The organism is Stenotrophomonas sp. YIM B13575, from assembly GCF_042787595.1.
Lineage (GTDB): Bacteria > Pseudomonadota > Gammaproteobacteria > Xanthomonadales > Xanthomonadaceae > Stenotrophomonas > Stenotrophomonas lactitubi_B.
Window position 1 is genome coordinate 1 of record NZ_JBHZOP010000082.1, and the last position, 48,162, is coordinate 48,162.

General features: G+C 66.9%; 36 protein-coding genes. 19 read left to right on the forward strand and 17 right to left on the reverse strand.

Annotation, left to right across the window (positions count from 1 at the left end):
* Positions 1 to 180 precede the first annotated feature (180 nt).
* A complete protein-coding gene (ggt, locus tag ACFX4F_RS13775) occupies positions 181 to 1,899 on the reverse strand; it encodes a gamma-glutamyltransferase (protein ID WP_380656173.1) in 1,719 nt (572 codons plus the stop codon).
* A 731-nt stretch (positions 1,900 to 2,630) separates the two neighbouring features.
* On the opposite strand from ggt, the gene ilvC reads away from it, so the two are divergent.
* From ilvC to leuB, 9 genes are all read left to right on the forward strand, one after another.
* On the forward strand, positions 2,631 to 3,605 hold the full coding sequence (gene ilvC, locus ACFX4F_RS13780; RefSeq protein WP_099821015.1) for a ketol-acid reductoisomerase: 975 nt from the start codon (positions 2,631 to 2,633) through the stop codon (positions 3,603 to 3,605).
* A gap of 37 nt (positions 3,606 to 3,642) precedes the next feature.
* The gene (ilvG, locus tag ACFX4F_RS13785; RefSeq protein ID WP_380656175.1) at positions 3,643 to 5,379 is read left to right on the forward strand and encodes an acetolactate synthase 2 catalytic subunit; all 1,737 of its coding nucleotides are present in this window, start codon (positions 3,643 to 3,645) and stop codon (positions 5,377 to 5,379) included.
* A complete protein-coding gene (locus ACFX4F_RS13790) occupies positions 5,363 to 5,614 on the forward strand; it encodes an ACT domain-containing protein (RefSeq protein WP_380656178.1) in 252 nt (83 codons plus the stop codon). Before ilvG ends, ACFX4F_RS13790 begins: the two co-directional genes overlap by 17 nt.
* Before the next feature lie 96 nt (positions 5,615 to 5,710).
* Positions 5,711 to 6,808, forward strand: coding sequence for a threonine dehydratase (locus ACFX4F_RS13795; RefSeq protein WP_380656180.1), 1,098 nt, complete (start codon positions 5,711 to 5,713; stop codon positions 6,806 to 6,808).
* Positions 6,805 to 8,391, forward strand: a complete 1,587-nt coding sequence (locus ACFX4F_RS13800; protein WP_100462697.1) for a 2-isopropylmalate synthase — start codon at positions 6,805 to 6,807, stop codon at positions 8,389 to 8,391. The genes ACFX4F_RS13795 and ACFX4F_RS13800 overlap by 4 nt, the downstream gene beginning before the upstream one ends.
* Before the next feature lie 10 nt (positions 8,392 to 8,401).
* The gene (locus tag ACFX4F_RS13805; protein WP_191078528.1) at positions 8,402 to 9,181 is read left to right on the forward strand and encodes a trans-aconitate 2-methyltransferase; all 780 of its coding nucleotides are present in this window, start codon (positions 8,402 to 8,404) and stop codon (positions 9,179 to 9,181) included.
* Positions 9,182 to 9,240: 59 nt separating this feature from the next.
* Positions 9,241 to 10,659 (forward strand): 3-isopropylmalate dehydratase large subunit, encoded by a 1,419-nt coding sequence (gene leuC, locus ACFX4F_RS13810; protein ID WP_380656184.1) that lies wholly within the window; start codon positions 9,241 to 9,243, stop codon positions 10,657 to 10,659.
* Positions 10,659 to 11,237 (forward strand): 3-isopropylmalate dehydratase small subunit, encoded by a 579-nt coding sequence (gene leuD / locus ACFX4F_RS13815; RefSeq protein ID WP_380656186.1) that lies wholly within the window; start codon positions 10,659 to 10,661, stop codon positions 11,235 to 11,237. Before leuC ends, leuD begins: the two co-directional genes overlap by 1 nt.
* On the forward strand, positions 11,227 to 12,288 hold the full coding sequence (gene leuB / locus ACFX4F_RS13820) for a 3-isopropylmalate dehydrogenase (protein ID WP_380656189.1): 1,062 nt from the start codon (positions 11,227 to 11,229) through the stop codon (positions 12,286 to 12,288). The genes leuD and leuB overlap by 11 nt, the downstream gene beginning before the upstream one ends.
* 97 nt (positions 12,289 to 12,385) lie before the next feature.
* Here leuB and ACFX4F_RS13825 read toward each other — a convergent pair whose 3' ends face one another.
* Both ACFX4F_RS13825 and ACFX4F_RS13830 read right to left on the reverse strand, forming a co-directional pair.
* A complete protein-coding gene (locus tag ACFX4F_RS13825; RefSeq protein ID WP_380656191.1) occupies positions 12,386 to 13,399 on the reverse strand; it encodes a hypothetical protein in 1,014 nt (337 codons plus the stop codon).
* A 170-nt stretch (positions 13,400 to 13,569) separates the two neighbouring features.
* Complete coding sequence (locus tag ACFX4F_RS13830; protein ID WP_380656194.1) at positions 13,570 to 14,343, reverse strand: SDR family oxidoreductase; 774 nt, start codon at positions 14,341 to 14,343, stop codon at positions 13,570 to 13,572.
* 116 nt (positions 14,344 to 14,459) lie between these two features.
* Here ACFX4F_RS13830 and ACFX4F_RS13835 point away from each other — a divergent pair, with 116 nt between their 5' ends.
* Entirely contained in the window at positions 14,460 to 15,365 is a 906-nt protein-coding gene (locus tag ACFX4F_RS13835) for a LysR family transcriptional regulator (RefSeq protein ID WP_380656197.1), read from the forward strand.
* A 235-nt stretch (positions 15,366 to 15,600) separates the two neighbouring features.
* Here ACFX4F_RS13835 and ACFX4F_RS13840 read toward each other — a convergent pair whose 3' ends face one another.
* Complete coding sequence (locus ACFX4F_RS13840) at positions 15,601 to 18,762, reverse strand: efflux RND transporter permease subunit (RefSeq protein WP_099821004.1); 3,162 nt, start codon at positions 18,760 to 18,762, stop codon at positions 15,601 to 15,603.
* Between the two features lie 3 nt (positions 18,763 to 18,765).
* Positions 18,766 to 19,902, reverse strand: coding sequence for an efflux RND transporter periplasmic adaptor subunit (locus ACFX4F_RS13845; RefSeq protein WP_099821003.1), 1,137 nt, complete (start codon positions 19,900 to 19,902; stop codon positions 18,766 to 18,768).
* Between the two features lie 123 nt (positions 19,903 to 20,025).
* On the opposite strand from ACFX4F_RS13845, the gene ACFX4F_RS13850 reads away from it, so the two are divergent.
* The 3 genes from ACFX4F_RS13850 (at position 20,026) to ACFX4F_RS13860 (ending at position 22,865) form a co-directional block, all read left to right on the forward strand.
* A complete protein-coding gene (locus tag ACFX4F_RS13850) occupies positions 20,026 to 20,706 on the forward strand; it encodes a TetR/AcrR family transcriptional regulator (protein WP_099821002.1) in 681 nt (226 codons plus the stop codon).
* Positions 20,707 to 20,842: 136 nt separating this feature from the next.
* A complete protein-coding gene (locus ACFX4F_RS13855; RefSeq protein ID WP_032975442.1) occupies positions 20,843 to 21,490 on the forward strand; it encodes a protein-L-isoaspartate O-methyltransferase in 648 nt (215 codons plus the stop codon).
* Between the two features lie 16 nt (positions 21,491 to 21,506).
* Positions 21,507 to 22,865 (forward strand): TolC family outer membrane protein, encoded by a 1,359-nt coding sequence (locus tag ACFX4F_RS13860; protein ID WP_099821001.1) that lies wholly within the window; start codon positions 21,507 to 21,509, stop codon positions 22,863 to 22,865.
* A gap of 82 nt (positions 22,866 to 22,947) precedes the next feature.
* Here the strand turns inward: ACFX4F_RS13860 and ACFX4F_RS13865 are convergent, their stop codons facing one another.
* Together ACFX4F_RS13865 and waaA are read right to left on the reverse strand one after the other, a co-directional pair.
* Positions 22,948 to 24,267, reverse strand: coding sequence for an amino acid transporter (locus tag ACFX4F_RS13865; protein WP_243380269.1), 1,320 nt, complete (start codon positions 24,265 to 24,267; stop codon positions 22,948 to 22,950).
* A 230-nt stretch (positions 24,268 to 24,497) separates the two neighbouring features.
* A complete protein-coding gene (gene waaA / locus ACFX4F_RS13870; RefSeq protein ID WP_380656204.1) occupies positions 24,498 to 25,796 on the reverse strand; it encodes a lipid IV(A) 3-deoxy-D-manno-octulosonic acid transferase in 1,299 nt (432 codons plus the stop codon).
* 60 nt (positions 25,797 to 25,856) lie between these two features.
* Between waaA and ACFX4F_RS13875 the strand changes: the two genes are divergently transcribed.
* Positions 25,857 to 26,774 carry an LpxL/LpxP family Kdo(2)-lipid IV(A) lauroyl/palmitoleoyl acyltransferase gene (locus ACFX4F_RS13875; protein WP_025874133.1) on the forward strand — a complete coding sequence of 306 codons (918 nt, stop codon included), beginning with the start codon at positions 25,857 to 25,859 and terminating at the stop codon, positions 26,772 to 26,774.
* A 127-nt stretch (positions 26,775 to 26,901) separates the two neighbouring features.
* On the opposite strand, the gene ACFX4F_RS13880 is transcribed toward ACFX4F_RS13875, so the two are convergent.
* The 4 genes from ACFX4F_RS13880 to ACFX4F_RS13895 form a co-directional block, all read right to left on the reverse strand.
* On the reverse strand, positions 26,902 to 27,351 hold the full coding sequence (locus tag ACFX4F_RS13880; RefSeq protein WP_380656208.1) for a transposase: 450 nt from the start codon (positions 27,349 to 27,351) through the stop codon (positions 26,902 to 26,904).
* Between the two features lie 233 nt (positions 27,352 to 27,584).
* The gene (locus ACFX4F_RS13885; protein WP_380656211.1) at positions 27,585 to 28,916 is read right to left on the reverse strand and encodes an O-antigen ligase family protein; all 1,332 of its coding nucleotides are present in this window, start codon (positions 28,914 to 28,916) and stop codon (positions 27,585 to 27,587) included.
* A complete protein-coding gene (locus ACFX4F_RS13890; RefSeq protein WP_380656214.1) occupies positions 28,897 to 30,012 on the reverse strand; it encodes a glycosyltransferase in 1,116 nt (371 codons plus the stop codon). Before ACFX4F_RS13890 ends, ACFX4F_RS13885 begins: the two co-directional genes overlap by 20 nt.
* Before the next feature lie 15 nt (positions 30,013 to 30,027).
* A complete protein-coding gene (locus ACFX4F_RS13895) occupies positions 30,028 to 30,225 on the reverse strand; it encodes a zinc-finger domain-containing protein (RefSeq protein WP_025874129.1) in 198 nt (65 codons plus the stop codon).
* Positions 30,226 to 30,661: 436 nt separating this feature from the next.
* Between ACFX4F_RS13895 and ACFX4F_RS13900 the strand changes: the two genes are divergently transcribed.
* Both ACFX4F_RS13900 and ACFX4F_RS13905 read left to right on the forward strand, forming a co-directional pair.
* Positions 30,662 to 34,006: a GH92 family glycosyl hydrolase gene (locus tag ACFX4F_RS13900; protein ID WP_380656217.1), complete on the forward strand. Its 3,345-nt coding sequence runs from the start codon at positions 30,662 to 30,664 to the stop codon at positions 34,004 to 34,006.
* A complete protein-coding gene (locus ACFX4F_RS13905) occupies positions 34,003 to 34,758 on the forward strand; it encodes a basic secretory protein-like protein (protein ID WP_380656220.1) in 756 nt (251 codons plus the stop codon). The genes ACFX4F_RS13900 and ACFX4F_RS13905 overlap by 4 nt, the downstream gene beginning before the upstream one ends.
* A 399-nt stretch (positions 34,759 to 35,157) precedes the next feature.
* Here ACFX4F_RS13905 and ACFX4F_RS13910 read toward each other — a convergent pair whose 3' ends face one another.
* On the reverse strand, positions 35,158 to 37,449 hold the full coding sequence (locus tag ACFX4F_RS13910) for an NADP-dependent malic enzyme (RefSeq protein ID WP_025874126.1): 2,292 nt from the start codon (positions 37,447 to 37,449) through the stop codon (positions 35,158 to 35,160).
* Between the two features lie 229 nt (positions 37,450 to 37,678).
* Positions 37,679 to 39,034 carry a dicarboxylate/amino acid:cation symporter gene (locus ACFX4F_RS13915; RefSeq protein ID WP_099820994.1) on the reverse strand — a complete coding sequence of 452 codons (1,356 nt, stop codon included), beginning with the start codon at positions 39,032 to 39,034 and terminating at the stop codon, positions 37,679 to 37,681.
* Positions 39,035 to 39,364: 330 nt separating this feature from the next.
* Here ACFX4F_RS13915 and ACFX4F_RS13920 point away from each other — a divergent pair, with 330 nt between their 5' ends.
* The 3 genes from ACFX4F_RS13920 to ACFX4F_RS13930 all read left to right on the forward strand — a co-directional run bounded on the left by ACFX4F_RS13920 (position 39,365) and on the right by ACFX4F_RS13930 (position 44,110).
* Entirely contained in the window at positions 39,365 to 40,534 is a 1,170-nt protein-coding gene (locus ACFX4F_RS13920) for an OprO/OprP family phosphate-selective porin (RefSeq protein ID WP_033831977.1), read from the forward strand.
* 68 nt (positions 40,535 to 40,602) lie between these two features.
* Positions 40,603 to 43,254 carry a PAS-domain containing protein gene (locus tag ACFX4F_RS13925; RefSeq protein WP_380656225.1) on the forward strand — a complete coding sequence of 884 codons (2,652 nt, stop codon included), beginning with the start codon at positions 40,603 to 40,605 and terminating at the stop codon, positions 43,252 to 43,254.
* A 238-nt stretch (positions 43,255 to 43,492) separates the two neighbouring features.
* On the forward strand, positions 43,493 to 44,110 hold the full coding sequence (locus ACFX4F_RS13930; protein ID WP_380656228.1) for a hypothetical protein: 618 nt from the start codon (positions 43,493 to 43,495) through the stop codon (positions 44,108 to 44,110).
* A gap of 64 nt (positions 44,111 to 44,174) precedes the next feature.
* On the opposite strand, the gene ACFX4F_RS13935 is transcribed toward ACFX4F_RS13930, so the two are convergent.
* From ACFX4F_RS13935 to ACFX4F_RS13950, 4 genes are read right to left on the reverse strand one after another with little or no spacing between them, the layout of a single operon-like run.
* On the reverse strand, positions 44,175 to 44,831 hold the full coding sequence (locus ACFX4F_RS13935) for a response regulator transcription factor (protein WP_099820992.1): 657 nt from the start codon (positions 44,829 to 44,831) through the stop codon (positions 44,175 to 44,177).
* Positions 44,832 to 44,891: 60 nt separating this feature from the next.
* A complete protein-coding gene (locus ACFX4F_RS13940) occupies positions 44,892 to 45,947 on the reverse strand; it encodes an ABC transporter substrate-binding protein (protein WP_380656232.1) in 1,056 nt (351 codons plus the stop codon).
* Complete coding sequence (locus tag ACFX4F_RS13945; protein ID WP_346559466.1) at positions 45,944 to 47,335, reverse strand: sensor histidine kinase; 1,392 nt, start codon at positions 47,333 to 47,335, stop codon at positions 45,944 to 45,946. Before ACFX4F_RS13945 ends, ACFX4F_RS13940 begins: the two co-directional genes overlap by 4 nt.
* Positions 47,328 to 48,017 (reverse strand): response regulator, encoded by a 690-nt coding sequence (locus ACFX4F_RS13950; RefSeq protein WP_380656236.1) that lies wholly within the window; start codon positions 48,015 to 48,017, stop codon positions 47,328 to 47,330. The genes ACFX4F_RS13945 and ACFX4F_RS13950 overlap by 8 nt, the downstream gene beginning before the upstream one ends.
* Positions 48,018 to 48,162 lie beyond the last annotated feature (145 nt).

The window sequence follows — 48,162 nt, forward strand, 5'->3', positions numbered from 1 at the left end:
AGGAAACTGTCAGAGGCCGGGTGGGTGGGCTGGGCGGGGGTGTCAGCCGCATGGATGCGGCTGCCAAGCCTACAAGGACGTACTTGCGGCGTCCCCCGAACAGCCCACCCACCCGGCCCAACGAGCGATCCCGCTTCTGAACCCACCGCAGAGGGGGCTCAGCCCGTTGGCCGGGAAGCCTCAGTAGCCCGCCGCCTGCCCATCCTTGCGACTCTCCGACGCGCCGTAATATACGCCGGTCTCCGGATCACGCAGGATCGCCTGGTAGCCGCCGTACGGACCATCGGCAAACACCACGCGGTGACCCTTGCGCATCAGCGCACGCACCGTCTCGTACGGGAACCCGGTCTCCAGGTTGACCTCGCCACCATCGGTCATCGCCGTCGCCTGCCCAGTCGGCTCGGTCGAACCTTCGTGCTGGATGCGCGGCGCATCGCCGGCTTCCTGCAGGTTCATGCCGAAGTCCACCAGGTTCATCACGATCTGCGCGTGCCCCTGTGGCTGCATCGCGCCGCCCATCACGCCAAAGCTGGCATACGGCTTGCCGCCCTTGGTGATGAAGGCCGGAATGATGGTCTGGAAGGGACGCTTGCCCGGTGCGTAGCCATTGGGATGGTTCTTCTGCAGCACGAACATCTCGCCGCGATCCTGCAGGATGAAGCCCAGCCCCGGCGGTGCCATGCCGCTGCCCATGCCGCGGTAGTTGGACTGGATCAGCGACACCATCATGCCGTCGGCATCGGCCACGGTCATGTAGATCGTGTCGCCCTCTTCCAGCTGCTTGGGCGTACCCGGTTGTACTTCCTTCAGCGCCTTGTCCATCGAGATCAGCGCACGGCGCTGCGCGGCGTAGTCCTTGGAAATCAGCTTCTGTACCGGCGCCGGCTGGAAGGCCATGTCGGCGTAGAAGCGCGCACGGTCGGCGAAGGCCAGCTTCTTTGCTTCCACGAACAGGTGCACGTGCTCGGGCGAGCCGAACGGAATCTTCGAGAAGTCGTAGCCTTCCAGCACGTTGAGGATCTGCAGTGCGGCGATGCCCTGGCTGTTCGGCGGCAGTTCCCACACGTCATAGCCACGGTAGTTGCTGCTGACCGGTTCAACCCACTCGCCATGATGGTCGGCCATGTCCTGGTAGCTCAGGTAGCCGCCATTCTTCTTGAAGTAGTCGCCGATGGTGTGGGCGATATCACCCTTGTAGAAAGCATCACGCCCGCCGTCGGCAATCTTCTGCAGGGTGTCGGCCAGGTTCGGGTTCTTCCACATCTCTCCCTTGCGCGGGGCGTGGCCGTCGATGGTGAACTGTTCCTTGAAACCCGGATACTGCGACAGCTTCGGCACCGAGCGATCCCAGTAATAGGCGATCACTTCGGCAACGGGATGCCCCTCGCGCGCATAGCGGATGGCCGGCGCCAGGTTGTCGGCCATCGGCTTGCGGCCGAACCGGTCGTGCAACGCGAACCAGCCGTCCACCGCGCCCGGCACCGATACCGGCAGCGGACCGGTGGCCGGAATCTCCTTCAGGCCACGACGCTGGAACTCGGCCAGGGTGAGTGACTTCGGCGAGCGGCCGGAGCCGTTGTAGCCGTAGAGCTTCTGCGTCTTCGGGTCCCACACGATGGCGAACAGGTCGCCGCCGACGCCGTTGCCGGTGGGTTCCATCAGGCCCAGCGCGGCGTTGGCCGCAATGGCGGCGTCGACGGCCGAGCCACCGGCCTTCATCACGTCCAGCGCGATCTGCGTGGCCAGCGGCTGCGAGGTGGCGGCCATCGCATGCGGGGCGATCACCTCCGAACGGGTGGCGAAGGTGTGGCCGGTAATGCGGTCGGCGGCCTGGGACAGCATGGGCACGGCAGCCAGCACGGCAGCCGCCAGCAGGGAACGGGCAAGACGTCGGGACACGGTCGGGTTCCGATGGAAGGGTGGTGACCCGATCTTCGCTGCTGCGGCGATCAGGGGCCATCGGGCATAGGTCATGGACGGCCGCCCTTCGGTGGCTGCGGATCTTGGTCCGCACTGCTTTCGGCTTCGATGACTCCGGCGCGGACCAAGGTCGGCACCTACCAAGGCGAAATCACCCCGAATCCGCGCAAAAAACCGGTTGAAAAGAGTGAATTCGGGTTCACCGAAACACTTTCAGCGGCAACCATCCTTGTGCCACAAGCGATTGCACTGCATGCAGTGGAAACTGACGGGAATATCGCTGCGAGGGTTGACAGCGCGGAAACGGCTGTGGTTTTCTCGATCACATGTTGCATCACAACACGCCACCGCGAACCCACATCGAAGCCGCCGATACCGGCGCCGCCTCGCTGCGTTCGATTCTTGTGCTCGTACTTATTACCCAACCAACAGGTGCGGGACGAGCCAGCGTGTAAGCAGCAAATACACCGGAACTCATCAAAACCCGCACCCGCCCAGGTGCGGGTTTTTTCATTTCAGGACCTGGTTTCAGACGCAACCACCATGACCAACGCCCATCGCACAACCCGGACCCGCTGCACCACGAATCCTCGTGGTGGCAGTACCTGCGCGACGCGCGGCGCTGCCCTCCCCACTTTTCCCTGACCGGCCGGTACGTCGCTTCGACTGCCGGCCGTCTTTTTTCTTCCCACCCGCAAGGAACCTCCCCCATGAGCACCAACGAACTGCCCCAGACCAAGATCGCCGTCATCGGCTACGGCAGCCAGGGCCGCGCGCACGCGCTGAACCTGCGTGAATCCGGCTTCGATGTGGTGGTAGGCCTGCGCCCGGGCGGCCCCACCGAGGTCAAGGCGCAGGCCGATGGCTTCACCGTGAAGGCACCGGCTGATGCAGTGAAGGATGCCGACCTGGTCGCAGTGCTGACCCCGGACATGGTGCAGAAGAAGCTGTACGAGGACGTGCTGGCACCGAACATGAAGCAGGGCGCGGTGCTGCTGTTCGCGCATGGCTTGAACGTGCACTTCGACATGATCAAGCCGCGCGACGACCTGGACGTGGTGCTGGTCGCACCGAAGGGCCCGGGTGCGCTGGTCCGTCGCGAATATGAAATCGGCCGCGGTGTGCCGTGCATCTGGGCGGTCTACCAGGACAAGAGCGGCAAGGCCGCCGAGTACGCGCTTGCCTATGCCGGCGGCCTGGGTGGCGCACGTGCCAACCTGATCCAGACCACCTTCAAGGAAGAAACCGAAACCGATCTGTTCGGTGAGCAGGCGGTGCTGTGCGGCGGCGCTTCGGCGCTGGTGCAGGCGGGCTTCGAGACGCTGGTGGAAGCCGGTTACCAGCCGGAAATCGCCTACTACGAAGTGCTGCACGAACTGAAGCTGATCGTCGACCTGTTCTACGAAGGCGGCATCTCGCGCATGTTGGAGTTCATCTCCGAAACAGCGCAGTACGGCGACTACGTCAGCGGCCCGCGCGTCATCGACGCCGGTACCAAGGAGCGCATGAAGGAAGTGCTGAAGGACATCCAGGACGGCACCTTCACCAAGAACTGGGTGGCCGAGTACGAGGCGGGCCTGCCGAACTACAACAGGTTCAAGCAGGCCGACCTGGAGCATCCGATCGAGAAGGTAGGCAAGGAACTGCGCGCCAAGATGGTCTGGTTGCAAGGTCAAGCCGCGTAACAACGCGGCACCCCCACCCGTTCTGCAAGGTTCCCCCATGAACTCTCCCACACACCGCAGCGCGCCGCCCAACGGCGCGCGCTGGCTGACCCAGGCGCTGGAGGCCGAGGGTGTCCGTACGCTGTTCGGCTACCCGGGCGGCACCATCATGCCGTTCTACGACGCGCTGGTGGATTCGTCGCTGAAGCACATCCTGGTGCGCCATGAGCAGGGCGCGGCGCTGGCCGCCAACGGCTTTGCGCGCGCCAGTGGCCAGGTCGGCGTCTGCGTGGCGACCTCCGGGCCGGGCGCGTCGAACCTGGTCACCGGCATCGCCGATGCGATGCTCGATTCGGTGCCGATGGTCTGCATCACCGGCCAGGTGGCCACGCCGCTGCTGGGCACCGATGCGTTCCAGGAACTGGATGTGTTCGGCTTGACCATGCCGATCGTCAAGCACAGCTGGCTGGTGCGCAGCGTCAACGATCTGCCGCGCGTGGTGGCCGATGCCTTCCGCATCGCCCGCGAAGGCCGGCCCGGCCCGGTGCTGATCGACCTGCCCAAGGATGTGCAGCTGGCCGATGCCAGCCACCTGCCGGCGCATGTGCCGGCCAGCGTCGAACCGCCGCCGGCCGCCGCCGACGCCGCCATCGCCGAAGCCATCGCCGCATTGGCCGCGGCCGAAAAGCCGGTGGTCTATGCCGGTGGTGGCATTGCCCTGGGCGATGCCGTGCAGGACCTGCGCGCGTTCGTCGAAGCCAGCGCCATCCCGACCGTGATGACCCTGCGCGGGCTGGGCGCGCTGCCTCCCCAGCACCCGCAGTCGCTGGGCATGCTGGGCATGCACGGCACCCGTGCAGCGAACATGGCCGTGCAGGAGAGCGACCTGCTGCTGGTGCTGGGTGCGCGTTTCGATGATCGGGCGACCGGCAAGCTGGCCGAGTTCGCGCCCTTCGCCCGCGTGGTGCACATCGATGCCGATGCGTACGAGATCTCCAAGCTGCGCAGCGCCGATGTCGCCGTACCCGGCAACGTCGGCCATGCCATCCGCGCCCTGCGTGCGGCCTTCCCCTCCCCCAAGGCCCACCAGGACGCGTGGCGCAAGCGCTGCGCACAGCATCGCGACCGCTTTGCCGCCCGCTACGACGCACCGGGCCAGCACATCTACGCCCCGGCGCTGCTGAAGCGGCTGAGCGAGCTGGCACCGGCCGATACGGTGATCGCCTGCGACGTCGGCCAGCACCAGATGTGGGTGGCGCAGCACTGCCGCTTCAATCATCCGCGCAACCACCTGACCAGCGGTGCGCTGGGCACGATGGGCTTCGGCCTGCCGGCAGCAATGGGCGCGCAGTTCGCCTGCCCTGAGCGCACCGTGGTGCTGGTGTCCGGCGATGGCAGCTTCATGATGAACGTGCAGGAGCTGGCGACCATCGCCCGCTGCCGCCTGCCGGTGAAGATCATCCTGTTGGACAACAGTTCGCTGGGGATGGTGCGGCAGTGGCAGGAGCTGTTCTTCGCCGAGCGCTACAGCGAGATCGACCTGTCCGACAACCCGGACTTCGTGGCTCTGGCCAAGGTGTTCGGCATCGCGGCCACGCGCATCGATGCGCGTGATGACGTCGAAGGTGGCCTGGCCGCATTGCTGGCCGAGCCGGGCCCGGCCCTGCTGCACGTGGCCATCGATGCACGCGCGAACGTGTGGCCGCTGGTGCCGCCCAATACCGCCAACAGCACCATGCTGGAAAGCAACCCTGCACATGCACGCCAGGAGATCCCCAATGCAATACCGGCTTGACCTGGTGCTGCAACCGGCCGAGGGCGCGCTGCTGCGCGTGATCGGCATGGCCGAACGCCGCGGCTTCGCACCGCACGCGATCACCGGTGCGCCGGTGGCCGCCGATGATGGTCGTTGGCACCTGCAACTGGTGGTGGACAGCCAGCGCCCGCCGGAAACGCTGTGCCGGCAGATGGAAAAGATCTACGACTGCGTTTCGGTGCAGATGACCGCACTGGAAGGAGTATCCGCATGAACGCCCGTACCGTATTCAGCACGGTGCCGGTACGGAGGCGTCTTCTTCGCCGCCCGTGCCCGCAGGCGGTGGTCGGCAACACCCTGCTGGTGGCCCATGCCGGCCGCTGATGCCAGCACGGAAAGCGATGTCGGCGACGTAACCGTTGCCGACGTACTGGCTGCGCAGGCCCGCCTGCGCCGCTTCCTGCCGCCCACTCCGCTGCACCATGCCGAGCGCTTCGGCACCTGGCTGAAGCTGGAGAACCTGCAGCGCACCGGCTCGTACAAGGTGCGCGGCGCGCTGAATGCCCTGCTGGCCGCCCGCGAACGTGGCGATACCCGGCCGGTGATCTGCGCCTCGGCCGGCAACCACGCGCAGGGCGTGGCCTGGGCCGCCTATCGCCTGGATGTGCCGGCCATTGCCGTGATGCCGCATGGCGCACCGGCCACCAAGATCGCTGGCGTCGCCCATTGGGGCGCGACGGTGCGCCAGCATGGCAACAGTTATGACGAGGCCTACGCGTTCGCCGTCGAGCTGGCGCAGCGCCACGGCTACCGCTTCCTGTCCGCGTTCGACGATGCCGATGTCATCGCCGGTCAGGGCACCGTCGGCATCGAGCTGGCCGCGCATGCGCCGGACGTGGTGATCGTACCGATCGGCGGTGGTGGCCTGGCCTCCGGCGTCGCGCTGGCACTGAAGTCGCAGGGCGTGCGCATCGTCGGTGCGCAGGTCGAGGGCGTCGATTCGATGGCACGAGCGATCCGCGGCGACGTGCGCGAGATCAATCCTGTGCCGTCGCTGGCCGATGGCGTGCGGGTGAAGATCCCCGGTTTTCTGACCCGCCGCCTGTGCACCTCGCTGCTGGACGATGTGGTGATCGTGCGCGAAGCCGAACTGCGCGAGACCCTGGTGCGGCTGGCACTGGAAGAACACATCATCGCCGAGGGCGCCGGTGCGCTGGCACTGGCCGCCGGCCGTCGCGTCGCCGGCCGCCGCAAGTGCGCGGTCGTCTCCGGCGGCAACATCGATGCCGGCGTGCTCGCCGGCCTGCTCACCGACATCCGTCCGCGCCCGCCACGCAAACCGCGCCGACGCCGGGCAGAAACTCCGCGTTCGCCCGGCAAGGCGACCGCCACCGCTTTCCCCACGCCTTCCCCTTCCCCTTCCCCCCTGCAAGCCGTCGCACCCGCTGTCGAGGAGATTTCCCTGTGACCACCATCGAACGAATTACCACCCCGCGCATCCGCATCTTCGACACCACCCTGCGTGACGGCGAGCAGTCCCCCGGCTGCAGCATGAGCCCGCCGCAGAAGCTGGTGATGGCGCGTGCGCTGGACGAACTGGGCGTGGACATCATCGAGACCGGCTTCCCGGCCAGCTCGCAGTCCGACCGCGAAGCGATGGCCCTGATCGGCCGCGAACTGCGCCGCCCAAGCCTGAGCCTGGCGGTGCTGTCACGCTGCCTGCAGGCTGACATCGAGACCTCGGCGCGTGCACTGGAAGCGGCGGCCAACCCGCGCCTGCATGTGTTCCTGTCGACCAGCCCGCTGCACCGTGAGCACAAGCTGCGGATGACCCGCGAGCAGGTACTGGAATCGGTACGCCGGCACGTAGCGCTGGCCCGCTCCTACATCGATGACGTCGAGTTCTCCGCCGAGGACGCCACCCGCACCGAACTGGATTACCTGATCGAGGTCTCGCGCGTGGCGATCGCTGCCGGCGCCACCACCATCAACCTGCCCGACACCGTGGGCTTCACCACGCCGGAAGAGATCCGCACGATGTTCCAGCAGGTCATCGCTGGCGTCGCCGACGTGCCGAACGCAGGCAACGTGATCTTCAGCGCACACTGCCACAACGACCTGGGCCTGGCCGTGGCCAATTCGCTGGCCGCCATCGAAGGCGGCGCGCGCCAGGTCGAATGCACCGTCAACGGCATCGGCGAACGCGCCGGCAACTGCTCGCTGGAAGAGATCGCGATGGTGCTGAAGGTGCGCCAGGCGTTCTACGAGCAGGACACCGCCATCGACACCCCGCGCATCGTCGGCACCTCGCAGCTGTTGCAGCGCCTGGTCGGCATGCCGGTACAGCGCAACAAGGCCATCGTCGGTGCCAATGCCTTCGCCCATGAATCGGGTATCCACCAGCACGGCATGCTGCGCCATCGCGGCACCTACGAAATCATGCGTCCGGAAGACGTGGGCTGGGAAGACTCGCAGATGGTGCTGGGCCGCCACAGTGGCCGCGCCGCCGTCGAAGCGCGCCTGCGCGCGCTGGGCTTCTGGCTGGAAGAAGACGAGCTGAAGCTGGTGTTCGAGCAGTTCAAGGGCCTGTGCGAGCAGCAACGCGTGGTCACCGACGCCGACCTGCAGACACTGATGCAGGGCGGCTCCAACGCACAGGGCTACCGCCTGGCCTCGATGACCATCAGCGATGTCGGCAGCCGCGCCAATGCGCTGGTCGAACTGTCCGACCCGGACGGCAACCGCGTGGCCGAGACCGCACAGGGCGATGGCCCGGTCGATGCCCTGTTCGGCGCGCTGTCGGCCGCCACCGGCGTGCAGCTGATGCTGGACAGCTACCACGTGCACAGCGTCGGCATCGGTGCCGATGCGCGCGGCGAAGCCAATCTGAGCGTGCGTCACGAAGGCGTCGAGTACGACGGTACCGGCACCAGCAAGGACATCATCGAAGCCTCCGCGCTGGCCTGGCTGGACGTGGCCAACCGCCTGCTGCGCCAGCGCCAGGCCAACGCCGGCGTCAGTACTGAAGCACCTGCCACCGCCACTGCCTGAGGAATGTGAGATGAGCGCCTTCGACACCGCAACCACCACCAGCAGCGCTGGCCAGCAGTGGAATGCCCAGGATTATGCGATCGACGCCGGGTTCGTGCCGACCCTCGGCGGCGCGGTAGCGCGCCTGCTCGACGCACGTGCCGGCGAGCGCATCCTCGACCTGGGCTGTGGCGATGGCGTGCTCACCACCGAACTGGCCCTCAGCGGCGCACACATGCAGGGCGTCGATGCTTCGCCGGAAATGGTGATCGCCGCCCGTGCACGGGGTGTCGATGCGCAGGTGATGGACGGCCACGCGCTGACCTTCGAGGGCGCGTTCGATGCAGTGTTCAGCAACGCGGCGCTGCATTGGATGCCCAACCCGGATCGCGTGCTGGAAGGCGTTCGCCGCGCCCTGCGCCCCGGCGGCCGCTTCGTCGCCGAGTTCGGCGGTCATGGCAACGTGGCCACGATCGTTGCGGCGGTACAGGCCGCGCGCGTCGCCCATGGCCACGGTGCCAGCGCATTCCAGTGGTACTTCCCCAGCGCCGATGCCTACGCCGAACGCCTGCGCCAGCATGGCTTCCAGGTGCAGCTGATCGAATGCCTGCCACGCCCGACCGCGCTGCCGACCGGCGTTGCCGGCTGGCTGCGGGTGTTCGCCGCACCGCTGCTGGACGACCTGCCGGCCGACGCGCGCGCCACCGTGCGCGATGCCGCCGCCGCCCTGCTGGCGGATCTGCCGCGCAACGCCGCTGGCCAGCCGCTGGCCGACTACGTGCGCCTGCGCGTGCTCGCGCGGCGCCGCTGACCCGACCCTGTTACTTTCTCTTCGATGTCCGCTACTTCGTACTCCTGCCAGGCAAACGCATGACTTCCGCACCCCGCACCCTGTACGACAAACTGTGGGACGCCCACGTGGTGGTTCCAGAAACCGACAGCGCGCCCGCCGTGCTGTATATCGACCTGCACCTGATCCATGAAGTGACCTCGCCGCAGGCCTTCACCGAACTGCGCGAGCGCGGCCTGAAGCCGCGCCGTCCGGATCGGACCAAGGCGACGATGGACCACTCCACGCCGACCCTGCCGCCCGCCGCCGATGGCACCCTGCCCTACGCCAGCGCCGCGTCCGAAGCGCAGGTCGCCATGCTGGCACGCAACTGCGCCGAGCACGGCATCGAACTGTTCGACATGGCCTCGGACAATCGCGGCATCGTCCACGTGATCGCCCCGGAACAGGGCTTCACCCAGCCCGGCATGACCATCGTCTGCGGCGACAGCCACACCTCCACCCACGGCGCGTTCGGGTCGCTGGCCTTCGGCATCGGTACCAGCGAAGTCGGCCATGTGCTGGCCACGCAGTGCCTGCTGCAGCGCAAGGCGAAGACCTTCGCGATCACCGTCGATGGCCCTCTGGCACCCGGCGTCGGCGCCAAGGACGTGGTCCTGCACATCATCGGCGTGATCGGCGTCAATGGCGGCACCGGCCACGTGATCGAGTTCCGCGGCAGCACCATCGAAGCGATGGACATGGAACAGCGCATGACCCTGTGCAACATGTCGATCGAAGCCGGTGCACGCGCCGGCATGGTCGCTCCCGACCAGGTGACGTTCGACTTCGTTGCCAATACCCCACGCGGCCCGAAGGGCGCCGACTTCGACACCGCCGTGGCCCGCTGGACGCAGCTGCGCAGCGATGAAGGCGCGCGCTTCGACAGCGAGGTGCACATCGATGCTGCCCATATCCGCCCGACCCTGACCTGGGGCACCCACCCCGGCACCGCCATCGCGGTGGACGCGCCGATCCCGGCAGCCAACGATGCCGCCGCGCAGAAGGGCCTGGATTACATGCACTTCCAGGCGGGACAGACGCTGGCCGGCACACCGGTGGACGTGGTCTTCGTCGGCTCCTGCACCAACGGCCGCCTGAGCGACATGCGCGAAGTAGCGCAGGTGCTGCGCGGTCGTCGCATCGCCGAGCGCGTGCGCATGCTGGTGGTGCCCGGCTCGGAAATCGTCAAGCGCCAAGCCGAAGCCGAGGGCATCCACGAGATCGTGCGCGCGGCCGGTGCCGAGTGGCGCGAGCCGGGTTGTTCGATGTGCATCGCCATGAATGGCGATCTGGTCGCCCCCGGCCAACTGGCAGTCAGCACCAGCAACCGCAATTTCGAGGGCCGCCAGGGCCCGGGCTCGCGCACCCTGCTGGCCTCGCCGATGAGTGCCGCCTGGGCCGCCGTGCAGGGCCACGTGGCCGATGCCCGTGAACTGTTCGCACAGGAGGTGGCCTGATGAGCGGCTTCCGCACCCTGCGTTCGGCCAGCGTGGTGCTGCGCCAGACCAATATCGATACCGACCAGATCATTCCGGCGCGGTTCCTGTCCACCACCGAGCGCGCCGGCCTGGGCCGCAACGCGTTCAACGACTGGCGCTGGCAGGCCGATGGCTCCCCGGTGGCCGACTTCGCCTTCAACCAGCCGCACAACGCCGGCCGCAGTATCCTGCTGGCCGGGCGCAACTTCGGCTGCGGCTCATCGCGCGAGCATGCGCCGTGGGCGCTGACCGACCTCGGCCTGCGCGCCATCGTCAGCAGCGAGATCGCCGATATCTTCCGCGGCAATTCGCTGAAGAACGGCCTGCTGCCGATCGTGCTGGACGAAGCCGACGTGCAGGTGCTGATGCAGCGCCCGGACGATGAACTGACCATCGACGTGGCCACGCGCGAACTGCGCACACCCGATGGCCGCGTCTACTCCTTCCCGTTGGACGGCTTCTCGCAGACCTGCCTGCTGGAAGGCGTCGATCAATTGGGTTATCTGTTGGGCCGTGTCCCTGAAATCGAACGTTACGAGGGTGAGCATGCACGCTGAGATTGTTGTCCTGCCCGGTGATGGTATCGGCCCGGAAGTGGCCGCCGCTGCGGTCGCCGTTCTGAACGCCGTGGCCGAACGCTTCAACCACACCTTCACCTTCAGCGAGCACGATATCGGTGGCATCGCCATCGACCGTCACGGCGAGCCGTTGCCAGCCTCTACCCTGGCCGCCTGCCAGGCCGCCAACGCGGTGCTGCTGGGCGCGGTGGGCGGCCCGAAGTGGTCCGACCCTAACGCCAAGGTGCGCCCGGAGCAGGGCCTGCTGGCGATCCGCAAGGCGCTGGGCCTGTATGCCAACCTGCGTCCGGTGCGCACCCACGAAGCGGCACTGCACGCCTCGCCGATCAAGGCCGAGCTGCTGCAGGGCGTGGACTTCGTGGTGGTGCGCGAACTGACCGGTGGCATCTACTTCGGCGACAAGACCCGCGATGCCGACAGCGCCAGCGATCTGTGCCGCTACACCGTGGTCGAGATCGAGCGTGTGCTGCGCACTGCCTTCCGCCTGGCGCAGCAGCGGCGCGGCAAGGTCACCTCGGTGGACAAGGCCAACGTGCTGGAAACCTCACGCCTGTGGCGTGACGTGGCCGCGCGCATCGGCCGCGAGGAGTTCCCGGACGTCGCGCTGGAACACCAACTGGTCGATTCGATGGCCATGCACCTGCTGGCCAAGCCGCGCGAATACGACGTGATCGTGACCGAGAACATGTTCGGCGACATCCTTACCGATGAGGCCTCGATGCTGGCCGGCTCGCTGGGCCTGCTGCCATCGGCATCGCTGGGCGAGCCGGGTGCGGTGGGCATCTACGAGCCGATCCATGGTTCGGCACCGGACATCGCCGGCAAGGGCATCGCCAACCCCTACGCGACGATTTTCAGTGCGGCGATGCTGCTGCGCCATTCGCTGGGCCTGGAAGCCGAAGCCGCAGCGGTGGAAGCGGCGGTGCACGCAGTGCTGGACGATGGCGTGTTCACTGCCGATCTGGCGGCAAAGGGTTCGGCCGTGAGTACGGCGACGGCCACCGACGCGGTGCTGGCCAAGCTGGGATGACACACGCGGGTGCCGGGACATGCCCGGCACCCTTTGCATGCCGATCGGTAGCGCCGCCCTACCCCGCCTGCTGTTGGTTGCCCGGCATGAGATCAGCTCAGCGCGTGGTGCTGCGCGCGTAATCGCTGGCGCAACCGGCAACAACGCGGCCTTCGTTGGTGCGCATCACGATGTGCTGTGGGATCCAACTGCCACCGCTGAAAGCAACCGGCGGCAACAGGCGCTGCCAGGCAGCCTTGCCGACCCTGTGCGAGGTATCCAAGCCTGCCTGGGCAAGCACGGGCTCCAGCGCAACGTCGCCAAGATCCGCGCCGAAGAAGCCACCGAACGCCAGCGCAATCGTGTGTGTGGAAACGCCGTGGGCCTGGATGGGCGCCTGCAATCCGATCAGCAGCAGGTGCAGATCATCATCATCGACGCTGTAGTTCACCTCGTTGACCGAACGGACTTCCTGCGGCCATTCGAACTGCGGCTGTTCGTAAAGCCGCTGCCAGAACGCCTGCAGCCGGCGCATGCTTCCTTCGTCAGCGCGGCAGTGAATGGCATTCTGCAGGTCCTGGACTTCAACAACCGGCAGCTGTCGTACGGCTGGCCCGTTACCCTTCGTGGCAGGAGCGCAACCCAGTCGATAGCCGTCGCCCGCACTGCGCACGATGATCGGCGTGTAGGGCGTCGACCATAGCTCGAACGGCTCCTGCAGCGTGCTCGACTGCAGCCGCAAGCCGTACGCAGCGACGATACGATCGCGCTGTGCGGAGTCCAGCGCAACTGAGAAACCGAGTGCATCAGCGAACAACCGCGGTACTTCGACACCGTGGACGGTCATCGACTGTGGCGGAGTAATGACGGTCACCCGGTGATCGTCATCCTCGCCCTCCTGCTCGAATCGCCAGTCGCGCAGGTACGGCAGTCGTTCGGCCGCGTCGGCATAGCGTGCCGCGCGCAGGCGGCTGACGACGGCCTGCTGGACGTCCGCACTCGCACCGCACTCAAGTATGTCCCGCAGGTCATGCAGGAACGGCAGAGCATCGGCGTCTGCCGTCTGCGCAGTGGCAGAGCCGCTGCAGGCGACCAGCAGCAGCGCCGAGGTGCAGGTCGTGCGGAAGAACATGGCAGGCGCTCCGGCCCTGGAACTGGCCGCTATTGTGCCCGTGAACGCCCAGATGCTGTCCACTTGGGGACCAACAGTAGATCCACGCCATGCGTGGATGAACGTATTGGAAGCCAGGAGCACCCACGCATGGCGTGGATCTACGGCACGAATTCAAGCCTCGCGTGTCTCTACTTGGTGGTGTAACCACCGTTGACCAGGATGGTCTGCCCGGTCATCCACCAGCCATCGGTCACCAGGAAGCGGATCCACGGCACGATGTCGGCGATGTCGGTCAGGCCGGTACGGGTGAAAGGCGACAGCGCCGCCGCAGTCTTGTGATAGGCCTGCGCATCGGCACTCTCGGCCGGATAGAAGAACGGCGTATCCATCGGCCCGGGGCCGATCGCGGTTACGGAGATCCCGCGCTCGCCAAACTCCTTCGATGCTGCGCGGGTGAAGTGCTCCACCGGCGCCTTTGTACCTGCGTAGCTGGAATAGAAAGGCGTGAACGCGCCGAGCAGTGAAGTGACCAGCGTGCAGATGCGGCCGCCGTCGTTGACATGGCGCCCGGCTTCCTTGAGGAAGAAGAACGCCGTCTTCGCATTGACCGCGCTCATCTGGTCGTACTCCACCTCGCTGATCTCCAGCATCGGCTTCTTCAGCACTTTGCCGACGGTGTTGATCGCGATGTCAGGGCGACCGACGGCGGCAACCGCGTCGGCGAACAGGCGCTCCATCGCCGCCGCCGAGGTCAGATCGGCCTGCAACGCCACGGCCTTCGCACCTGCGGCCTGCACGGCGGCAACGGTCGCCTCGGCATCGGCCTGGGTGGCGGCGCTGTTGTAGTGGATGACGATGGCCTTGGCGCCCTGCTCGGCGAAGTCGCGGGCGATCAGCCCGCCGAGATTCTTGGCGCCACCGGCGATCAGCACGGTCTTGCCCTGGATACGGTGGTCGGTCATGGCATCGGTCCCGGTAAGGGGCTGCCGGGCTGGCAACCCTGTGCAGACGACGATATCGTGCAGAAATTGCGGATAAAGCCCGCAACATTGACTTAACTTTCCAGGGTGGGCGAACAATGGACCGGATCGAGCGTTTCCGCATCTTTGCCCGGGTGGTGGAGTGCACCAGCTTCACCCGCGCCGCCGATCAGCTAGGTCTGCCCCGCTCCACCGTCTCGGCAGCCGTGGCAGAACTGGAGCAGCGGCTCGGCACCCGCCTGCTGCAGCGCTCCACCCGCAGGGTCTCGACCACCCACGATGGCGACACCTTCTACGTGCGCTGCCTGCGTCTGATCGCCGAAATGGAAGATGCCGAGTCGCTGTTCCGGCAGGAAGATGCGCAGCCGAGGGGCCTGTTGAAGATCGATGTGCCCAGCCGGATCGGTCGCCGCATCATCGCCCCGGCCCTGCCCGACTTCTTCGCACGGCATCCGCAGGTCGAGCTGGACCTGGGCATGACCGATCGCGCGGTGAATCTGATCGAGGACGGCTGCGATGGGGTGCTGAGAGTCGGCCAACTGGGTGACTCCAGCCTGGTCGCCCGCGAGCTGGGCCAGCTCGACTTCGTCAATGTTGCCGCACCGGCCTACCTGCGCGAACACGGCGTACCGCAGCATCCTGCCGACCTGCAGCAGCACCGTGCGGTGAACTACGCATCGCCGACCACGGCGCGGGTGGAGCCGTGGGAATGGCAGGACGGCGCGCAGCTGCGCACGCTGCCGATGACCGGCTGGGTGCGGGTGAACAACGCCGAGGCATCGATTGCCTGCTGCGTCGCGGGGCTGGGGCTGCTGCAGATTCCGCGCTACGACGTGCAGGCGGAACTGCAGTCGGGCGCGCTGGTGGAAGTAATGCCGCAGTATGTCGCGCAGCCGTTGCCGGTGACCTTGCTGCTGCCGCATCGGCAGCATCGCGCGCGGCGTGTGCAGGTGTTCCTGGATTGGCTGGAGCCCTTGTTGCGGGACGGCTTGCAGTTGCAGTAGATCCACGCCATGCGTGGATGGGCGGGCCAGGACATCCGCAGCCACCCATGGGGTGGCTCTACTGGTAGATCCACGCCACGCGTGGATGCATGCATCCGTGCCAACCAAGGTTGGCACCTACCAGGGCGGTGGCCAACCTCAGTAGATCCACGCCATGCGTGGATGGGCGGGCCACGCATCCGTGCCAACCAAGGTTGGCACCTACCAGGGGCGGCGGCCCGGGAAACCCGGGGCATTACGCCCCGGATTCGTCCGGCTTGACCCGGAACCACGCCGCATACAACGCCGGCAGGAACACCAGCGTCAGCACCGTGCCCACGATCAACCCACCCATGATCGAAATCGCCATCGAACCGTAGAACGCACTGCGCGACAGCGGAATCATCGCCAGCACCGCCGCCAGCGCGGTCAGCACGATCGGGCGGAAACGCCGCACCGTCGCATCGATGATCGAATGCCAGCGGTCATGCCCGGCATCGATGTCCTGCTGGATCTGGTCGATCAGGATCACTGAATTACGCATGATCATGCCCGCCAGCGCGATGGTGCCCAGCAACGCCACGAAGCCGAACGGCGCGCGGAACAGCAGCAGGAACAACGTCGCACCGATGATGCCCAGCGGCGCGGTCACCAGCACCATCGCCGCACGCGAGAAGCTGCGCAGCTGCAGCATCAGCAACGTGGCCACCACGATCAGGAACAGCGGCATGCCGGCCTTGATCGAGTTCTGGCCGCGTGCCGAATCCTCCACCGAGCCGCCGGTTTCCAGCAGGTAGCCGCTGGGCAATTCGGCACGGATGCCATCCAGCGTCGGCACGATCTGCTGCACCACGTCCAACGGCTGCTTGCCATCGCTGATGTCGGCACGCACGGTCACCGTCGGCAGGCGGTTGCGGTGCCAGATGATGCCGTCCTCGAAGGCGTATTCCAGCCGCGCGACCTGCGACAACGTCACCGCGGTGCCACTGCTGGTCGGAATCGCCAGGCTGCCGAGCAGGTCCAGCTGCGCGCGCTCGTTGTCCGGGCCACGCAGCAACATCTCGATCTGGCGGTTGCCTTCACGATAGGTGCTCACGCTCATGCCCGACAACGAACTGCTGAGGAACTGGCTGACCTGGGCACTGCTGACACCCAGCGCGCGTGCACGATCCTGGTCGATCACCAGCCGCACCACCTTGCTCGGCTCGCTCCAGTCCAGGTTCACGTTCATCACGTGCGGGTTCTCGCGCACCTTGGCCTCGACCTTGCGCGCAATCGCCTGCACCTGCGCGATGTGCTCGCCGGACACGCGCATCTGCACCGGATAGCCGACCGGCGGGCCGTTCTCCAAGCGCGTCACGCGCATCTGCACATCCGGGAACTGCCTGATCACGTCCTTCAGCATCCAGTCGCGGGTCGATTCGCGGGCCTTGGCGTCTTCGGTGAGCACCACGAACTGGGCGAAGTTGGTGGCCGGCAGCTGCTGGTCCAACGGCAGGTAGAAGCGCGGAGAACCGGTGCCGACGTAGGCCACGTAGTTGCTGATGCCTTCGCGGCCCTTCAACAGCTTCTCCAGCTTGTCGGCCTGTGCCTGGGTCGCGGCCAGCGACGCACCTTCGGCCAGCTCGATGTCCACCATCAGTTCCGGGCGGGTCGAGTCGGGGAAGAACTGCTGCGGCACGAAGCGGAACAGCATCAGCGAACCGATGAACAGCGCGATGGTCGCGCCGATCACCCACCAGCGATGGCGCAGGCAGGTATCCAGGAAGGCCCGGAAACGGGTGTAGAACGGCCGCTGGTACGGATCATGGTCGTGCGCATGCTCCTTCGGAGCGATCCAGCGCGCGAGTGCCGGATGCCGGTCTGCCCACTGCAGGCGCTTGGCACGCCAGCGACCGGCCAGACTGTCCGGCTTCGGCAGCTGCGGATTGAACAGGTCCGGCAGCATCTTGTCGCCCAGGTACGGGATGAACAGCACTGCCGCGATCCATGACACCACCAACGCGATGGTCACTACCTGGAACAGCGAGCGGGTGTATTCACCGGTGCTCGATGCGGCAGTGGCGATGGGCAGGAAGCCGGCAGCAGTGATCAGGGTGCCGGTCAACATCGGGAAGGCGGTGGATTCCCAGGCGAAACTGGCCGCGCGCAGGCGGTCGTAGCCCTGCTCCATCTTGGTGGCCATCATCTCCACCGCGATGATCGCATCGTCCACCAGCAGGCCCAGTGCCAGCACCAGCGCACCCAGCGAAATCTTGTGCAGGCCGATGTCGAAGTAGTGCATGACGAAGAAGGTCATCGCCAGCACCAGCGGAATGGTCACGCCCACCACCAGGCCGGTACGCAGGCCCAGCGAGAAGAAGCTGACCAGCAGCACGATCACCACCGCTTCGGTGAGTACCTGCACGAACTCGCCCACCGACTCTTCCACCGCATGCGGCTGGTCGGACACCTTGCGCAGCTGCATGCCGGCCGGCAGGGTCTTCTGCAGGCGTTCGAACTCGGCATCCAGGGTGGCACCCAGCTTGAGGATGTCACCGCCGTCCTTCATCGCCACCGCCAGGCCGATCGCATCCTGGCCCATGAAGCGCATCTTCGGCGAAGAGGGATCGGCAAAGCCGCGCTTGACCTCGGCAATGTCGCCCAAGTGCAGCGTACGTTCGCCGGCCTGGATCGGGAATCTGCGGATGTCCTCGATCGAATCGAACTGGCCGGTCACGCGCAGCTGCACGCGGTCGGTCGGAGTCTCGAAGAAACTGGTGGCGGAAACCGCGTTCTGATCGGCCAAGGCCTGCTGCACCTGCTGCAGCGATACGCCCAGCGTGGCCAGCTTGGTGTTGGACAGCTCGATCCACACCTTCTCGTCCTGCAGGCCGACCAGGTCGATCTTGCCAACGTCGGGCACGCGCTGCAGTTCCAGCTGGATGCGATCGGCATAGTCGCGCATCACCGCGTAGTCGAAGCCTTCGCCGGTCAGCGCATAGATGTTGCCGAACGTGTCGCCGAACTCATCGTTGTAGAAGGGCCCGACGATCTCCCTCGGCAGCGTCGCGCGGATATCGCCCACGCGCTTGCGCACCTGGTACCACAGGTCCGGGATCTGCTTGGAGCGCAGGCTGTCGCGCGCCATGAAGATCACCTGCGACTCGCCCGGCCGCGAGTACGAACGGATGAATTCGTACTCGCCGGTGTTCATCAGAGCTTTCTCGATCGGCTCGGTCACCTGCCGCGAGACCTGCTCGGCGGTGGCGCCCGGCCACATCGTGCGTACCACCATCGCCTTGAAGGTGAACGGCGGATCTTCGGACTGGCCCAGGTGCTTGTACGACCAGGCACCGATGACCGCGAACGCCAGCATCGCGAACAACACCAGCGCACGGTTGCCCAGCGCCCATTCGGAGAGATTGAAGCGGCGCACGGGTCAGTGCCCCTTGCCTGCGGCCGGCGCCGGCTTGGCGGCCGACGGTGCCAGCACCGGGCGGTTCTGGCGATCGACCGGCGTCACCACCTGGCCTTCGCGCAGCAGATGGCCGCCGGCAGCGACCACCCAGTCCGCCGCGCCCACGCCGGACACCACGGGCACGGCCTGCGCGCCATAGGCACCGACCTGCACCGGGGTTGCCTTCAGCGCACCACTGGACGGATTGACCACCCACACGCTGGCCTTGCCGTCACTGCCGCGCAGCACGGCCGCCAGCGGCAGCTGCAACGCGCCGCTGCGACCGGCAGTGGCGAACACCCGCGCACTCTGGCCCAGCTCCACTTCGCTCAGTGCTTCCGGCGCCAGGCTGACCCGCGTGGCATAGGTGCGGGCCTGTGCATCGGCGGCCGGGGCGATCTCGCGCAGGGTGCCGGGCAGAAGCTGACCCGGGCGGTTCCACAGTTCCACCTGCACCGACTGGCCGACCTTGTAGTCGCGGATGTTGCTTTCCGGCAGCGCGATCAGCACCTCGCGGCCACCATCGGCGGCCAGGGTGAACACCGTCTGCCCCGCGCTCACGACCTGCCCGGCTTCGGCCTGGCGGCTGGCGATCACGCCATCGGCGGGCGCGCGCAGCTGCGCGTACTCGGCCTGGTTGCGGGCCACGGCAAGGTTGGCCCGCGCGGCATTGGCCTGGCCTTGTGCGGCCTTGAACGCCGCCGTCTGCTGGTCCAGTGCCGAGCGGCTCACCAGCTGGTCTTCGGCCAGCTTGGCGTAGCGCTTCTGGTCATCGCGGGCGCGCACCAGGTCTGCTTCCGCCGCCGCCAGCTGCGCCTGCGACGCCGCCGCCTGCGAGGCGTAGTCGGCCGCATCCAGCTCGGCCAGCAGCTGGCCCTTCTTCACCCGCTCGCCGGCGTCGACGTGGCGCTTGACCAGATTGCCGCCAACGCGGAACGACAGGGGACTTTCCTGGCGGGCACGCACCTCGCCGGGGTAGGCGGCCGCGGCTTGTCCGTCCTGCGTGGTGGGATGCACCACCAGCACCGGAATGGCCTCCACCGGCTCGGCGGCCTGCTTGCCGCACGCTGCCAACACCACGACCAGTACGCCTACGCCCAACCAACGCATGTTTTTCATGAGGTACAGGACCTGAAAAGAAATCCGGGGGGAACGCGCCGGCAACATACTGTTGCAACGCGTACATTAGTGAACCAGCCGGTATAGTATAAATATCGAACCGCTTGGTCTAGTATTAGCGGGATGAGTTCTCCCACTTCCCGAAAGCCGTTGGCCAAGCCCGCTGCCAAGGCTGCCGGTCCCGGGCGCCCCAAGGATCTGGGCAAGCGCGCGGCGATACTCGAGGCAGCCAAGACACTGTTCATCGAACAGGGCTACAGCGGCGTGAGCATGGACAGCATCGCGGCCCAGGCCGGCGTCTCGAAGCTGACCGTATACAGCCATTTCGGCGACAAAGAGACCCTGTTCTCCGAAGCTGTGCAGTCCAAGTGCATGGAGATGCTGCCCGACGCACTGTTCGTGGCCGACGTCGAAGGCCCCCTGCGCGACCAGTTGCTGGGCATCGGCATGGCGTTCTTCGAGATGATCACCTCCGACGCGGCCCTGTCGATCCAGCGGGTGATGATGGCCCCGGAGACCGACGAGCGCCTGCGCGAACTGTTCTGGCAGGCCGGCCCGCAACGCACCTGCGAGGCGCTGGCCGACTTCATGCGCTTGCGTGCCGAGCGCGGTGAACTGGACATCCCCGACTGCTACATCGCCGGCCAGCAGTTCCTGACCCTGGTGAAGGGCGAAGTGCACATGCATATGATGTGCGGCATGCCACTGTCACCCGTCGAGACCGATGCTGCCCTCCACGTGGCCGCCAGCGTGGATTTCTTCCTGCGCGCCTACGCCCCGCGAGAGGCCGGAACCGCTGGATAACCAAAACTGAACGAACCGGAGGTCGCGATGACTTCCGGCACTGCGACCCCGGCCACCCCGCAGCTGATGCTCTGGGCGCGCCGCCGGCCTCCGGCACCGGTAAAATGGCCGGCCCACTGCGCTGGATTTGAACCTCATGACGATTGATTACGCCCACGCCCGCGAACTGATGGTGGAACAGCAGATCCGTCCCTGGGACGTGCTGGACATCAAGGTGCTCGACGTCCTGGCCCGCCTGCCGCGCGAGGCCTTCGTCGCCGACGCGCACCGGGCGCTGGCCTATGCCGATGTCGAACTGCCGATCGGCAACGGCCAGAAGATGATGAAGCCGGTCATCGAGGGCCGTACCCTGCAGGCACTGGATCTGCAGCCGGGTGACGAAGTGCTGGAAATCGGCACCGGCAGCGGCTTCCTGTCGGCCTGCATCGGCGCGCTCGCGCGCGACGTGTTGAGCCTGGAAATCGATCCGGAACTGGCCGCTGCTGCACGCGCCCGCCTGGATGCCACCGGCCTGGGCACCAACGTGCGCGTGGAAGTGGCCGATGGCCTGGCCTGGCAGACCGAACGCCGCTTCGACGTGATCTGTGTCACTGGCGCCGTTGACGTGGTGCCGTCACAGTTCGCTTCGTGGTTGCGTCCGGGTGGTCGTCTGTATGTCATCCAGGGCCGTTCGCCGGCCATGGAAGCGCTGCTGGTGAAGGCCGATGGCAGCACCGAGTCGCTGTTCGAGACCGATATCGATTACCTGCGTGGTGCCGCCCCGGCCCCCCAGTTCCACCTCTGAGTCCAAGGAAGCCGCAATGATCCGCCGATCCCTCGCTGTTGCGCTGGCCACTGCCCTGCTGCCGTTGTCCGCCCATGCCGCCGACCTGCTGCAGGTCTATGAAATGGCGCGCAATGGCGACCCGCAGCTGTCCGCCGCCGAATCCACCCGGCTGTACGACAAGGAAGGCGCCGTGCAGGCGCGCGCTGCCCTGCTGCCGCAGATCAACGGTGCAGCGCAGCTGAACCGCTCGCGCAGCGAGCCGAACGCTGATGCCAACTCCGGCTCGTTCACCAGCAAGCGCCGCAGCTATACCGTTGATGGCACCCAGACGCTGTTCAACTGGACGCAGATCAACAACCTGCGCTCACAGCGCGAGCTGAGCAAGGCGGCGGATTTCACCCTTGATTCGGCCAACGACAACCTGATCGTGCGCACCTCGGCGGCTTACTTCAACGTGCTGGTGGCGATCGAATCGCTGAACGCCGCACAGACCAACGAAGCGGCCGCGAAGAAGCAGTTCGACTTCGCCGACAAGCGACTGGAAGTGGGCCTGGCGCCGATCACCGACGTGCACGAAGCACGCGCCCAGTACGACCAGGCGCGCGCCAACACGATCGTTGCGCAGAACACCCTGGCCGACAACTACCAGGCCCTGACCGAACTGACCGGCCAGCCGGTGATGAACCTGAAGGGCCTGCCGGCCGATTTCCGTCCGGAAGTGCCGGCCAACCGCGGCAACCTGGACCAGCTGGTGCAGCAGGCGACCACGCAGAATCCGGCGCTGAAGGCGCAGGAACTGAAGGTCGGTGCCGCCGAAGCCGGCGTGCAGGCGGCCCGTGGTGGCCACTACCCGACCCTGTCGCTGGGCGGCAGCTGGGGCAAGAGCGCGACCTGGGGCGACAGCGTCGGCGCCGGTTCGCTCTCCCCCGATGCACGCACCAACAGCATCGGCCTGACTCTGAGCGTGCCGATCTTCTCTGGCGGCGCCACCCAGTCCGGCGTGCGCCAGGCGCTGGCACAGCGTGACATCGCCCAGGATGGTTTCGAGCAGCAGAAGCGCGCACTGGACCGCAACACGCGCAATGCCTACCAGACCCTGGTGCAGGGCATCAGCGAAGTGGAAGCGCGCCGCCTGGCCGTGGTTTCCGCACAGAGCGCCTACGATGCCTCGCAGGTCGGCCTGGAAGTGGGTACCCGCACGGTGCTGGACGTGATCCAGAACCAGCGCATCCTGTTTTCCGCGCAGCTGGATTACGCACAGGCCCGCTACAACTTCCTGCAGAACCGCCTGCTGCTGAGCCAGGCCGTGGGTGGCCTGGATGTCGCCGAGCTGCAGGACATCAACCGCCTGCTGACCCAGGACGCGGGCAACCCGTCCACGACCACGAACTGAGTCGGCGCACCGGTCTGATCAGAAAGCCACCCGCAAGGGTGGCTTTTTTAGTGATCGCAGATGGCTGGCGCCGCGCGTGGCGCTAGCGCGAACGCCCCGCCTGTCGACGCATTACGCCTGCCGAAACGACCGCCAGCACCACCAGCAGCGGCAGGAACAGCCGGGACGTAACAGCTGGCAACAGGCACAGGGCGGTCGCCACAAGTGCGAGCAACATCGGGATCAGTCGCCATTCGACGCCCGCCGTCCGCGACTGCCATTGGCTGCGGGCAACGCCCAGGCACACGGCGGCAAGGACCAGCAGGCCTGCAGGCCCCGGCAACTGCGGAAGCCAACCGTCCGGCAGCGACAACGCCAAGGCAGCCGCCAGCACGGTCAGCGCAAGCGTCACCAGCAGACGCGCATGGGGGCCCGCATCACCCGACGCAGGCCGCCACAGCTCCAGCCCCAACCGCGCCGCCAACAGCAGCGACACCATCTGCAGGGCCGCCAGCCCGGCGCTGCCCGCCAACGGCAACAACGGCAGAAACCACTGCAGCTGCGGCACGCCCTGCAATGCCACCGACAGCGGCCGGGTGCTGGCCAGGGCCGCAAACTCGACCAGGCCCGATTGCAGCGCAGCCACTACCATCAGCCACAACATCGCCATCAGCAACGCCGCGCCGGCGGCGTTGGAAACCTGCGGACGAGGGCGCGGCAGCCTCCCGGCAAACCCTGCCAGCAGACCTGCACCGAGCAGGACACCGAGCAATGCCACACCCGCTGCAAGCACGCCGCCCAATCCGAAGCGGTAGGGCGCGGTCGCTGATGGCAGCCAGGGAATCCAGTGTGCGTAGTGCACGTGGCGTGCCGCCAGCAACAACAGCAACAGGCCCACGCCCAGCTTCACCGTCAGCAGTGCACTGGCCACCAGCAACGCGCACGGCATCCGCAACACTGCAGTGGCAGCGCCCAGCAGCAACAACAGGATCGACGCCGCCATCGGCAATGGCATCCACTGCGTGGGAGCGACGTCGACGGCCCCAGCGGCGGCGTACAGATGGCTCGCCATCGATTGCGCCTGGCCTGCGGTGGTCGCCGTCAGTTCCAGCAGCAGGGCGATCACCAGTACATCCGCAAGCGGCTTGCCCCAGGCGGCACTGAGCAGACCGTGCAGACCGGAAGGATCCGGCACGCGCCGCATCGCCGAACGCAGGCAATACAGCATCGGCAGCGTGCCCAGCGCCGCCAGCAGCAGGCTGAGGACAATGGCGGGCCCGGCCTGCGCCGCCGTATGCTGGCCGACCAGGGCGACAACGCTGCCGCCCATCAGCAGGGTCAGCGCCACCACCAGCAGATGGTCGGTGCCCAACCCTCTGGTCTTCGCGCTGCCCTGCAGCGCGCCTCCGTTGTCGCCGATCATTCAAAGCTCCCTTGATGTCGTCCAAGCACGGTCGACAGCAGGCTGGCAGCCTGACGCGGTAGGCGGAATCGGAATCTGCGCCATACGAATGACGATGTGACAGCCTGCACGCAGCGGACGGCGGCAGCGGTCCGGCTACGACAGATTCAAGGCCATCAAGCGGGCTTGATACAGGCGATCACGACAGAGAGAGCCAGCTGGCAGGAGGCCTGGCGGCAACACGCGGGGGCTCAGGCCAGCGGTGGCGGCAAATGCGGAGCCACCAGCTGCAGGGTCCGCTGCAGCGCGCCGCGACCATTGCTGACCAGCGTGCAACCGGCGCGGGCCATGTCTTCACGCGCCTGCGCGTCGTCGAGCAGGTGCAGCAGCAGATCACCCACCGCCTGCACGTCCTCACCGATCAGCAGTGCGCCGGCCTCACGCATGCGCCGCGAGATCTCGGCGAAGTTGTGCAGGTGCGGGCCAGTCACCGCTGCAGTGCCCATTGCCGCAGGCTCCAGCAGGTTGTGGCCGCCGATGGCCTGCAGGCTGCCGCCGACGAAGGCGACCTGAGCACATCCATAGAACGGCATCAGTTCGCCCAGCGTGTCGATGACGAAGACATCGCTGCCCGCATCCGGCCACTGCTGCGCGCGCCGCGTCGCCACGTTCCAGCCCTGCTCGCGGGCCAGCGCTTCCACCTTGGGGAAGCGCTCCGGATGCCGCGGCGCCCACAGCAACAGCAGGTCCGGATGCTGCTGGCGCAGGCGGCGGTGCAGGTCGATCACCGCCTGTTCTTCGCCATCATGCGTACTGGCCGCGATCCACACCGGGCGCGAGGCCGGCACATGGGCATGGAACTGTTCGATGAAGGGCTGCACGTCCGGCGTGGCGATGTCGAACTTCAGGTTGCCCAACGCCTGCACCTGTTCCGGCGCCGCACCCAGCTGCACGAAGCGTGCGGCGTCATCCTGCGACTGTGCGGCCACGCAGGTGACCGTGCGCAGCGCACGCCGGATCAACGCCGCCAGTACGCGGTAGCCGCGCAGCGACCGTGCCGACAGGCGTGCATTGAGGATGTAGACCGGAATGCGACGGTCGCGGCAACCGAACAGCATGTTCGGCCACAGCTCGGTTTCCAGGATCAGCGCCAGGCTGGGCTGGAAGTGGCCGAGGAAGCGGTTGACGCTGCCCGGCACGTCGTAGGGCAGGTACACGTGGTCCAGCGCATCACCCCACAGCGCGCGCACCCGTTCCGAGCCGGTCGGGGTGATGGTGGTGATGACCCAGCGGATGTCCGGCCGCTGCGCGCGCAGCGCGTTGACCAGCGGTGCAGCGGCGTTGACCTCGCCCACCGAGACCGCGTGCAGCCAGACCCGCGGCTGGCCGCTCGGCTGCGGATAGGACGCATAGCGTTCATCCCAGCGCCGGAAGTATTCACGGACCCGGAAGCCGCGCCAGACCAGGTGGTACACGGTGATCGGCAGCAGGAGGTACAGCACGGCCGAGTACAGGCCACGCAGGATCCATTCGACAGGGTCTTTACGCATGCGGCAAGGATACGGGAGCCCCCCGGGAAAGACACGCGGCCGGGTTGGTAGAATGGCGGCATGTCCGATGCCACCACCGCCGTCCGTCCGTCGCTGCGCGATCCACGCAACTGGCCGATGTTTGCCGTCATGTTCACCGCCTTCGGGATCGCCCGGCTGCCGTGGACGCTGCAGCGCGTGCTCGGCCGCGGCGTCGGCTCGATCGCCTGGCGCCTGGCCGGCAGCCGCCGCCACGCCGCCGAGGTCAACCTCAAGCTGTGCTTCCCCGAGAAGGACGAGGCCTGGCGCAAGCGCCTGGTGCGCGACAGCTTCGACGCATTGGGCGTGGGCATCTTCGAATGCGCGCGCTCCTGGTGGGGCAGCATCGACAGCATCCGCCCTCAGGTGCACATCGAAGGGCTGGAACACCTCAAGCAGATGCAGGCCGAGGGCCGCGGCGTGCTGCTGGTCTCGGGCCACTTCATGACCCTGGAGATGTGCGGCCGCCTGCTGTGCGACCACGTCGACCTGTCCGGCATGTACCGCAAGCACAAGAACCCGGTGTACGAGTGGGCGGTGAAGTTCGGCCGCCTGCGCTACGCCAAGGCGATGTACGCCAACGAGGACATCCGCGCGACGGTGCGCCACCTGAAGAAGGGCGGCTTCCTCTGGTACGCGCCCGACCAGGACATGCGCGGCAAGGACACCGTGTTCGTGCCGTTCTTCGGCCACACTGCATCCACCATCACCGCGACCCACCAGCTGGCGCGGATGACCGGGTGTGCGGTCATCCCCTACTTCCATCGCCGCGAAGGCGGAAAGTACTTCCTGAAGATCGGCGCGCCGCTGGAGAACTTCCCCAGCGAAGATGTCGAAGCGGATACCGCGCGGGTCAACCAGGCCATCGAACAGATGGTGCGCGAGGCACCGGACCAGTACCTGTGGATCCACCGCCGCTTCAAGCGTCAGCCCGGTGGGCGGAGCGATTTCTACAAGTGATTTGACGGGCGTTCGGGAACGCCCCATCCACGCATGGCGTGGATCTACTGAACCGACACGACCATCGTCCCGCGCACTCCAGTAGATCCACGCCATGCGTGGATGCTCTCCGTTCCGATGCCGGAATCTACAACGGCCAGCGACACCACGCATGCGGGTATTCCCCCAACTCGCTGGCCAGTCCAGTCCGCACCGGATTGGCCAGGATGTACATCGCCTTCTCATGAAGGGATTCATCGGTGCGTACCGCATGGTCGTGGTAGCCGTGCTGCCACAGCGGCCCTTTCTGTCCCAATTGCCGGTTCAGCAGCCGACTGCTGCGTGATTTGAGCACGGCCATGCACTGGGCCAGGGTTCCCTTCCGCAGTTCCATCAACCAGTGCAGGTGGTCGGGCATCACCACCCAGGCGAGGCTGTGGCTGAAACCATTGCGTTCGATGAAACGCAGGGTATCGACCAGGACCGCCACGTTGGCGGCATCGGCGAACACGGGCGCACGGCCGTGGGTCGCCGTGGTCAGTGAGTACACGTTGCCGGATCGGGAATAGCGACCGTAACGGAGTCTGGGGCTGGCCATGGAACCAGACTGCGCGTTGCGGGGCCCTTCGTGCATTGGCAGACCGCCTTGCGGCAGGTCGGGAAAAGCCGCGACGACGGCCAATGTTCAGAGGAAAGCCCATCCACGCATGGCGTGGATCTACTGATCAGACACGACCATCGTCCCCGCGTAATCCGGTAAATCCACGCCATGCATGGATACAGCCCCGCCCCACGCACTCCAGTAGAGCCACGCCATGCGTGGATACGGCGCTACGTGGCGCGCGGCAGATCGTCCGGTTCGCGCGCCAGCAACGTGCCGACGAACAGCGCGGCGAGCAGCACGGTCAGGCCGCCCCAGAACGCGGAATAGAACGCCAGGTGGGTGTTGAGCGGGAACACGGTGACCGCCAGTGCCAGCATCGCCGGCCGTGCACGCTCACGCGCCGCTGCCGGCGCGAAGCGCCATGCGCGCCATGCCTGCGCCACCGCCGCCAGCCACAGCAACAGACCCAGCACACCGGTTTCGGCAAGGATTTCCAGCACGATCTGATGGGCGTGCAGCGCCGGCATCGTGCCCCACACCGCCGGCCCTTCATCCGCAACGCAATGGGGATAGGCATCGCGGAAGCCACGTGCACCGACACCATTGATCGGATGCGCTTCGATCATGCAGGCCGCCGCGCTCCAGATGCGGGTACGACCGGACAGTGCCTGTTCGACCCCGTCCTCGTCCCCATCCCAGGCCATTGCGGTGCGCGCCACACGCTCCCGCAGCTGCGGCACGCTGGCGGTCATTACGCCTGCCGAGAGAACCCCCAGCAGCGCGAGCAGGCCCAGCCGCTTCCACCCCAGTTGGCGCACGCCGCTGTAGACAACCACCAGACTGAAGGTGATCCACGAGGCACGGGAGCCGGCCAGCAGCAGCACCACACCCACTGCAGCAGCGGCCAGCAACCAGCCCGCATTGCCGAAACGGCGCGCCACCGGCAACAACAGGAACGGCGAAAGGCTGGCCAGCACCTGGCCGAATTTCAGGTTGCACGGCCCAAGCGCCCCGCTGAGACGATCAGCCAGCGCGGCTTCTTCAGCCGGACACAATGCGTGGCCGCTGATGGCCAGCTTGATCTGCTGCAGCGACCAGAACCATGGGCTGGTACCTGCCAGTGCCTGCACCAGCGCGTCGAGCGTCCACAGGCCGGTGATCAGCGCCAACCCACCCAGGGTCAAGCGCCGCCGCTGCGGGGTAGCCACGGCGATCGCCACCAGCCACATGAAAGGCAGATAGCGCAGCCCGGCCGCCGCCTTGGTCCACGACGCCGACGGGTCCACGGCATCGAAGGCCGAGAACGCCTGCGGCAACCAGTAGCCCAGGAAGAGAATCGATGTCAGCGCCCACGCGGCCGGGCTCAGCAGATGCGGTCGATGCTGCACCCGGCGGATGACCATGCGTGCGGCGGCGTACAACGCTCCCAGGCCCAGCACCGTTTCGGCGATGCCTGGCAGCGGCCACAACGCGACGTAGGCCAGCACCCACCAGGGTGCCCAGCGGCCGGCGCGCTCGTCGCGCAGGGGCGGCGTGGCGTCAGCCAGCGAGGTCGGCATAAAGACGGAGGGTATCGCGCTGCATGGCCTGCAGGGTAAACGGGATACGACCCGGCAGTGATGGCGGCTGTGCCAGCAGGGCCAGCGCACGTTCACCCAGCAGTTGCGCATTGCCCAGCGGCACGGCGCCACTGGGCTGCAGCTGCTGCAGCAGTTCGCCGACGCCGCCGTGGTCCCAACCCAGCACCGGCCTGCCGACCGACAACGCTTCGACCACGGTGCGACCGAAGGCTTCCGGCTTGTCCGACAGCTGCAGCACCAGATCGCTGGCGGCGTACGCCTGGGCGATGCGCGCGGTCGGCGTGCTGATGTGCACGGTGTCGGTCACGCCAAGCAGGTCTGCCTGCTTGCGCAGCTCTGCCACATAGGCTTCGCGGCCAGGCTCGTCGGTGCCCAGCATCCACAGCTGTGCCGGCACGCCTGCTGCACGGACATCGGCCAGCAACTGCAGCGCGTGGGCGTGCCCCTTCAGCCGCGTGCCGCGACCGGGCAACAGCAACAGCGGTCCATCGACCTGGGCCAGCCACGGGTAGTCCGCCGCCAGCGCCAGCCGCGGCCGCCGATCGGCGCGGGCCACACGTGGGAACTGGCTGACCTCCACCCCGCGCGGGATCACCTGCAGCCTGGCGTGCGGCACCGTCGGGTAATGCGTATGCACGTAGTCGCGCACGCTGTTGGATACACAGATCACGCGTTCGCCGCTGGTCATCACCGCGCTGTAGCGGCTGGGCGAATTCAGCCCATGCACGGTAGTGACCCAATGCGGGCGCTGCGCCGGCTGCATCGCACGGATCGCGTACAGCCCCAGCCACGCCGGCAGGCGCGAACGGGCATGGACGATGTCGGCGCCCACATCGGTGAACAGGCGACGCAGGGTCGGCAGATGGCGCAGCGTCAGCAGCGACTTGCGGCCGATATCCAGGGTCAGGTGTTCGGCACCGCTGTCGAGCAGCGGCTGCACCAGGCGACCACCGGCCGACACCACCAGCGCGCGATGGCCGGCAGCGACCAGGGCTGCGGCGATTTCAAGGGTCGAGCGCTCGACACCGCCGGAGTGCAGCGCCGGCAGCAACTGCACCACGGTCAATCGGCGCATCGAGGGGGCGGCCGCTTAGTCGGCCAGCACGAACACGGCGCCGCAGTAAGCACACTGCGCTTGCCCGTTGGGCTCGTCTTCGATCGGCAGGTACACCCGCGGATGCGAGTTCCACAGCGCCATTTCCGGAGTCGGGCAGCTCAGCGGCAGATCGCTGCGGTGCACGGTGTAGCGCTTTTCGGCGTTGGCGGGCGCGGTGGCGGTATGGCTCATGGCGGATGTCGATGAACGGATTGCGAGGCCTGCGATTCTAGCATCTGGGCCCGGCAAACACCGTGCGCTGCGTGGCCGCTGCGCGCGGCGGCCAGCTTCCAGCCTTCGCCGATGCTGCCCCGCGCGACCGCCCTGACCCTTTGGCGCCGGCACGGCCCTGCCCTGCGGCGGGAAATCCCCAAGCAGGCCAGTCAGTTCCGCGCAGAACCGGCCGCCGTTCGAATTTCCCGCATTTGGATCGAACTAAATGGCACTTGTCAGGGCGCTGCCCGCTGTTGCAGCATCGGGTCCGATCCATTCCTGACCCGATCGCATGGCCCGCCCCCCACCGGACCTGCATCGCCTCCCGACTGCCCTGCGGCGGACGGGGCGATGCTGTCCGTGGTGTTCGCCGATGCGGGTTCTGCCTGCCGCCTGCCCTACCGGGAGACCCTGCATGACCCTGTCCGATCCACGCCGCGCCCTGCTTCCGCTCGCCCTGGCCCTGGCCTGTGCGACCACTGCGACGCCGGTGCTGGCGCAAGGGCTGCAGACCTCCTTCGAGCCGGGCGAACCGGCACCGGCCCGGTCCAATGGCGCGCTGTCCGTCGAGGTCGGCAGTGGCCCTGGCGCGCCGTACGCAGCCAAGCGCAACGTCGGCTACAGCGGCCTGCATGCCTTGCACTACAGCGCCAACGGCGGCCAGGCACGCCGCGAACTGTTCAAGACCGATGTGCCCATCGACGCCGACACCACGTTGTCCTGGCTGGTACTGCCGGAGATCGTCGGCAAGGACAGCGTGGCCTCCACCTATGTGTCGCTGGACCTGCTGCTGGACGATGGCAGCCGCGTATCCGCCAGCGGCGCGCGCGACCAGCACGGCGTGGCGCTGGGCGCACAGGCGCAGGGCGATTCGAAGACGCTGTATCCGCAGCAGTGGGCGCGCAAGGCGGTACGCCTGGGCGATGTGCCCGCGTTGAAGGGCCGCCGCGTGATCGCCATCGAGCTCGAGGTGGCCAGCGCCGATGGCGCCCCGGTGTCGGGCTGGATCGACGACGTGCGCCTGGACGTGCAGCCACGGCAGGCACCGCAGCGCGTCTCCGACTGGGTGCTGACCACGCGCGGCACCCAGGCCAACGGCACTTTCTCACGCGGCAACAACTTCCCGGCCACCGCTGTACCGCACGGCTTCAACTTCTGGACGCCGGTGACCGATGCCGGCGCACTGAACTGGCTGTACCGCTGGAACGAGCAGAACGATGCGAAGAACCGGCCGCAGCTGCAGGCGCTTGCCCTGAGCCACCAGCCCAGCCCGTGGATGGGCGACCGCCAGACCTTCCAGGTGATGCCCTCCGCCACGCGCGGTGTGCCTGAGGCTGATCGCAGCAAGCGGGCGTTGTCCTTCGACCGCGCGCAGGAAAGCGCGCGCCCGTATCGCTACGACGTGCGCTTCGACAACGGCATCGCCGCGTCCATCGCCCCCACCGACCATGCCGCGCTGTTCCGCTTCGATTTCCCCGCAGGCGGCGACGCCAACCTGCTGTTCGACAACGTTGATGCGCGCGGCGGACTCACCCTTGATGCCGCCACGCAGACGCTGTCCGGCTACACCGATACCCGCAGCGGCCTGTCCAACGGCGCCACCCGCATGTATGTGGTGGCCAGCTTCGACAGGCCGTGGCAAAGCAGCGGGCAGATCGGTACCGGCCGCCCGACCGGCTACATCAAGTTCGACGCGGGCAGCGAGCGCCGGGTGACCATGCGCATCGCCACCTCGTTGATCTCCGTCGAGCAGGCGCGCCACAACCTGGCGCTGGAAATCGCCGCCGCCGATACGCTGGAAAGCGTGGCCGGGCGTGCACAGGATGCGTGGGATGCGCGCTTGGCCCGCTTCGATATCGGCAACGCCAGCGACGACCAGAAGACCACGCTGTACTCCAGCCTGTACCGGCTGTACCTGTACCCCAATTCCGGCCACGAGAATGCGGGCACCGCCGCCGCTCCCGATTGGCGCTATGCCAGCCAGGCCAGCGCCGCCGATGACAACACCGATGGCAGCGGAACGCGCAGCTTCGCACCGGTGCGCGACGGCAAGGTGTTCGTCAACAACGGCTTCTGGGACACGTTCCGCACTACCTGGCCGGCGTACGCGTTGTTCACCCCGGATGATGCCGGGCAGCTGGTACAAGGCTTCATCGAGCAGTACCGCGCCGGTGGCTGGATCGCACGCTGGTCCTCGCCCGGCTACGCGGACCTGATGGTCGGCACCAGCTCGGACGTGGCCTTCGCCGATGCGTGGCTGAAGGGCATCGGCGGCTTCGATCCCGAAGAGGCCTATGCCGCAGCGCTGAAGAACGCCACCGTGGTGCCGCCGGACCGCCATGTCGGCCGCAAGGGCATGGAGCGTTCGACGTTCCGCGGCTATGCCAGCGCCGACGTGCATGAAGGCATGTCGTGGACGATGGAAGGTGCGCTCAATGATTTCGGCATCGCCAACATGGCCGAAGCGCTGGCCAAGCGCGCGACGACATCGTCCGCGCGCGAACGCTACGCCACCGAAGCCGACTACTTCCGCTACCGCGCCGCCAGCTACGTGACGATGTTCGATCCGGCCGCCGGCTTCTTCCAGGGCCGCAAGGCCGATGGCAGCTGGCGCCTGGATGCCAAGGACTATGACCCGTGCGTGTGGGGCCACGACTACACCGAATCCAATGGCTGGACGTTCGCCTTCACCGCCGCGCACGATGGCGAAGGCCTGGCTGCGCTGTACGGTGGCCGCGACAAGCTGGCCGCCAAGCTCGACACCTTCTTCGCCACGCCGGAAACCGCCGACGCCTCGTTCGCCGGCTCCTACGGCGGCACCATCCATGAGATGACCGAGGCACGCGACGTGCGCATGGGCATGTACGCGCACAGCAACCAGCCGGCGCACCACATCCCGTGGATGTACCTGTATGCCGGACAGCCGTGGAAGACCCAGCAGCATGTGCGCGAGATCCTGTCGCGGCTGTATGTCGGCAGCGAGATCGGCCAGGGTTATCCGGGCGACGAGGACAACGGCGAGACCTCGGCGTGGTACGTGCTGGCCTCGCTGGGCCTGTATCCGCTGCGGATGGGCGCGCCGGAATACGCGATTGGTTCGCCGGCGTTCCAGCATGCGCGCGTGGAGCTGCAGGGCGGTGCGGTATTGACCGTCAATGCGCCGCAGAATTCGCGTGAGAACGTGTACGTGCAGTCGCTGAAGATCAACGGCAAGCCGTGGACGAAGACCTGGGTGCCGCACGAAGTGATCGCCAAGGGTGCGACCCTGGACTTCGTGATGGGCCCGCAGCCGTCGCGCTGGGGCAGCGGCGTGGATGATGTACCGCGCTCGCTGACCGCCCGTGGCCAGCGGCCGCACCTGCTGCACGACCTTCTGGGCAGCGGCGCGCAGGCAACGCTGGCCGACGGTCGCGCCCTGCCCGCGCTGGTGGACGACGATGCCACAACGGCGGTGCCGCTGGGTGGTGGCGCGACCATCGCGCTGAGCCACGTGGGCGATGGCGTACCGACGATGTACACGCTGACCAGCGGTGACGGCGCTATCCGCGGCGGCGAATGGACACTGGAAGCACGTACCGGCAACGGGCGCTGGGTAACACTGGACCAGCGCCGCGGCGAAGATTTCACCTCGGCCCGGCAGACCCGCCCGTTCCGTATCGCTTCGCCCTCACGCTACGCCGAGTACCGTCTGCGCCTGGCTGCGCCGGGGCGCCTGCAGCTGGCCGAGATCGAACTGTTGGCGCCCTCCCCCCTACAATGACGTCCATGCGCCTACGTTTCCTCCCCCTCGCTCTTGCCGCCCTTGTATTTCCAAGTCTCAGCCAGGCACAGCCGCAGACCCAGGCCTTCGATGGCCAGGTCAGCCGTGACGGGGTGACCCTGTACTACCAGGATGCTGCCGGTGCGCTGGCCGCGCCGGTACGCAAGCGCATCATCGATACGTTCTACTTCGCTTACCTGCGCGAGCGTGCGGACTTCCGCCCGGCCGCGCCGAACGAAGTGCGCATCGTGATCGATCCGGCGTACAACGGCGTCGCCTTCGTCGGCGACAAGGACAAGGCCAGCACCATCACCATCAATCCGGGCTGGCTGGTGCAGCACCCGGATGACATCGATCTGGTGACCCACGAAGCAATGCACATCGTGCAGGGCTACCCCAGCTACGGCGACAAGCGCGTGCCGGGCTGGCTGGTGGAGGGCATCGCCGACTACGCGCGCGATCGCTACGGCATGAACAACACCGCTGCCGGCTGGGCGTTGCCGGACAAGTTGAGCCAAGGGCAGACGGTGGAAAGTGGCTATCGGGTAACCGGTGCTTTCCTGAAGTGGGCCGAAGCGGCGCACCCGGGACTGGTGCTGGCACTGGACAAGGATCTGCGCGACGGGCGCTATGCACCGGCGCTGTGGCAGAAACACACCGGCAAGACGCTGCCGGCGCTGTGGACGGAGTTCGCCAAGCCGCGCTCCCCGGCCCCTGCGCCGCCGCCCGCGCGACGCGCGAAGCGGCGGTAAGTTCGACGCTGCCGGGGCGATGCCCCGGCGGCCTTCAACGCGATTGCACGAAGCCGGCGTACAGCGCGAACAACTGCTGGAAATACCGCTTGCTCACTCGACTGCGCATGACTCTGCTCCGCCCATGGAAAGTTGGTCGGGCCCAGGGTGGGAAGGCCGGTCCGGTCCCTTCCCACGGCCAGGCCGCGTGGGCGTATTGGGCCGCAGCGAGGTTGCAGGGCGATTACCGGGCGGCTGCAGTTCTCCGGTAGCGCCGGGCCACGCCTGGCGGAATGCGAGAAGCGCCGCGCTGCGCGCTCGCCGGGCATGGCCCGGCGCTACCCGATCCGGATTCCGCTGGGCGGAAACAGAAACGCGCCCCGCGGGGCGCGCTTCTGCAGATCGCAGCGGAACGAAGACTTATGCCTTCTTTTCCGCTTCGATCTGCTTGCGGATCTGCGCATCGACGGCGGCAATCGCGGTCATGTTCAGGATCCGGCGCGAGGTCGCGCTGGTGGTCAGGATGTGCACCGGCTTGTTCACGCCCATCAGGATCGGGCCGATCGCCACGCCATCGGTGAACACGCGCACCAGGTTGTAGGCGATGTTGGCCGCTTCCAGGTTCGGCAGCACGAACAGGTTGGCACGGCCCTGCAGGGTCGAGCCCGGCAGCAGCTTCTGGCGCAGGGCTTCATCCCATGCGGTGTCGCCCTGCATTTCGCCGTCCACGTTCAGACGCGGGTTGCGCTTGAGCAGCAGCTCGCGCACCTGGCGCATCTTCAGCGCATCCTTCGAATCGTGGCTGCCGAAGTTGGAGTGCGACAGCAGTGCCACCTTCGGCTCGACGCCGAACAGCTTCATGCGGTACGCCGCCTGCAGGGTCGCTTCGCACAGCTGCTCGGCGGTCGGGTCTTCCTGCACGTGGGTGTCGACGAAGAAGAACACGCCCTGCTGGTTGATCACGCCGGTCATCGCCGAGGTCGAGGTGACCTTCGATTCCAGCGGCAGCACGCTGCGCACGTAACCCAGCTTCTTGTGGAAGCGGCCGACGATGCCGGTCAGCATCGCATCGGCTTCGCCACGGGCCACCATCACCGCGGCGATCAGGGTCGGGCGCGAGCGCATCAGGTTCTTGGCGGCGGCCACGGTGACGCCACGACGGCCGGTCAGGCCGTGGTAGTACTGCCAGTATTCGTTGAAGCGCGGGTCGTCATTGATGTTGGTGACTTCAATGTTCTCGCCGATCTTCAGGCGCAGGCCGAGGCGCTCGATGCGCGATTCGATCACTTCCGGGCGACCGATCAGGATCGGGTGTGCCAGGCCGTCGTCGACCACGTTCTGCACCGCCTGCAGCACCACTTCCTCTTCGCCTTCGGCATACACCACACGCTGCTTGTCGCTGCGCGCGCGGTCGTAGACCGGCTTCATCATCAGGCTGGTGCGGTAGACGAACTGCGACAGCTTCTGCCGGTAGGCTTCCATGTCGGCGATCGGACGGGCGGCCACGCCCGAATCCATCGCGGCCTGGGCCACGGCAGCCGACAGCTCCACCAGCAGGCGGCGGTCGAACGGACGCGGAATCAGGTACTCGCGGCCGAAGCTCGGGGTCTCACCGCCATAGGCCGAGCCCATGTCGGTGGCGGCGCGACGGGCCAGCGCGGCGATAGCACGCACGCAGGCGATCTTCATTTCCTCGTTGATCGCAGTCGCGCCGACGTCCAACGCACCGCGGAACAGGTACGGGAAGCACAGCACGTTGTTGACCTGGTTCGGGTAGTCCGAACGGCCGGTACCGATGATCGCGTCCGGACGCGCAGCGCGCACCAGTTCCGGCATGATTTCCGGGGTCGGGTTGGCCAGCGCGAAGATCACCGGGTCCGGCGCCATCGTCTTGACCATCTCGGCGGTCAGGATGCCCGGCGCCGACAGGCCCAGGAAGATGTCCGCGCCGTCGACGATCTCGGCCAGGGTGCGCTTGTCGGTGTCGCGCGCATAGCGCAGCTTTTCCGGGTCCAGATCGGTACGGCCGGTGTGGATCACGCCCTCGCGGTCGAAGGCCAGGATGTTCTCCGGCTTCAGGCCCAGCTGCACCAGCATGTTCACGCAGGAAATGCCGGCCGCGCCCATGCCCGTGGTCGCCAGCTTCACTTCTTCGATCTTCTTGCCGGTGATCGCCATGGCGTTCAGCACCGCGGCACCGACGATGATCGCCGTGCCGTGCTGGTCGTCATGGAACACCGGGATCTTCATGCGCTCGCGCAGCTTGCGCTCGACGATGAAGCACTCCGGTGCCTTGATGTCTTCCAGGTTGATGCCGCCGAAGGTCGGCTCCAGCGAGGCGATGATGTCGACCAGCTTGTCCGGGTCGTTCTCGTCCACTTCGATGTCGAACACATCGATGCCGGCGAACTTCTGGAACAGCACGCCCTTGCCTTCCATCACCGGCTTGCCGGCCAGTGCGCCGATGTTGCCCAGGCCCAGCACCGCGGTGCCGTTGGAGATCACCGCCACCAGGTTGCCGCGGGCGGTCAGCTCGCTGGCCTGCTGCGGGTCGGCCTTGATCGCTTCACAGGCGTACGCCACGCCCGGCGAATACGCCAGCGACAGGTCGCGCTGGGTCAGCATGGGCTTGGTAGCGGAAACCTTGATCTTGCCGGGCGGAGACATCCGGTGGTAATCGAGGGCGGCCTGTTTGAAATCTTCGTTGGACATCGATGTGGGTTACATGAATGGGCAGAAGGGACAGGGGATCATACCCCCGTTGGAGCGGTCGGACCTGTCGCTATGCTGTCGCAGTGATGCTGCGACCGCACAATTCCATGGCGTATGCGACGTTACCAGAGCACAGCTTCAGCGCTGGCGATGACAGCCGTGGGACGCCTTGAAACGCTGCGGGGCCGTGCCACTGTCGTGACCGGCCCCGCAGTACCACACACCCGGATCAGCCCTTGGCGGGCAGCGCCTCGGTCATTGCCAGCGGCACGGCATCGACCGGCGGCGGCAGTTCGCTTTCGCGACCATCCAGCGCCAGCTTCAGACGGTCGCGGTCCAGCGCGCCTTCCCAGCGCGACACCACCACCGTGGCCACCGCGTTGCCGATGAAGTTGGTCAGCGAGCGGCATTCGCTCATGAAGCGGTCCACGCCCAGGATCAGCGCCATGCCGGCCACCGGCACTTCCGGCACCACCGCCAGGGTGGCGGCCAGGGTGATGAAGCCCGCACCGGTGACGCCAGCGGCGCCCTTGGAGCTGAGCATCGCCACCAGCAGCAGGGCGATCTGGTGGCCCAGGGTCAGTTCGGTGTTGGTGGCCTGGGCGATGAACAGCGCGGCCAGGGTCATGTAGATGTTGGTGCCGTCCAGGTTGAACGAGTAGCCGGTGGGGACCACCAGGCCGACCACCGACTTGCTGCAGCCGGCACGCTCCATCTTCTCCATCAGCGACGGCAGCGCCGACTCCGACGACGAGGTGCCCAGCACCAGCAGCAGCTCGGCCTTCAGGTAACGGGCCAGCTTGAACACCGAGAAGCCACACAGGCGGCAGACCACGCCCAGGATCACCGCAACGAACAGGAAGGCGGTGAGGTAGAACGAGCCGACCAGCCAGGCCAGGTTGACCAGCGAGCCGACGCCGTACTTGCCGATGGTGAAGGCGATGGCACCGAATGCACCGATCGGCGCGGCCTTCATCAGGATGTGCACCAGCTTGAACACCGGGGCGACCAGCGCTTCCAGGAAGTTCTGGATCGGCTTGCCCTTCTCGCCCACCGAGGCCAGCGCGATGCCGAACAGCACCGCCACGAACAGCACCTGCAGGATGTTGCCGTCAACGAAGGCGCTGAGCAGCGTCTTCGGGATGATGTCCATCAGGAAGCCGACCAGGGTCAGGTCGTGCGACTTCTCGACGTAGCTGTGCACCGCGGTCTGGTCCAGCTCGGCCGGGTTGATGTTCATGCCGGCGCCGGGCTGCACCACGTGCGCCACGATCATGCCGACGATCAGCGCCAGCGTGGAGAAGAACAGGAAATACGCCATCGCCTTGGCGAACACCCGGCCCACCGTGCGCAGATGGGTCATGCCGGCGATGCCGGTGACGATGGTCAGGAAGATCACCGGGGCGATGATCATCTTCACCAGGTTGATGAAGGCATCGCCGAGCGGCTTCATCTTCTCGCCGATCAGCGGCTCGTAGTGGCCGAGGACAGCGCCCAGGACGATCGCCACGATCACCTGGAAATACAGCTGGCGGTAGAGCGGCAACGGCTTGCTGGGCACCGGTGCAGCGGTCGGGATGTGCATGGCGGACTCCGGAAGGGGCGTTTTCAGGCACGTACGGCCCCGGAAATGCACGGGAACCGTTACCGTGGAAACTGATCGCACGCCCCTGGATTGCAGGCGCGGGGTGCGACCAATGGACGCCTTTGTACGCGCCACGCACCGCCGCGCAGATAACCTATTGGTACTAGCCCCCCGGTTCAGGTGGCTGCGCTGCCTACACTGGCGCCGCACCGCTGATCGCGGGGATGCCGGTGGCCCGACCTGAACGGCCGGGCGCGTCATTGCGAAAGTTCCGGCCATTGCGGCCGTTGTTGTCCTGTCCACACGCATTCTGAGAGAGCCGCACCACCCATGCGCCCGATTCCCACCTTGCTGGCCCTTTCCCTGGCCGCCCTCCCCGCCTTCGCATCCGCTGCGGATTTCGACAACTGGCCGACCAAGTACGCCTTTGGCGACGGCACCGAACTGGCCGCTACCGCCAACATCGCCTACGACTACAACGACTTCTCGTCCGCCAGCGGCATCGAGGATGACGACGCGGTGCGCCGCAAGGAATTCGGCGCGACCCTGAAAAAGAAGGGCGTGTACGACGCGATGGTCTACTACGACTTTCAGGCCGACACCTGGCTGGACGTGTTCGTGCGCTTCGAGAGCAAGGCGTTCTTCGGTCGCGATGTCGGCCGCTTCCGCTTCGGCTACATGAAGACCCCGGTCGGCCTGGATGCCAACACCTCTTCGCGCGCCGGCAGCTTCCTTGAGACCGCGCTGCCCGTGCAGGCGTTCTACGCAGGCCGCCGTACCGGCGTGGAATGGGTGCTGGAGCGTCCGCAGTACCTGCTGCAGGCCGGCGCCTATGGCGGCAAGGACCTGCAGGGCGACAACCCCGGCACCACCCAGGCGGTGCGTGCGGTGTGGACGCCGGTGAAGGCACCGGGTGACGTGATCCACCTGGGCCTGGCCTATTCGCAGGAAAACCCGCGCGGTTACCACGATGGCCGCGACGTGCATCATGAGGCCAGCGCGCGCCTGCGCGCCCGTCCGGAAGCCGGCCTGACCGACATCCGCCTCGTCGATTCCGGGGCCCTGGTCACCGCTGACCAGATCCGCCGCACCGGCCTGGAAGGTATCTGGATCCGCGGCCCGTTCTCGCTGCAGGCCGAAGCGCTGCAGGCCACCGTCACCCGCAATGACGGCAAGCCCGATTACACCGGCCACGGCCAGTACGCGATGGCCAGCTGGGTGCTGACCGGCGAATCGCGCCCGTACAACGCCGGCGCCGTTGCCAACATCAAGCCGGCGCACGACTACGGCGCGGTGGAACTGGTGGCCCGCTACAGCCGCCTGGACCTGGACGACGGCAGCATCCTCGGCGGCCGCCAGCACGACCTGACCCTGGGTGCGAACTGGTACCTGACCAGCCACTTCAAGTTCCAGGCCAACTACGTGAAGGTCGACGCCAGCCGTCGCGGTGTGCACAGCACCCCGGAGATCTTCGAACTTCGCGCGCAGATGCACTTCTGATCCCTTCCACGTGTCAGATCCCGGCGGGCGTGTACACCGCGCCCGCCGGCCCTGCGTAGACTGCCGCCATGTACTGGCTCAGCCGCCACCGCCTGCAGTTGCTGACCGTTCTGGTGATGGTGGCCGGCACCGTGCTGTGCGCGGCCGCCGCCGGCCACTACGCCTGGCGACGCGCGCTCGGCACGGAAAGCGCACAGGTGCAGCGCCAGCTGCAGCTGTATGGCCAGGGGCTGCAACAGCGCATCGACCGGTTCGGCACCCTGCCGCAGGTGATGGCGCTGGATCCAGACCTGCAGCACGCACTGCGGGTACCGCCCTCGCCCGCCGAGCGGCAGCGCCTGAACCTGAAACTGCAGCGCGCCAACCAGGTCACCCGCACCTCGACGCTAACGCTGGTCGGCCGCGATGGCGTGGCCGTGGCCGCCAGCAACTGGGACCAGCCGACCAGCAACGTCGGCGAGGATTACAGCTACCGCCCGTACTACCAGCAAGCACTGGCCCATGGCCGTGGCCGTTTCTACGGCATCGGCATGACCACCGGCGTGCCCGGCTACTTCATGTCCGAAGCCATCCTGGATGCCGACAGCCAGCGCATCGGCGTGATCGTGATCAAGATCGAGCTGTCCGCACTGGAACAGGAGTGGTTGAACAGCCCGGACGTGGTGCTGACCAGCGACAACCACGACGTGGTGTTCCTGGCCAACCGCGATGCATGGCGCTACCGCCTGCTGCGCCCGCTCGGCGCGGAGGAACGCAACGAGATGCGTGCGGCGCGGCAGTATGCCGATCGCTCGCTGCAACCGCTGCGTGCACGCACCGAAGATGTGCTGGCCGATGGCGGCCGCATGGTCCGCCTGCTCGACCCGGCACTGCCGCAGGCAATGCTGTGGCAGACCCTGGCGCTGCCCGACGAAGACTGGAGCCTGCATCTGCTGCACGACGCCAGCGCGGCCACCAGCGCGGGCCGAGGCGCGGCCGTGGCCGGCGCCGCCGCATGGCTGGCACTGGGTTTCCTGGTGTTGTTCGTGCAGCAACGGCGTCGCTTGTCCAAGCATCGCCAGCGCAGCCGGCGCGAGCTGGAAACCCTGCTCAAGCAGCACGCGCAGGAGCTGCGCACCGCCCAGGACGGCTTGTTGGAAGCGGCCACCGATGCCGACGTTGGCTTGAGCCGCAGCCTCGAACATCTGCCACAGGGCGTGGTGGTGATCGACAAGGAACAGCGTCTGGTGGCGTGGAATTCTCGCTATCTGGAACTGTTCCGCTTCCCGGCCGGGCTGGTGCGGGTGGGCCGCCCGATCGAGGAACTGTTCCGCTTCAACGCACGTCGTGGTCTGTTGGGCCCCGGCCCGATCGACGAAGCCATCGAACGCCGCCTGACCCACCTGCGCAGCGGCCGCCCGCACATGCGCGAGAGCGAGAAGGACGACGGCACGGTGCTGGAGATCCGCGGCAACCCGCTGCCCGATGGTGGCTTCGTCACCAGCTATGCCGACATCACCAGCTACAAGAACGCCGCACGCGAACTGCGCTCACTGGCCGATGCGCTGGAACACCGCGTAGCCGAGCGCACGCAGGATCTGGACGAAGCCCGCCGCGAAGCCGAACAGGCCAACCGCTACAAGACCCGCTTCGTGGCCTCGGCGGTGCACGACCTGCTGCAGCCGCTGAACGCCGCGCGCATGTTCGTGTCGGTGCTGCGCGGCAAGCTCAGTGACCCCGCACAGCAGCAGACCAGCGACCATATCGACGCCGCGCTGGCGGCGCAGGATGCGATTCTCAACAGCCTGCTGGATATCTCTCGGCTGGAATCGGGATCGTTGCAGGTCCGCGTGCGCGCTTTTGCACTTTCGCCTTTACTGGAAACCCTGGCGCGCGAGTTCGGCATCGCCGCACAGAGCCGCGGTCTGCAGCTTGACTGGGTGGACACCCGCGCGGTGGTGGTCAGCGACGAGGCGCTGCTGCGGCGCATCCTGCAGAACTTCCTGTCCAATGCGCTGCGCTACACGCCACGTGGGCGCGTGTTGATCGGCTGTCGGCGTACCGGCGACCAGCTGCGCATCGAGGTGCATGACCAAGGGCCGGGCATTCCGGAAAGCCTGCAGGGCGAAATTTTCGAAGAATTCCGCCGCTTGAATGACGGCGTGGAGCAGGAACGTGGCGCCGGCCTGGGCCTGGCCATCGTCGAGCGCATTGGTCGCCTGCTCGGCCACCGCATCAGCCTGCGTTCCACGCTGGGCAAGGGCAGCGTATTCGCCGTCAGCGTGGCACTCGGACGCGCCGACGAGGTGATTGCACCGCCGGCAGCGCCGGTCATCGCGACCGAACCGTCCGATGACAGCCCACTGCGCCAATGTCGGGTATGGAGCATCGATGATGACCCGCATGTCTGCGCGGCGACCCGTGCCCTGCTGGAACGCTGGGGCTGCCATGTGGAACTTGCCGACGGACCGCAGGGCGCGCTGGAAATCGCCAGCGCGTTGAACGTGCCGCAGCTGTTGCTGCTGGACGTGCGCATGGGGCAGTGGCACGGACCGGACCTGTATGAAGCGCTGTGCACGCTATGGCAGGCGCGGCCGCCGGTGATCCTGGTAACCGCCGAGCGCGATGATGCGCTGAAGGCGCATGCTGCCGAGAACGGTTGGGGCTTCCTGCTCAAGCCGGTGCGGCCACCGGCGCTGCGGGCATTGATGACGCAGTTGCTGTTGCGGCATCGCGGGTAAAGGTGCTGCACCATGCGAGGACCATCGGCCGCTCTTTGAGACGAGGCTGAAAAGCGATCGCCCCCATGGATAGAGGATGGGCATAGTCTGAACAGCAGACGAGCCATTGCCCTACTTACCACCGTTGCTGAAGATCAGAAAATTGCATGACCGGGCCAATCGGCCAGCCAGACCAGAGGCATTGATCGTGCCCGTTTCTCCCGTACCTCCTGCATTCACAAGATATTTCAGCCCGATCGTGGCGACGCTTCTCGGCCTTTGCTGCAGCGGATGCATCGATGGAAAATCATCGAAAGAAGATGGGAATCAACAGACAACTACGGAAGAAAGCAGCATCAGCCAGCGTCATCCAGACACAACAGAATCAGCCAACCCGCGTGGCCGCACCATATCGAATCAGCGCATTTCGGCGTCGGCCAGGAATAGTACGGAACGCACATCCGAGTACCTTCAGGTCGAGTCTGGATTCATGCAGAACAGAGGCATCTCAAGCCAGACTGCTGAAGACCTTCTGCGGTCCAGCCGTAGTACCTATGAAGCAATCGATCGCATGACCATCGACGCAGCATCCAGCCCGGATGCGCAGGACCTGGCCAAGCACTATCGATCGTCTCTCATGCGCGCAATGGATCAGAACGCCGTTCTTGAGCGCCTTGCGTGCGGCCTGAGCATATGCATTGGTATCGCTCGAGCCCGAAGCAATGCCGATCACCAGGCATGGGGCCAGAGGCTGGCGTCAGACCGATCGTCTCCCACATACAGCTACGCGGAAGTATCTGAGGGTATCGGTGCGGGATACGAGAACAGATTCATGTTCTCTACCGATCCGGAACTGAATTCGATCAGCGGAAACTGATCCAGGAAGCGGGACAGAATCAACAACGACCTGATACACGGGTCAATTCAATGTCCTGCCGCGATCAGCCATCCATCCCAGCGCGCGCATCACCTTCGGGCTCCAGCGCCTTCACCAACACTGCCGCTTGGGTGCGGCTGTGGCATTCAAGCTTCTTCAGGATCGCGGTGACATGCACCTTCACCGTGTTCTCGGCCAACCCCAGCTCATAGGCGATCTGCTTGTTGAGCAGGCCATCGGCCAGGCACAGCAGCACGCGGAACTGCTGCGGGGTCAGCTGGGCCAAGCGGCTGGCCAGCAGCGCGTCGGCCTCGGAACGCTCAGCCGCCATCGCCGGGAACCACAGGCCACCATCGAGTACCGCCTGCACCGCCTCGCCGATGGTTTCGGCCGGGGCCGACTTCGGGATGAATCCGGCGGCGCCGAACTGCTGCGCGCGGCGGATCACCCGCGGATGATCGTTGGAGGACAGGATCACCACCGGGATGTCCGGGTGCGAACCGCGAACGTGCAGCAACGCAGAAAACCCATGCGCGCCCGGCATGGTCAGGTCCAGCAGCACCAGATCCACATCGGGCTGTGCGTCCAACGCCGCGGCCAGTGCTTCGGCGCTGGCGACCTCGCGCACCTGCGCCAGCGGCAGGCTCTGCCGCAATGACTGCACCACCGCCGAACGCAGCAGCGGGTGGTCATCGGCGATCAGGATGGTGTATTCGCTCATGCGGCCATTGTACGGGCAGCAAACCGCATCCGCCGGGCATGGCCCGGCGCTACCAGGGCATCAGCGCCCCGCCGGCTCCACGCTGCTGCGCCAGGCATCGAGGAACTGGCGGCGCTTGAGCGCATCCAGGTAGACCAGCAGGCCGGGGCCGAGCTGGATCGGGCGGCGGCTGCGGCCGGGCGCTTCGTCGCCGCCTGCATCGCCGCGCACGATCGGCATCAGCCGCGCCTCGCGCGCGAGCACCTGCTGGCCGCGTGGCGACAGCAGGTAGTCGAGGAAGCGTCGCGCTTCCTGCGGGTGCGCTCCGGTGCGCGGAATCACCGCGGTACGCAGCACCACCAGCGTGTAGTCCTCCGGCTCGACGATGGCCAGCGGTGCGCCCGCATCGATACGCGCCTGTGCATACGAGCCCAGCACGTTGTAGACCAGCGACAACTGGCCGCTGGCCACCTGGTCCAGCAGCACGCCGGTGCGTTCCTCGCGCACCACCGCGTTGTCCCCCAGCGCGCCCAGCAGAGCGCCGGCGATGCTGCCGCGCTGGGCGTCCTGGGTCGCCAGCAGGTAACCCACGCTGCTGCGTTCGATGTCGTAGGTGCCGACCTTGCCGCGCAACGGCGTCCCTTCCGCACGCAGCAGGTCCAGCAGTTGTCGACGCGTGTGCGGCACTTTCGCGGCCGGCAGCCTGCGCGTGTTGTAGACCATCACCACCGGCTCGTAACTGATGCCGAACGCCTCGCCACGCCACTGCGCCCACGCCGGCAGCGCCTGGGTCTGCACCGAGCGGTGCGGCAGCGCGTGGCCGTCGTTGACCAGCTTGGTCTGCAGGTCCATGCCGCTGGAGATCAGCAGATCCGGCGACGCAGGTCCGGCGCGGTCATGCAGGTAACGCGCGTACAGGTCCTGGGTGATGATGTCTTCGTACACCACCTCGCTGCCCGGGTACAGGCGCTGGTAGTCGGCGATGACTTCGGCGAAGACCTCGATATCGGTGGTGCCGTGGATGCGCAGCTGTGCAGTGGCGGTGCCCTGTGCGGGAAAGCGGCGCACATCGCCCGGTGCAGCGAGGGCCGGCACGGCCAGCAGCAAGACAACAATGGCGGCGAACAGGCGGATCATGTGCTGCTCCGGGGCAGGCGGATGGTGGCGACCAGGCCGCCCTGCGGTCGATTGCTGAGATCGATCTGGCCACCATGGCTGTCGACCACCCGCTTGACGATGGCCAGGCCGAGGCCGGCACCGCCGGAAGGCGCGCCCTCGCCCCGTGCGAAACGCTCGAACACGCGTTCGGCATCCGCGGCGGCGATACCCGTGCCGTGGTCGGCGATGGTCAGCACGGCCTGCCCGCCCTCAGCGGTCAGCGCGATCTGCAAGGGACCATCGCCGCCATACTTAAGCGCGTTGTCGACCAGATTCTTGATGGCCTCGCGCAGCAGCAGCGCGTCGCCGTGCACCTGCACCGGCTCGGCCGTCATCGCCAGCTGCACGCGCGGGGTGGGCCCGGCCTGCGGCAGCGCTTCGTGCAGCGCCTGGTGCACGGTCTCGGCCAGGTCCACGGTGGCGAAGCGCTGCAGATGTGATCGATGGATCACGCTGGCATCGCTGAGCAGCTGGTTGAGCAGGCGGCTCATGTGAGTGGCATTGCGCTCGATCGCCAACAGGCTGCGCCGCATGTCCTGCGGATCGTCGTCGTCCAGCGCCAGTTGCGCCTGCGCACGCAGCGCGGCCAGCGGCGTGCGCATCTGGTGCGCCGCCTCGGCCATGAATGCACGCAGGGTTTCATTGCTGCTGGACAGGCGTTCCATGAAGCGGTTCAGCGCTGCCACCATCTGGTCCATCTCGCGCGGCACGCGCGCATCCAGCGGCTTCAGGTCGGACGGTTCGCGGCGTGACAGCTCGCGCTCGACCCGCACCAGCGGCCGGAACGCGCGATGCACGCCGAAGGCCACCAGTGCCAGCAGCAACCCCGACAACACGCCGATCGCCAGCAGCGCGCGGTTCACCAGCTCCTGTGCCACCGCTTCGCGCGCACGCCGGGTCTGCCCCACCTGCACCTGCACCTCGCCCTGCGCGGAGGCGGCAGCAAAGCTGCGGCCGACCACGACGAAACGCACGGTCTCGCCGCTGTAGGGCGCATCGAACAACTGCGGTTGCGTGCCCGGCCGACGCGGCGACGCGGGAAGGTCGCCGTAGCCGGTGATCAGGGTGCCGCGGCTGTCGGCAACCCGGTAGAACACGCGGTCCTCCGGCGCCATCGCCAGCAGGTCCAGCGCGGCATAGGGAAGGTCCACCTGCCACTGGCCGTCCACCAAGGCCACCGAATCGGCGATGGACAGGGCCGAGGACACCAGCAGATGGTCATAGGAGCGGTTCGCCGCGCGTTGGCCGTAATCGCGTGCAGCAAACAACAACGCCACCGCGAATACCGCCAGCAGCGCGCCGAGGTACAGCAGCAGCGTGCGCCGCAACGAGCCCGGTGCGGCGTTCGCAGCGCGTGCGTCAGCCATCGGCGTCGCCGCTGCCGTCGCTGGCTTCAAGCAGATAGCCGACGCCACGCACGGTGGTGATGCGCAGCGGGGCAGCCGCAAGCTTCCTGCGCAGGCGGCCAACATACAGCTCGATGGCGTTCGGGCCCGCTTCGTCATCGAAGCCGAACAGGCCATTGCCGATCTCATCCTTGCCCACGACCTGGCCGATGCGCCCGACCAGGATCTCCAGCAGGCGGTACTCGCGGTTGGGCAGCTCGATCGGTTCGCCATCCAGGGTCACCCGGTGCGCAGCGTTGTCGAACTGGAAGCCGCCGATCTGCACCACTTCGCTGGCCTGCCCGCGTGCACGTCGCAGCAGCACACGGCAGCGCGCTTCGAACTCGCGGAAATCGAACGGTTTGCCCAGATAGTCGTCAGCACCGACATCCAGCGCCTGCACGCGATCTTCGATGCCATCGCGTGCGGTCAGCATCAGCACCGGGGTGCTGTCGCCACGCTCGCGCATGCCGGCCAGCACACGCAGCCCATCCAGTTTGGGCAGGCCGATGTCCAGCACCACCAGATCGAAACTCTGGTAGCGCAGCACGCTGGCGGCGGCCAGACCGTCGGCCTGCCAGTCGACCGCGTGACCACTGCGGCGCATGCGCCGGATGATCGCATCGGCCAGGTCCGGATTGTCTTCGACCAGCAGCAGGCGCATGGGCGGGGGCGTGAGGGGGGAAACGAATGCTACCGCATGGCGCCGCTGCGCTCGCCGGGCCTGGCCCGGCGCTACCGATGCTGACCTGTTCCGCCGGGCGTGGCGGCGCCACCGGGTGCATCGTCGCGGGGTAGCGCCGGGCCAG

Bases quoted from the DNA above. Each gene is read 5' to 3' on its own strand.
- ACFX4F_RS13875 (WP_025874133.1), top strand. From the start codon at position 25,857: ATGTCCGATGCCACCACCGCCGTCCGTCCGTCGCTGCGCGATCCACGC.
- ACFX4F_RS13805 (WP_191078528.1), top strand. From the start codon at position 8,402: ATGAGCGCCTTCGACACCGCAACCACCACCAGCAGCGCTGGCCAGCAG.
- leuC (WP_380656184.1), top strand. From the start codon at position 9,241: ATGACTTCCGCACCCCGCACCCTGTACGACAAACTGTGGGACGCCCAC.
- ACFX4F_RS13910 (WP_025874126.1), bottom strand. From the start codon at position 37,449: ATGTCCAACGAAGATTTCAAACAGGCCGCCCTCGATTACCACCGGATG.
- ACFX4F_RS13880 (WP_380656208.1), bottom strand. From the start codon at position 27,351: ATGGCCAGCCCCAGACTCCGTTACGGTCGCTATTCCCGATCCGGCAAC.
- leuD (WP_380656186.1), top strand. From the start codon at position 10,659: ATGAGCGGCTTCCGCACCCTGCGTTCGGCCAGCGTGGTGCTGCGCCAG.
- waaA (WP_380656204.1), bottom strand. From the start codon at position 25,796: ATGCGTAAAGACCCTGTCGAATGGATCCTGCGTGGCCTGTACTCGGCC.
- ACFX4F_RS13890 (WP_380656214.1), bottom strand. From the start codon at position 30,012: ATGCGCCGATTGACCGTGGTGCAGTTGCTGCCGGCGCTGCACTCCGGC.
- ACFX4F_RS13830 (WP_380656194.1), bottom strand. From the start codon at position 14,343: ATGACCGACCACCGTATCCAGGGCAAGACCGTGCTGATCGCCGGTGGC.
- leuB (WP_380656189.1), top strand. From the start codon at position 11,227: ATGCACGCTGAGATTGTTGTCCTGCCCGGTGATGGTATCGGCCCGGAA.
- ACFX4F_RS13855 (WP_032975442.1), top strand. From the start codon at position 20,843: ATGACGATTGATTACGCCCACGCCCGCGAACTGATGGTGGAACAGCAG.
- ACFX4F_RS13865 (WP_243380269.1), bottom strand. From the start codon at position 24,267: ATGATCGGCGACAACGGAGGCGCGCTGCAGGGCAGCGCGAAGACCAGA.
- ACFX4F_RS13950 (WP_380656236.1), bottom strand. From the start codon at position 48,017: ATGCGCCTGCTGCTGGTCGAAGACAATCCGGACCTGGCCGATGCGATC.
- ACFX4F_RS13905 (WP_380656220.1), top strand. From the start codon at position 34,003: ATGACGTCCATGCGCCTACGTTTCCTCCCCCTCGCTCTTGCCGCCCTT.
- ACFX4F_RS13915 (WP_099820994.1), bottom strand. From the start codon at position 39,034: ATGCACATCCCGACCGCTGCACCGGTGCCCAGCAAGCCGTTGCCGCTC.
- ACFX4F_RS13940 (WP_380656232.1), bottom strand. From the start codon at position 45,947: ATGATCCGCCTGTTCGCCGCCATTGTTGTCTTGCTGCTGGCCGTGCCG.
- ACFX4F_RS13885 (WP_380656211.1), bottom strand. From the start codon at position 28,916: ATGCCGACCTCGCTGGCTGACGCCACGCCGCCCCTGCGCGACGAGCGC.
- ACFX4F_RS13935 (WP_099820992.1), bottom strand. From the start codon at position 44,831: ATGAGCGAATACACCATCCTGATCGCCGATGACCACCCGCTGCTGCGT.
- ACFX4F_RS13895 (WP_025874129.1), bottom strand. From the start codon at position 30,225: ATGAGCCATACCGCCACCGCGCCCGCCAACGCCGAAAAGCGCTACACC.
- ACFX4F_RS13825 (WP_380656191.1), bottom strand. From the start codon at position 13,399: ATGTTCTTCCGCACGACCTGCACCTCGGCGCTGCTGCTGGTCGCCTGC.
- ACFX4F_RS13850 (WP_099821002.1), top strand. From the start codon at position 20,026: ATGAGTTCTCCCACTTCCCGAAAGCCGTTGGCCAAGCCCGCTGCCAAG.
- ilvC (WP_099821015.1), top strand. From the start codon at position 2,631: ATGAGCACCAACGAACTGCCCCAGACCAAGATCGCCGTCATCGGCTAC.
- ACFX4F_RS13945 (WP_346559466.1), bottom strand. From the start codon at position 47,335: ATGGCTGACGCACGCGCTGCGAACGCCGCACCGGGCTCGTTGCGGCGC.
- ACFX4F_RS13845 (WP_099821003.1), bottom strand. From the start codon at position 19,902: ATGAAAAACATGCGTTGGTTGGGCGTAGGCGTACTGGTCGTGGTGTTG.
- ACFX4F_RS13790 (WP_380656178.1), top strand. From the start codon at position 5,363: ATGCAATACCGGCTTGACCTGGTGCTGCAACCGGCCGAGGGCGCGCTG.
- ACFX4F_RS13925 (WP_380656225.1), top strand. From the start codon at position 40,603: ATGTACTGGCTCAGCCGCCACCGCCTGCAGTTGCTGACCGTTCTGGTG.
- ACFX4F_RS13920 (WP_033831977.1), top strand. From the start codon at position 39,365: ATGCGCCCGATTCCCACCTTGCTGGCCCTTTCCCTGGCCGCCCTCCCC.
- ACFX4F_RS13900 (WP_380656217.1), top strand. From the start codon at position 30,662: ATGACCCTGTCCGATCCACGCCGCGCCCTGCTTCCGCTCGCCCTGGCC.
- ACFX4F_RS13795 (WP_380656180.1), top strand. From the start codon at position 5,711: ATGCCGGCCGCTGATGCCAGCACGGAAAGCGATGTCGGCGACGTAACC.
- ACFX4F_RS13835 (WP_380656197.1), top strand. From the start codon at position 14,460: ATGGACCGGATCGAGCGTTTCCGCATCTTTGCCCGGGTGGTGGAGTGC.
- ilvG (WP_380656175.1), top strand. From the start codon at position 3,643: ATGAACTCTCCCACACACCGCAGCGCGCCGCCCAACGGCGCGCGCTGG.
- ACFX4F_RS13860 (WP_099821001.1), top strand. From the start codon at position 21,507: ATGATCCGCCGATCCCTCGCTGTTGCGCTGGCCACTGCCCTGCTGCCG.